The organism is Type-E symbiont of Plautia stali (assembly GCF_059731115.1).
Genome location: NZ_AP035906.1, coordinates 518,739 through 576,409, shown reverse-complemented (window position 1 = coordinate 576,409; position 57,671 = coordinate 518,739). Strand labels below are relative to the sequence as shown.

The following is a 57,671-nucleotide window of genomic DNA, read 5'->3' as shown; positions in this document are numbered from 1 at the left end:
TAATTTGCTGCAACAAGGTGATCTCACCCTCAATCTCAGTTCGCAGCAGGTTTTGCTGGAAGAGCGTCCACTGGAAATTACCCCAAAAGAGTTCGCACTGCTGACGCGCCTGTTAATGCGCGTCGGTCAGAACGTCCATCGCGAAACGCTGCAGCAGGATCTCTATAGCTGGAACGACGATCCCGGATCTAACACCTTAGAAGTTCATATCCACAATCTGCGCCGTAAGCTCGGAAAAGCTCGTATCAAAACCGTGCGTGGCGTCGGATACCGCCTGGAAGTGCGCGAATGAACAGCATGCGTCAGCGGTTACTGATTATGCTGGCGCTGATTCTCCTCACCTGCCAGGTGATGAGCGCCATCTGGTTATGGCATGAGAGTCGCGAACAGATCAGTTTCCTGGTCAACGAAACGCTGTCTGCTCAGGCGCGTAACGACCGCGTCGAGAATGAGATCCGTGAAGCCATCGCTTCACTGCTGTTGCCTTCACTGGTGATGATCGCTCTGACGCTGCTGCTGTCATTCTGGGCGATTAACTGGATCATTCGTCCATTACGATCCCTGCAGGATAGCCTCGCCCATCGCTCCGCCGATAATCTCACCCCGCTGCCGGTTTATTCAGAAATGGATGAAATCGTTGCCGTGACCACCTCTATTAATCAGCTATTTTCGCGGCTCGACCACACGCTACAACAGGAACGCCTCTTCACCGCCGATGCCGCGCATGAATTGCGTACCCCTTTGGCCGGTTTACGTCTGCACCTTGAACTGCTGCACCAGCAGAACGTGCCGCAGAGTGAGATGCTGATTGAACGTATCGACCAGTTGATGCACACCGTGGAGCAACTACTGATGCTGTCGCGAGCCGGCCAGGCGCTGGCAGGCGGTCACTATCAGCAGTTGCTGTGGCAAAAAGACATCATGCAGCCGCTGCAGCCGGAAATGGCCGAACTTTATGCACAGCGACAGCAAACACTGCACTGGCCGAACGGCAAAGATATTCCGCAACAGGGTGAAGCCGTGTTGCTGCGCCTGATGCTGCGTAATCTGCTGGAAAACGCCTCACGCTACAGCCCGGAAGGCAGTGAAGTGAAGGTGAAAATGCAGCAGGACAAGCAGCAGGTGATTATCGAGGTGTGGGATCAGGGGCCGGGCATTGAGGCCGATGCGGCAGAAGAACTGACGCAAGCCTTCCGCCGTCGCGATCAGCGCTACGGTGGCAGCGGATTAGGTCTGAACATTGTGCTGCGCATTGTACAGATGCACCGTGGCAGGCTGGAGCTGGTCAACCGTAAAGATAGCAGCGGGCTGATTGCCCGCTGCTATTTACCGCATCAACTGCTTTAGAAGTGAGTGTTGAGGCTCATGTAGTAAGTACGGCCTGATTCGTTATAAGTATTGGCACCCGCACCGTACAGGTAGGCACCTGTTGTGGCGTTACCGGTGGTTTGCGCATTACCTTCGCGGAAGTGACGCTTATCAAACAGGTTGTCGATACCCAGGGTGACGCTGGCGTACTTATTCACATCATAAGTTCCGCTTAGGCCAATGATAGAGTAAGGACTCACTTTTTCGGCCGCGCTTCCCGTCACCGGTTGACCTTTGTAGTCATACTTTTTCGGTGTTTGCGTGCCGTACCAGGTCAGGGTGGTTTGCAGCGACAGATCCTGCGTTGCCTGCCAGCTCAGCGTCGAGTTCAGAGTGTATTCCGGGATGATCGACAGACGATCGCCGGTTTCCTTGTTCTTACTCTGCAGCATGTAGGTGAAGTTGTTGTTCCAGCTCACGCTATCCGAGAACGGTACGTTAACCGTACCTTCCAGCCCTTCCACCACCGCTTTCGGTACGTTTTCCCACTTGTAGATATCCGTGGTGCCATTAGAGGCTTTACCGACGGCCGCGTAACCCGCTTCAATCTTGTTGCGGTAATCGTTACGGAACCAGGTCAGACCCGCCTGATAGCCTTCGTGTTTCCACTCCAGTCCAATCTCTTTGTTGAAACTGTTTTCGGCTTTCAGGTCTGGGTTACCTTGCAGATAACAGGCACCGGTGCTGGCAGCACAGCCCTGACCGTTGCTGTAAAGCAGGTAGTTCGGGTTAGTCTGGTACAGGCTTGGCGCTTTATAAGCCAGGCCCGCCCCCATCTTCAGTGTGAAGTCATCACCCAAACCTTGCGACAGGTTCAGAGACGGGCTCCAGTTGTTACCCACAATCGAGTGATGATCGAAACGCAGACTCGGCGTCAGCATGGTGCTGTCGGTCAGTTCCATGTTGTCTTCAGCGAACAGCGAGAAGATTTCTGCCTGTGAATACGGGCTACGACCGGTATTCGACACGCCAGGTACAGAACCGTAGTTAGCCGCTTGGGTGGTTGAAGAGGGATCCTTCATGCTCTGCTGGTTCCATTCGGTACCTAGCGTTACCGTCTGATTAATCAGCCACTCAAACGGAATGCTCACTTCGCTGTGCAGCAAAATATCGTCTAACTGAATGGTGTTGAAACCATCGTTAGAGAAGATACCTTCCGTACCGCCCGCCAGACCTTCATTGATACGGGTGTTACGGGTTTTCTCATAGCGCGCATAGGTATTGGTGCTGACACCGTTATCCCAGGCACCGGTCCATTTCAACGAGATATTCTGGCGATACAGGCGGTTAGTTTCATCGCCATAGAGGCTTTTCACCAGCGCACTGGTGTTGGTGTTCTGCGTATCGCCTGCGTAAAGGTTGCCTTGACGGCTGTAACCCGCTTGCAACTCCAGGGTTTGCATCGGAGCAAACGCCCAGCTCAGTAACACATTGATATCTTTATTGACCGAGCCTTCACGACCAGAAGGATAACTGCCCGCATACGTACCGGTACGCGCTGCCGCATGGCCTTCGTTGATGTCATAAGCATCGGCCTGGGTTTTCGCTAAGCCACCGTACAAGCGGAAGTTGAAGTCATCACCCAGCGGCCCTTCGAGGCTGAAGTTAGTGCGTTTGGTCGCGCCTTCCGATTTGTGTTCCGGCGCATTGAAGTAGGTATTCCACGAACCGTGCCACTGCTGATCGGTATATTTCTTGGTGATAATGTTCACCACGCCGCCTGCTGCGCCGTTACCGTAACGCACCGCGGCCGGGCCACGAATCACATCAATGCGTTCGATCATTTCTGGCGGCACCCAGTTGGTATCACCACGCGTATCACGCTCACCACGCCAGCCCAGACGTACGGAGTTGCGGCTGGTGATTGGCATACCATCCACCATAATCAGGGTGTTTTCCGGGCCCATGCCGCGAATATCGATCTGGCGATTGTTACCGCGCTGGCCACTGGTGGAGTTACCGGTCAGGTTAACGCCCGGCATGGTGCGAATAATTTCAGAGACATCACGTGCAGGCGGATGCTTTTTAATTTCATCTGCTGTGATGGTGGAAACGCCGGGTGCCTGCAGGTTTTGCTGCTGGGCGGTCACCATCAACGTGCCGCCTTTCATCGATTCGGCGTCGGTAGTGGATTGGCTGCTGGTCGTCTTGCTGGAAGTGTCTGCTGCCCAGGCGCTGCCTGAGAGCAGTGAGGCGCTCAGCCCCAGTTCAATCAAAATAGCTAATGATAATCGTGAGTAACGCGTCATTGTTTTTCATTCCTGGATGGCCAGTAAAATGCCGTTGGATTCTTAACTGGCGAGCCGGTGAGAATATCCCTGTCCTTATCGCGCCCAGTTCCAGACCTGGCAGTGCCATCCGTTGCGTAACCTTCCAGGAAGGAAAGAGTCAGGCGGAACGAGCGTGCTCTTTTGAGCGGAAACACCCTATTGCAAATGCAAATAGTTATCAATAGTATTAATTATTAATCTTATGTAAATCTTTCCCTACACAGTGACTGGCAGCCCCTATGACCTGGCGAAATGATGTAACCGGTAGCGAAGCCTGGTGGCAGGAGCAACAAACTCAGGGTATTCCGCGAATTGACCCTCAGCAGGATGGCACCTGCCTGGTGACCTTCTTCTGGCGCGATCCCCAAGGCAGCGAAAAAACGTCAGCGATTCAGCGTGTATGGATCAACATCACTGGCGTGACCGATCACCACCAGAAACGTTCACCTCAGTCATTGGTGCGCGTAACGGGTACCGATGTGTGGTACTGGCAAACTGCGCTGCCATCAAACTGGCGCGGCAGCTACTGTCTGATGCCCGATGAGCAGGCAACCGACTTTAGCGGTGAAGCGGACATGTATGCCTTGCGAAACTGGTGGCGTGACAAATTCCCCACGGCGAAGGCCGATCCCCTGAATACACTGCGCGGCTGGGCCGGTGGGCGTGGCATGGGCGTTTCGCCGCTGCATCTCCCGCAAGCCCCTGATCAGCAAATCTGGCAAGCCGTGGATGATGGCAGCGCATCGGCTGTTTCTTTGCAACAATATCAGTGGGATAGCGCGTTACTAAGTAACAGTCGCAAAGTGTGGATTTATGCCACCGGCGAATCCGATAACGCGCAACGTCCACTGGCCATTCTGCTGGATGGGCAGTTCTGGGCGAATCAAATGCCGATTGCCGGGCCATTGCAGCAACTTACTGACGCAGGGAAACTCCCACCTGCCGTTTATCTGTTTATTGACATCATTGATCGTGAACACCGTAGTCGTGAACTGCCCTGTAATCCGCAGTTCTGGCAAGCCGTGCAGCAGGAGTTACTGCCGCAGGTGGCGCAATGGGCACCCTATCGCCAACAGGCAGACAGCACACTGGTGGCTGGACAAAGTTTCGGCGGGCTGGCATCGGTGTTTGCCGCGCTGCATTTCCCGGAGACGTTTGGCAATGCGCTGAGCCTATCTGGATCATTCTGGTGGCCCGAACGTGGCAACCCATACGGCTGGCTGTTGCAGGCGCTGGATAGCGGACTGGCTCCGAAACAGCCGCTGCGTTTCTGGCTGGAGGCGGGTAAACGTGAAGGCCTGATTCTGCAAGCCAATCAACAATTAGAACAAAAACTTACCGCTGCCGGCTATCAGGTGAATTACCTGCCGGTGGAGGGCGGCCATGACGCGCTATGCTGGCGCGGTGGTCTGCTCGACGGTCTGCAAGCCCTGTGGCGCAATCCGACTTAACTTCATCACGCAGGACGCAAACCGGAGCACAGATGTCTGAATCTCTGATGAACAAAACCATGACCGACCAACACACCTTGCCCTTAGTGGCAGCCCAGCCCGGCATCTGGATTGCCGACCAGCTGACCCAGCACCACAATGCTTATGCGGTAGCGCACTTTGTCGAATTGTCCGGCGCCATCGACACAGACCTGCTCGCGCAGGCCATCGTGGCTGGCATGCAGGAAGCCGATACGCTGAATATGGCGTTTGCCGAAGTCGAGGGCGAAGCACTGCAGTGGCTGCAACCGCAGACGTTCAGTGCGCCAAAAATCGTGGATTTGCGCGCTGAACCCGATGCGGCCACCAAAGCTCGCGCGTTAATGCGTGAAGATATGAACGGTGATCTACGCGTATTGAGCGGCGCCCCTTTATGGCATCACACACTGTATCGCATTGGCGATCAGCACTGGTTCTGGTATCAGCGTTATCACCATTTAGTGGTGGATGGTTTCAGCTTTACCGCCATCACTCGCCGTATTGCTAACCTTTACACTGCCGCCGTGCAGCAGCAAGAGGCCGAGCCGACGCCGTTTATCCCGTTTAGCGAAGTCGTTGAAGAGTACCAGCGTTATCAGGAATCCTCTTCATTCACGCGCGATGGTGATTTCTGGCGCGAAAAAGGCGCAGCGCTGCCCTCACCGGCTTCGCTATCATCGCTGCCGCTGGCGGGACAAAGCGCGACCACCGATCTGCTGCGCCACAGCGTGACGCTCGATCGCAGCACCTTCCAGAAGCTGGTTAATCAGCATCCACAATCCAGCGCTGCTGACCTGGCCTTTGCGCTGGTGGCGCTGTGGCTGGCGCGACTCAGCGGACAAAATGATTTCGCCGCTGGATTCATCTTTATGCGCCGCATCGGATCCGCCGCGCTGTGTGCCACTGGTCCGGTGATCAACGTGCTGCCGATGGCCGTGCATTACGATCCCACCCAGCCGCTGAGTGCGCTGGCTGCCCAACTGGCTGGTGAAGTGAAGAAAATGCGCCGCCACCAGCGTTATGACGCGGAACAGGTGCAGCGCGATCTCGGACGTTTGGGCGATGGTGACCCTCTGTACGGTCCGGTGATCAACCTGAAGATGTTTGACTATCAACTCGATTTTGCTGGCGTTGAAGGCATAACCCATCAGCTGGCATCAGGCCCGGTGCGCGATCTGGAAATCGCTATCTACATCAACGAACAGGGTGAACTGACGCTGGAGTTGCTGGCGAATGCGGAGCGCTATAGCGAATCGACGCTGATTCGCCACGCCAGCCGTTTTGCTTTGCTGCTGGATCAGCTGGCGGAGCAACCGCAGCGTGCGTTGGGTGAACTGGATCTGCTAACCGCAGAAGAGCACGTACAAATTGCCGGTATCAACCAGACCGCGCATCCTGTTCCGGCAGAAACGCTGGCCTCACTGTTGGCGCAACAGGCCGCGCGTACGCCTGATGCCCCGGCGCTGGCTGATGCGACGCACCAGTTAAGCTACCGTGAGATGCAGCAGCAGTTGTATGCTCTGGCAGCGGATCTTAGTGCAGCGGGCGTCCAGCGCGGCGATATCGTCGCAGTGGCATTGCCACGTTCAGTGCATCTCTCACTGGCACTGCAGGCGATTGTGTCGCTCGGCGCGGCCTATCTGCCGCTCGATACCGGCTACCCCGACGAACGTTTGCAGCTAATGCTGGAAGATGCCGCCCCCAAAACGCTGATCACCTCAGTGGAATTGAGCGCCCGCTTTAGCGCTATCGATTCTGTTAAGCAGCTGCACTTTGATGCGCTCTATACAGCGCCAGACGCGCCACCACCCGCCAGCGAGCCGACACCACAGGATGGCGCTTACATCATCTACACCTCAGGATCTACCGGGCGTCCGAAAGGCGTATTGGTCGGTCATGAAGCGATCGTCAACCGCCTATTGTGGATGCAGGATCGCTATCCGCTGCAAGCTGACGACGTGGTATTGCAGAAAACCCCAAGCAGTTTCGATGTATCCGTATGGGAATTCTTCTGGCCGCTGCTGGTAGGCGCGCAACTGGTGATGGCACCGCCGGAAGCGCACCGCGATCCGGAAGCCCTTCAGCAGTTGTTTGCGCGTTACAAAGTGACTACCACGCACTTTGTCCCTTCGATGCTGGCCGCCTTTGTCGCGGCGCTGGACAGTGCGCCAGCGATTGCCTGCTGTGGCAGCTTACGTAACGTCTTCTGTAGCGGTGAAGCGCTGCCGACCGATCTGTCGCGTGAATGGGAAAAACTGACGCAGGTGCCACTGCACAACCTGTACGGCCCGACCGAAGCGGCAGTGGATGTCAGCTGGTATCCGGCGTTTGGCGAAGCGTTGGCAGCCGTTGAAGGGGCCAGCGTGCCGATTGGTTTCCCGGTGTGGAATACCGGACTTCGCATTCTTGATGCACGTATGCAGCCGGTGCCGCCTGGTGTGGCGGGCGATCTTTACTTAACCGGCGTACAGCTGGCACACGGCTATCTTGGCCGCCCGGATCTGACCGCCAGCCGCTTTATCGCCGATCCTTTTGCCGCTGGCGAACGCATGTACCTAACCGGTGACGTGGCGCGCTGGCTGGATAACGGCGCGGTGGAATACCTCGGACGCAGCGACGATCAGCTGAAGATCCGTGGCCAACGTATCGAACTTAATGAAATCGATCATGTGATGAGCGCACAGCCCGGTATTGAGCAAGCGGTGACGCATGCTGTGGTACTCGGCGGTGCCGCTGCACAAGGCGGCGATGCGCGTCAGCTGGTGGGTTACGTCGTCGCAGAGCACGTTGTCGATGGCGACGCGCTGCGTGATGCGCTGGCGCAGCGCCTGCCTGCACATATGGTGCCGGTGGCGATTGTGCAACTGGATGCCTTCCCGTTGAGCAGCAATGGTAAATTGGATCGCAAAGCCTTACCGCTGCCAAAAAATGCAGCTGACAGCGTGGGCCGTGAACCGCATCCCGGTCTGGAAACCCAATTGGCGCAGGCTTTCTGCCAGTTGCTGGCGCGTGACACCATCAGCGCCCAGGATGATTTCTTCGCCCTCGGTGGACACTCACTGCTGGCAATGCGCTTAGCTGCCCAACTGCGCCGCGAACTGCAACAGCCGGTTTCGGTGGGGCAGATTATGGTGGCTTCAACGGTGGAAAAACTCGCCCGGTTGCTGAGCGATACTCAATCGCATCAGCAGGCAGGTTTTGAAGCCGTTCTGCCGCTGCGTCAGGGCAACGGTCCGACACTGTTCTGCTTCCATCCGGCGTCGGGTTTTGCCTGGCAGTTCAGTATTCTGCAGCGCTATCTCGATCAGCGCTGGTCGCTGGTGGGGATTCAGTCGCCGGATACCCAGAGCCCGCTGAACCAAAGCGCACATCTCGATGAAGTGTATGATGCGCATCTGCAAACCTTACGTGACGTGCAGCCGCACGGGCCGTACTTCTTCCTCGGTTATTCGCTGGGCGGCACGCTGGCGCAAGGTATTGCGGCACGACTGGAAGCGGCAGGTGAAGAGGTAGCCTTCCTCGGCCTGCTCGATACCTGGCCGCCGGAAACGCAGAACTGGGATGAAAAGCGTGGCGAGAATGTGCTGGATCCGGCGGTGCTGGAAGAGGTGAATCGCGAGCGCGAGCAGTTTATCGCTGCCCAGCGCCATCAGGCGGGCGAAGAGATGCGCGCGATGTTCGATACCATCGAAGCCAACTACGCCAGTTCGGTGCGTCTGTTGGCCACCGCGCGCAGTGCGCGTTTCAACGGTCGCGCCACACTGTTCCTCGCCGAGCAGACGCAGCAGCCCGGTCAGGATGCGCGTCGCGCCTGGGCACCGTATGTCGGTGAGTTAGAGGTTTGGCCGATGGATTGTGCACACGTGGAGATTATTTCCCCGCAGATGTTTGAGCAGATTGGCCCGCTGTTGCAGCGGATATTAGGCTAGCGTCAGCCGATTTCCGGGAGGTCGAAAGGCCTCCCGGCGATAAACTTCTCTGCCTTTTACAGGGCGTTGAGATGAAGCCTCACTGCAATCAACCTGCCTGCCCTGTGCAGGGCACTGCGTTAAGACCTCCCGACACGATGCTCCACTGTGGTGTGCCGGTCACAGCATTTAGATTCCCGCGATAACATGCTTAATGCAGCCAGACCGCTTACTTTCCTCTTCCCAGCGGCACGATCATTGGCGTGTGCGCCACCGGATCTTCCACAATCACGCAGCGTAAACCGTACACCTGTTCAATCAACGCGGGTGTTACGATCTCTGCGGGCTTGCCTTCGGCCAAAATCTTGCCGTGACGCATGGCGATCAAATGGGTGGCATAACGGCAGGCGTGATTAAGATCGTGCAACACCACCACCAGCGTGCGGCCATGCTGCTGATTCAACTCCTGCATCAGTTCCAGCAGTTCAATCTGATGGGTGATATCCAGCCAGGTAGTCGGCTCATCCAGCAACAGCAGCGGGGTTTGCTGCGCCAGCACCATGGCAATCCATACGCGCTGACGCTGCCCGCCGGACAAGGTATCCACTGGCTGCTGCGCCAAATCCGCCACGCCGGTTGCCCGCATCGCGCTTTGCACCGCCTCTTCATCTTCACTGCGCCAGCGGCCAAACAGCGCTTGATGCGGGTAACGCCCACGTGCCACCAGTTCGGTAACGCTGATGCCCGCCGGTGCGTTGGAACTCTGCGGCAGCAGCCCAAGTCGACGCGCCACCTCTTTGGTCGGATAACGCGCTATCGCCTCACCATCCAGATACACCTCGCCTTTCAGCGGAGTATTAAGACGGCTCAGGGTGCGCAGCAAAGTGGATTTACCGCAGGCGTTGGGGCCGATAATCACTGTCAGCTCACCTTCCGGGATCGCCACCGACAGGTTTTCTGCCACCACTTTCTTGTCGTAGCCGAGCGTCAGGCCTTCGCCATATAGCCGTGAAGGGATATCGATCATTGGCGTCGCGCCTCCCGCACCAGTAACGCAATCAGATAAAGTCCACCGAGGCTGACGGTAATTACGCCAACCGGTAATTGATAAGGCAGGAACAGATGCTGCGCAGCAAAATCGGCCGCAATCAGCAGCAGTGCGCCACACAGCGCTGCCAGCAGCAGCGCGCCTTTTTCGCCGCCGCCGAGTCGACGCGCGATCTGCGGCGCCAGCAGCGCCACAAAGGAGATCGGCCCTACCAACGCGGTAGATGCCGCCGTCAACACCACACCAATCAGCATCAGCAGCAGCCGACTGCGCTCCACCGGTACGCCGAGTGCACTGGCGGTATCATCGCCCATCTCCAGCAAACGCATGCGTCGGGTCAACAACGCCATCAGCAACAGTGACAGCAGCAATACCCCAATCACCGGCGGCGTTTTCGCCCAGGTGATGCCGTTAAGCGACCCGGCACTCCACAATCCGGCGCTGAGCGCGGATTCCAGCGAAGCACTAATAATCAGCCAGGCATTCAGCGCCATCAGCAAGGCGCGCACGCTGATACCAACAATAATCAGGCGGAAGGTTTCTACCCCGTTGCGCCAGGCAAACAGATACACCAATGCCGCCGTGCCGATACCGCCAACCAACGCTGCACCGGTCATGGCGGCGATGCCCTGATTGAACAGCACCAGCGCCACCAGCACGCCGCTATAGGCACCGGTATTGAAACCGAGAATATCCGGGCTGCCGAGCGGGTTGCGCAGCAGTGACTGGAAAATCGCGCCGCTGACGCCCAGTGCCGCGCCAATCAGCAGCGCCATTAGCACACGCGGCAGTCGCCACTCTAAAACGATCAGCTTGACGTTGCTGGCACCGTTTCCCGCCAGCACCTGCCAAAACTGCTCAGCCCCAATCGGCAATGCGCCTCGCGTCATCGCCAGATACGCCAGCAGTGCGCATCCGAGCAACAACCACGTGGTATGTAATCCAACCCGACGCGTCATAACGCACCTCGCCCGAGTTTACGGCGCACCAGCACAATCAGTACCGGCGCACCCAACATCGCCGTGACGATGGAGACGCGCAGTTCGCCCGCCACCAGCAGTCGTCCCAGAATATCCGCTGCCAGCAGCAGAATTGGGGTAATGATCGCCGTGGCGGGCAGCATCCAACGGTGATCGTTGCCGACCATCCAGCGTGCAAAATGCGGCGTCATCAGTCCGATAAAAGCAATCGGCCCCACTGCCGCCGTCGCCGCACCACACAACAACGCAATCGCCACTAAACCAAGCAGTTGCGTGCGCGCCACCCGCGTGCCCAGCGCGGTCGCCATATCGCCGCCCATGCTTAAACTGTTCAACGCCTGCGACAAATAGAGTGCCACTCCGCTGCCGATTAGCACGGCCGGGAACAGGGTGCGCAATACAGTGAAATTGCGAATATCCAGCGAGCCGCTGTGCCAGAAACGCAGATAATCATAAATATCGGGATTGAGCAGTGACAGACCAGACGTCAGGCCATCCAGCACCGCGCCCAGCGCCACGCCCGCTAACGTCAGTCGCACCGGATTGACTCGCCCGCCGCCAATCGCCCCCGTCATCGCTACCAGCAATGACGCCAGCAGTGCACCGGCAAACGCGAAGCCGAGCCAATCGAGGGGAGAATCCGCGCCAAACAGCGCAATGCCGATCACCACCGCAAACCCGGCACCTGCGTTAACGCCGAGAATGCCCGGATCGGCCAGTGGATTGCGCGTCAGGCTTTGCATCAGTGCGCCTGCTAACCCAAGGGCGACACCCGCCAGCAATCCGGCCAGAGTGCGCGGCAGGCGTGCATCACGCACAATCACGCACTCAGCGTTGTTACAGCCTGAGGTAAGAGAATGATAAACATCGGAAATGGGTATCGATTTTGCCCCCAGCATCAAGCTGAGCGCGATGAGGAGCAAGAGCAGAATCCCTGAGCCTGCTAATGCACGGATCTGGCGCATCGTTCTAAACCTTCACTGTTCAACGTCGTCGCATGCGCAACGCAATTTGATAATGGTTATCGTTATTACTCGCGTTTGCCTATGTTACCATGACTCGCCTCGCGGACGATGAGGAAAATTGGTGCAAAAAGGCGAACAAATGAACAAATCTTCCCACTTTATCGATCTCTCCCTGCTGAAAACCCATGCGGCATTTCGCGCAGTATTTATTGCCCGATTCATCTCGATTGTCGCATTAGGCATGCTCGCCGTGGCGGTGCCGGTGCAGATTCAGCAGATGACGCACTCCCCGCTTTTGGTGGGATTGGCCGTCACCCTCGCCGCATCCGGTATGTTTATTGGTCTGCTGACCGGCGGAGTGTTAGCCGATCGCTACGAGCGTAAGAAACTGATTTTGCTTGCCCGATCCACCTGCGGCTTGGGCTTTATCGCGCTGGCGATTAACGCTGCGCTGCCGCAGCCTTCACTGATTGCGGTGTATCTGCTGGGATTCTGGGATGGCTTCTTTGGCGCGATTGGCGTCACGGCGCTGCTGGCGGCCACACCGGCGCTGGTGGGGCGCGAAAACATTATGCAGGCCGGCGCCATCACCATGCTGACGGTGCGTTTTGGCTCCATCCTCTCGCCAGCCATTGCCGGACTTGTCATTGCACACGGCGGCGTGGTGTGGAACTACGGCTTAACCGCGTTTGGCACACTGATTACCGTACTGACGCTGCTGAAATTACCGCAACTCCCGCCGCCACCTCAGCCGCGTGAACATCCGCTGAAGTCGCTGGCCGCCGGGGTGCAGTTCCTGTTTGCCAGCCCGATTGTCGGTATGGTGGCGCTGATAGGTGCTCTGGTCACTCTGGCCAGCGCGATTCGCGTGCTCTACCCCGCTCTCGCACCACATTGGTCAGTGAGTGCTAACCAGCTAGGCATGCTCTACGCAGCCGTGCCGCTGGGTGCCGCCATCGGCGCGTTCACCAGCGGTAAACTGAAACATGCAGCCCGACCGGGACAGCTGGTGCTGGGCAGTGCGGTGGCCGGATTTATCGCGCTGGGATTATTCAGTCTGATGCCCAACCTGCCGCTGGCGCTGCTGTGTCTGGTGGCGTTTGGTTATTTCAGTGCCATCAACAGTCTGGTGCAGTACGCGATGATTCAACTGCTGACGCCAGACCATCTGCTGGGCCGCATTAACGGCTTGTGGACCGCGCAAAATGTCACCGGAGATGCGATCGGTGCGGCGATGATTGGGGCCATGGGATCGTGGTTATTGCCGCCACAGGCTGCCGCCGCGTTTGGTTTTGCGGCAGCGCTGTTGGGGATTGTAATGTGGTGTGTAATGGGCCGTTTACGTCGTTATGCGCCGCCAGCCCCTGAGCTGGCGGAGCAGGCATCATGATTTAACGAACAGTTTCTCCAGACGCGCCAGCAGATTGCTGGCGCTGTAGTAATCCAGACGGAACGAATCGACGCCAAGCGGGAATACCTGCTTATCCTTAACCGCCGCGTTTTGCGCGAGGAACGGATTGCCGATCACTGACTGTGTGGTTTTGTCATCAGCCGCAAACAGCAGGAAGGTTTTGCCCGTCAAACCGCTTCCCACATTCTCACCCGACAGCTGAACGATGTCTTTACGCTGGCCCATGCTGTGGCCTTGCTGCACGCTGGCGGGTGGAACGGCGAGGGTAAAGCCAAGTTGCTCCAGCAGTTTGCCCTGCGCTGACTCCGTGGTCCACACGTTGACGGCACGCCCATCGCCGTTCCACACCATGGCAGACACCGGCTGCGGCGGTAAGGTGATGGCTTTTTTCAACGCCGCTTCACGATCGTCAAACGCTTTCACTCGCTGTGCCGCCTGCGCTTCGTGGCCGGTTGCCTGGCCCAGCAGCGTCACCACATCCTGCCAGCTCTTGTCGTCGTAATTCACCACCAGCGTCGGTGCGATGGCGGAAAGCTGGCTGGCGAGTTTAATCGCAGAATCATTACCTGTGGCGCTCACCAGAATCAGATCGGGTGCTTCTGCGGCTACCGCTTCGGCGCTCGGCTCGCCAATATAGAGACGTTTTACATGGCGCTGTTTTGCCACCTCACCCCATTGACGGAAAAAGCCATGATCGTCGGCCAGACGGCTGTTCGGAGCGGTCGCACCGGAAGCCACCACCGGTGCATCAATTGCCAGCAACGATCCAGTTAAGGTGACGCTGGTTGAAACAATACGCTGCGGAGCTTTGTTTAAGGTAATTGAACCCTTTGCCCCCTGCACCGTGCGCGGCCATCCCTGTTCTGCCTGTGCGAGCCCTGTGAAAGTCTGGAAAATAAACAACAGGGCGGTCAGGCCCAATAAACCGCATTTATTCATAAGTTTTGGTCCACCTTTTAGCTTATTGCACGGCTCGACGTCACCTTCCGATTACGCCTAAATCATGCGGGAAATCCCGCGAATGGATTGACTCTTTTGTCCAATCGACGTAGGTTACAGGCCCATAATAAAAATGATAATCATTCTTAATAATCTTATCATTTATAGGTGAAAATTATGGTGGAATCATCCATGTTTGAAAATGCCTTATTAGAGGATTTTTCTGCGTTATGCCGTGGGTTCCTCTTTACCTCGCCGTGGCAAAGCCTCGCGACTCAAGGCTGCTATACCACGATAACCACCTCTGTGGCAGACGCTGCATCATTGCAGGGTGATTTTCAACTTCAGCTGCATCAACATTTTGCGGCGGCAAAACAACAAGGCATTGAGAATCCGATCCTGGTGGGTGCGATTCCGTTTGACGTGAGTCAGCCTGCGGCCCTGTTTATTCCTGAAACGTATCAAACTTTTCATCGTGCCGACCTACAGAATGCGCTGCCAGCGGCTGCCAGTGAGCTGCCGCAGGTACGTCGTCGCGTGGCGGTGCCCGATCACGATGTCTTTACCCAAATGGTGGCCGATGCGGTGACAGCAACGCAACGTGGTGACCTCGATAAAGTGGTGCTGTCGCGCCTGATGGATATTGTCACCGAGCAGCCAGTGGATACCGCGGCGCTGATGCAACGCGTCATTGCGCAGAATCCGAATAGCTATCACTTCCATCTGCCGCTGCCGCAAGGCGGTGCACTGGTGGGAGCCAGCCCGGAGCTGATGCTGCGTAAGCAGGGCCGCGATTTTAGCTCGTGCCCGCTGGCGGGCTCAGCACGTCGTGATCACCACGATAGCCTACAGGATCAGGCAGCGGGCAATACGCTGATGGACTCCAGCAAAGATCGTCATGAACACCAGCTGGTCACAGATGCGATGCGCGATACGCTGCAACCGCGCAGTCGCCTGCTGTCGGTGCCGACGGTACCGTCATTGATCACCACCGCGACCTTATGGCACCTCGCGACGCAAATCGATGGTGAGGTGCAGGATGATCGTGAGAACGCTTTGTCGCTGGCCTGCCTGCTTCATCCGACCCCCGCATTAAGCGGCTTCCCACACCAGCGTGCTCAGCAGCTGATTCAGCAGCTAGAGCCTTTTGATCGTCAGCTGTTTGGCGGCATTGTGGGATGGTGTGACAGTGAAGGAAACGGTGAATGGGTGGTGACAATTCGTTGTGGCACCGTGCACGGTGCACGCGTGCGACTGTTTGCGGGCGCAGGCATCGTTGCCGATTCCCAACCTGAATCAGAATGGCGCGAAACCGGCGTGAAGCTGGATACCATGTTGCGCGCTTTTGGACTGCAATAAAGGAAAGAGCATGAGCATTCCCTATACCCGCTGGCCTGAAGATTTGGCTGCGCGCTATCGCGAAAAAGGCTATTGGCTCGATGTGCCAATGACCGATATCCTGGCGCGTCATCAAGAGAATGATGCAATCGCGGTCATCGACGGCGATCGTCAAATCAGCTATCGCGAGCTGAATCAGCTAACCGATAACCTCGCGGCAGCCCTACAGCGCCGTGGCCTGCAACAGGGTGATACTGCGTTAGTGCAGCTAGGCAACGTGGCGGAGTTTTACGTCACGGCCTTTGCGCTGTTTAAACTGGGCGTAGCATCCGTCTTCGCGCTGTATAGCCATCAGCGCACCGAGCTGACCGCCTATGCCGCGCAGATTGAGCCTAAACTGCTAATTGCCGATCGCAGTCACGCGCTGTTTGGCGATGACACCTTTATTGGTGCGCTTTGTGCCGCTCAACCGTCACTGCAGCAGATCATCCTGCGCAATGACGGTGATAAAGAAAACACCCTCGAAGCTTTGATGGCGGAAGCGGCGGGCGATTACCAGCCAACGCCAACTGCTGCCGATGAAGTGGCGTTTTTCCAGCTCTCCGGTGGCAGCACCGGTACGCCGAAGCTGATTCCTCGCACGCACAACGACTACTACTACAGTATTCGCGCCAGCGATGAGATCTGCGAAGTCACGGCTGACACGCGTTATCTGATCGCCCTGCCCGCACCGCATAACTTCGCCATGAGCTCACCGGGTTCACTTGGTGTGTTTTATGCCGGGGGCCAGGTGATTCTTGCCGCTGACCCAAGCGCCACGCTCTGCTTCCCGCTGATTGAGAAGCACCAGGTCACCGATACCGGTCTGGTGCCACCCGCAGTGAGCCTGTGGCTGCAGGCGATTCAGGAATGGGGTAGCAACAAGCAGCTGGCTACGCTGCAGCGCATTCAGGTCGGCGGCGCGAAGCTCGGCGAAACCCTGGCGGCACGCATCCAGAGCGAAATTGGCTGCCAATTACAGCAGGTGTTTGGCATGGCCGAAGGTCTGGTGAACTACACCCGCTTTGGCGATGACGAGAAAACCGTGCTGACCACTCAGGGCCGACCGATTTCTGAAGATGACGAAGTCTGGGTGGCGGATGAACACGGTAATGCGCTGCCGCACGGCACGGTGGGTCGCCTGATGACACGCGGTCCGTACACCTTCCGTGGCTACTACAAAAGCCCGGAACACAATGCCACCAGCTTTGATGCTAACGGCTTTTACTGCTCCGGCGATCTGATTGAGATCAACCCGCAGGGTTACATCACCGTGCAGGGCCGCGAGAAGGATCAGATCAACCGTGGCGGCGAGAAGATCGCCGCAGAAGAGATCGAGAATTTGCTGCAGCGCCATCCGGATGTGATTCATGCCGCGCTGGTGTCGATGACTGATGAACTGATGGGTGAAAAAAGCTGCGCCTTTATTGTTGCCAGCCAGCCGATCAAAGCGGTGGCGCTGCGCCGTCATCTGCGCGATCTCGGTGTCGCCGAGTTTAAATTACCCGATCGTATTACCTGCGTAGATGCCCTGCCGCTGACCCCGGTTGGCAAGGTGGACAAAAAACGTTTACGCCAACAGCTTGCTGACCAACAAGCGCAAGCCTGAACCTATTCCGGAGATTGTAATGGCTATTCCAAAACTGAATTCTTACGCGCTGCCTGCCGCCACTGAGCTGCCGACCAACAAGGTGAAATGGACCGTAGAGCCACAGCGTGCTGCCCTGCTGATCCATGATATGCAGGCTTATTTCCTGAATTTTTGGGGCGAGAACAGTCCGCTGATCGATCAGGTTGTGGAGAACATTGCCCGCCTGCGCGCCTATTGCAAAGCGCAAGGTATTCCGGTGTTCTACACCGCGCAGCCCAACGAGCAGAGCGATGCCGATCGCGCACTGCTTAACGACATGTGGGGACCGGGCCTGAATAAGCATCCGGATCAACAGAAGATCGTGGATGCACTGGCGCCAGATCAGGACGATCAGGTGTTAACCAAATGGCGTTACAGCGCCTTTGTCCGCTCGCCGCTGGAATCGATCCTGCAGGAGATGGGCCGCGATCAACTGATCATTACCGGCGTTTACGCCCACATCGGCTGCCTGACCACCGCCACTGACGCCTTTATGCGTAACATCCAGCCGTTTATGGTGGCGGATGCGCTGGCCGACTTCAGCCGTGAAGAGCACATGATGGCACTGATTTATACCGCTGGCCGCAGTGGCAAAGTGGTGATGACCGCCGATCTGATGCCGCTGCCGCTGAGCAAAGACGATCTGCGTGCACTGATTCTGCCGCTGCTGGAAGATGACGATGTGCCAGAAGATGATGAGAATCTGATCGACTACGGCCTGGATTCCGTGCGCGTGATGGCGCTGGCGGCGCGCTGGCGCCAGGTGCACAACGACATCGATTTCGTTAGCCTGGCAAAAAACCCGAGCATTGATGGCTGGTGGGCTCTGCTGTCACGGACACCTGCCAAATGAGTGCCTCTTTCGACTTTAACGGAAAAATCGTCTGGGTAACCGGCGCGGGTAAAGGCATTGGTTACCATACGGCGCTGGCATTCCATCAGGCAGGCGCACAGGTGATCGGCTTCGATCTGCGTTTTGATCAGCCCGACTATCCGTTTGCCACTCAGATTCTGGATGTTGCCAACGCGGCGGAGGTGAAAGCCGTGTGCCAGCGTCTGCTGGCTGAGCAGCCTCGTCTGGATGTGCTGGTCAACGGCGCCGGGATCCTGCGCGTCGGCAGTACCGAAGCACTCGCATTCGAAGACTGGCAGGCGTGTCTGGCGGTGAACGCCGGTGGCGCCTTTAATATGTTCCAGCAAACGCTGCCGGTATTCCGCCAGCAGCGCGCGGGGGCGATTGTTACCATCGCTTCTAACGCGGCTCACGCGCCACGTCTCGGCATGTCCGCTTATGGCGCTTCCAAAGCCGCACTACGTAGCCTGTGCCTCACCGTCGGTCTGGAAATGGCACCGTTTGGCGTGCGCTGCAACATCGTTTCACCGGGTTCAACCGATACCGATATGCAACGTAGCCTGTGGCATACGCCGGAAGCGGAACAGGAGATGATCAATGGCTTCCCGGATCAGTATAAGCTGGGGATCCCACTGCGTAAGATCGCGAAACCGCAAGAGATCGTGAACAACGTTCTGTTCCTCGCTTCGGATCTTGCCAGCCACGTGGTGCTGCAGGATATTGTGGTCGACGGTGGCGCAACGCTGGGATCCTGACATGGCAATCTGGAAACGATCGGTTGATCTGGCAACCTTAAATACCCTCGGTGATAACTCGCTGGTGTCGCACGTCGGCATCGTGTTCACGGTGATTGGCGACGATTACCTTGAGGCAACTATGCCAGTGGATACCCGCACGCAGCAGCCGTTTGGCCTGCTGCACGGCGGTGCGTCAGTGGTGCTGGCGGAATCGATGGGATCGATTGCCGGTTATCTGAGTGTGGAAGAGGGAAAAAGTGTGGTGGGGATTGAGGTCAGTGCCAGCCACCATCGCGCGGTGAGCAGCGGTGAAGTGCGCGGCATCTGCCGTCCTTTGCACCTTGGCGCACGCAACCAGAGCTGGGAAATTGAGATTCGCAATGGACGCGATCAACTGTGCTGCACATCGCGATTGACGGTGGCGGTGCTGGGGTAATTTTCCGCGACGGCCCTCACCTCCTTATTCCAGGGGGAAGAATCATCGCGCCGGATTGCTGCACACGATGCCCTTTCATCGGGAGGTGAAAATGGCACTCAGCAGCCATAAAAAAAGCGGCCAATTGGCCGCTTTCTGTTTTGCGATTAACGCTGGTAAATGATTTCGACGCCTTCGTCGTCTTCCTCGTCCCAGTCGTCATCCCAATCGTCGTCTTCTTCCACTTCCTGAGCGGTTTCCATGGCTTCGCGGTGATAATCATCCCACATGAAGGCCACTTTCTCCGGCTCTTTCGCTTCTTCTTCCGCTTCTTTCGGGTTCTCGATGATGAAGGTCATCACGTCCCAGCAGAGATCTTTCACGCCGTCATGGCTGGCCGCAGAAATCAGGTAGTATTTGTCTTCCCAGCCCAAAGCTTCCACAACCGCTTTAGCGCGGCTTTCCGCTTCTTCACGGTCCAGCAGGTCACATTTGTTAAACACCAGCCAGCGTGGCTTCTGGAACAACTTCTCGCTGTATTTTTCCAGCTCACCCAGGATGATGCGGGCGTTTTCGACCGGATCGGATTCATCGATCGGCGCAAGGTCGATCAGGTGCAACAGTACACGGCAACGCTCAAGGTGCTTCAGGAAGCGAATCCCCAGACCGGCACCATCCGCTGCGCCTTCAATCAGGCCCGGGATATCGGCGACGACGAAGCTCTTTTCGTTGTCCATGCGCACCACGCCAAGGCTTGGCACCAGAGTGGTAAACGGATAATCCGCCACTTTTGGTTTAGCCGCAGACACGGAGCGAATAAAGGTCGATTTACCGGCATTCGGCAGACCGAGCATACCGACATCAGCCAGCAGCATCAGCTCCAGCTGCAGGTCACGCTTCTCGCCCGGCGTACCCATGGTCTTCTGACGTGGGGAACGGTTAACCGAGGATTTAAAACGCGTATTACCCAAGCCGTGCCAGCCGCCTTTCGCGACCATCAGCTTCTGCTCGTGGCGCGTCATGTCACCCAGCGTTTCGCCAGTACCCTGGTCAATCACGCGGGTACCGACAGGCACCTTGATAATGATGTCTTTGCCGCGTTTACCGGTGCAATCACGGCTCTGGCCATTTTGACCACGTTCGGCGCGGAAAGATTTCTCGAAACGATAGTCGATCAGGGTATTCAGGTTTTCATCCGCCAGCAGGTAAACATCACCGCCGTCACCGCCGTCGCCGCCGTCCGGGCCACCGCGTGGAATGTATTTTTCGCGGCGGAAGCTGACGCAACCATTACCGCCATCGCCTGCGACCGCAAGGATCGTCGCTTCATCTACAAACTTCATTTTATTTCTCCGTCACGCTATCGTTCGCGGCGACTAAAGCACAGCAAACGGGTCCGCCAGGGTCTTCTGCGCTGACCGGCGGCGGATAATACAAGACTGGCAAAGCCAGGAGTACATAAATTGTACAGCAAACTGCGCGTTTTGGTCAGAGGGAATCCCGCAACCTGCGGCAGAATGTAAAAAGCCCCGCAAAGCTGCGGGGCCTTCAATTCGTGTGTTCAGACGTTAACCGTCTGCGTCACAACAACCTTACTCAGCAACGATGCTGATGTACTTGCGGTTGTTAGGACCTTTAACTTCGAATTGTACTTTACCGTCTGCGGTAGCAAACAGGGTGTGGTCACGACCACAACCTACATTGGTACCTGCGTGGAATTTGGTGCCACGCTGACGAACGATGATGCTACCTGCCAGAACAGATTCACCACCGAAACGCTTAACACCCAGACGTTTTGCATTGGAGTCGCGACCGTTACGAGTCGAGCCACCAGCCTTTTTATGTGCCATTTGTCAGATCTCCTCTTACGCGCCGATCACAGTGATTTTCACATCAGTGAACCACTGACGGTGACCAGCTTGCTTACGGTAGTGTTTACGACGACGAAACTTAACAATCTTAACTTTCTCGCCACGACCGTGAGCAACAACTTCTGCCTTGATCACACCGCCTGATACCAGTGGCGCGCCGATTTGCACGTCTTCGCCATTTGCAATCATCAGAACCTGGTCGAACTCAATGGTTTCGCCGGTTGCGATGTCCAGCTTTTCCAAGCGAACGGTCTGACCTTCGCTTACTCGGTGTTGTTTACCACCACTTTGGAAAACCGCGTACATATAAAACTCCGCTTCTGCGCATGCCTTTCTATTCATCAGGCGGCGCGATAAATATTCACAATAGGGCGCGAATTCTACGCAAATCTCCAGCAGAAGACAAGTGCACTTTGCACTCTCTTGCAGAAAAAAAGCGCAGGACGAATGCAAACGTTTCTCAGCCCGATTTTTCAAGTACAATCAGTAACAGATTACCTGAACTCACGCTGGGTAAAAGCGCTTACCATGCAAAATACGAGTCAAAGCTGAACAGACGAATGAACTTAGAACAGATTAATGAATTAACCGCGCAGGACATGGCGGCCGTCAACCAGACCATCCTCGACCAGCTGAATTCAGATGTCTCACTGATTAATCAGTTGGGTTACTACATCATCAGCGGCGGAGGCAAACGAATCCGGCCCATGATCGCGGTGCTCTCGGCACGTGCGCTCAACTATCAGGGATCGCTACATGTCACCAATGCGGCGCTGATCGAATTTATCCACACGGCGACTCTGCTGCACGATGATGTGGTGGATGAATCCGATATGCGCCGTGGCAAAGCCACTGCCAATGCCGCGTTCGGTAATGCTGCCAGTGTGCTGGTGGGGGACTTCATATATACCCGCGCGTTTCAGATGATGACCAGTATGGGATCCTTAAAGATCCTCGCGCTGATGTCTGAAGCAGTGAACGTGATTGCGGAAGGTGAAGTGCTGCAGCTGATGAACTGCAACGATCCCGATATCACGGAAGAGAGCTACATGCGCGTCATCTACAGTAAGACCGCGCGCCTGTTTGAAGCGGCTTCTCAAGCCTCCGCGATTCTGGCTGAAGCCACGCCGGCGCAGGAAAAAGCGCTGCAGGATTATGGTCGCTATCTGGGTACCGCTTTCCAGTTAATTGACGATTTGCTGGATTACAGTGCGGATGGCGAAACCCTGGGTAAAAATACCGGTGATGACCTGAGCGAAGGCAAGCCGACACTGCCGCTGCTCCATGCCATGCACAACGGTACACCAGAGCAAGCTCAGATGATCCGCAAAGCAATCGAAGAAGGCAACGGTCGCCATCTGCTGGAACCGGTACTGGATGCCATGCAACAAACTGGCTCGCTGGAATGGACGCGCAAACGCGCTGAAGAAGAGGCGGATAAAGCCATTGCTGCTCTGCAGGCCCTGCCAGAAACGCCGTGGCGTAGTGCACTCGAAGCATTGGCCCACATGTCAGTGCAGCGTGATTTCTGATTGCTATTACGGGGCGGCATAGCCCCGTTTTCTTTCCTGCCTTACCCGTATTCTCCCCTGCTTTACTTCCCAGCGCTTCACCTGACTGCCCATTACATTCCTTGCATCGCTTTTGCGAAAGAGGGCTCAGTTTAATGCGAGGCCAAAACAATTACTGGAAGCTTATGGAAATTATTTGCTATAAGGTTTTTGTTTTTTCCTAATATCTCTGTATTGGATACGCCCGTTGCGGCAGAGACAACGCAATAACATGGACAAGGAGCAGGACGTTATGAAAGCAAGGAAACAGGATTGGCATCCCGCAGATGTGATTGCAGCACTGCGTAAAAAAGGCACATCAATGGCTGAATTGTCACGCAATTCGGGGCTGAACTCGTCCACACTCTCCAACGCACTTTCCCGCCCCTGGCCCAAAGGAGAGTGGTTAATCGCTGACGCGATCGGTGTTCATCCCGCCGAGATCTGGCCAACTCGCTATTATGATCCCATTACATCGCGCTTGCTGGATCGCAAAAAACGTATTCGATCCCCCAGGGTTCGGCAGGAGATCTGAGATCCAGGACATAAAAAAACCAGCCACGCTGCCGTGACTGGTTTTCTTCGCGTGCGAGATCGGTGTTATTCGCCGCTGACGCGCTCAATATTGGCACCCATAGCCTTCAGTTTATCTTCGATGTGCTCATAGCCACGGTCGATATGATAAATACGGTCCACAATGGTGGTGCCTTCCGCGATGCAACCGGCCAGTACCAGGCTCGCAGAAGCGCGCAGGTCGGTTGCCATCACTTGTGCACCTGACAGCGTCTCAACACCGTGGCAAATCGCAGTGTTGCTTTCGATTTCCGCGTGACCGCCCATACGAATCAGCTCAGGGATGTGCATGAAACGGTTTTCGAAGATGGTTTCGGTGATCACGCCAGTGCCTTCCGCCACCATGTTCAGCAAGGTGAACTGTGCCTGCATGTCGGTTGGAAAACCTGGGTGTGGTGCAGTACGGACGTTAACCGCCTTAGGGCGCTTACCGTGCATATCGAGGCTGATCCAGTCTTCACCGGTTTCAATCTCGGCACCCGCATCACGCAGTTTTGCGAGTACAGCATCCAGCGTATCGGGCTGGGCTTTATGGCACACCACTTTACCGCGGGAAATCGCAGCAGCGACAAGGAAGGTACCGGTTTCGATACGATCCGGCAGAACGCGATACACACCGCCACCCAGACGTTCTACGCCTTCGATGGTGATTTTATCTGTGCCTGCACCGCTGATTTTTGCGCCCAGCGTGTTGAGGAAGTTTGCCGTATCGACAATTTCCGGCTCACGCGCGGCGTTTTCAATAATGGTCGTGCCAGTGGCAAGTGTTGCCGCACTCATGATGGTCACGGTCGCACCAACGCTGACTTTGTCCATGACGATATGCGCGCCTTTCAGGCGGCCATTAACGGAAGCTTTGACGTAACCTTCTTCCAGTTTAATTTCCGCACCCAGCTGCTCAAGGCCAGTGATGTGCAAATCAACCGGACGTGCACCAATAGCACAGCCGCCTGGCAATGAAACCTGACCCTGACCAAAACGGGCCACTAGCGGACCCAGTGCCCAAATCGAGGCACGCATGGTTTTCACCAGATCATACGGTGCGCTGAAGACATTAACTTCGCGAGCATCAACGTGAACCGAACCATTACGCTCAACGCGCGCACCCAGCAAATTTAGCAGCTTCATGGTGGTATCGATATCACGCAGCTTCGGCACGTTCTGAATCTCTACCGGCTCTTCTGCCAGCAGCGCAGCAAACAGAATTGGCAGCGCAGCATTCTTCGCCCCGGAAATGGTCACTTCACCACTTAAACGAGTGGGGCCTTGCACACGAAATTTGTCCATTAACGGCTCTCAATTATCTATCAACAAAACAACCTGTGAGGCGCTTAGAAACCGTTGAGTTTACGGTCGCGCGCCCACTCGGTTGGGGTATAAGTTTTGATGGAAACCGCATGAATACGGTTATCCGCAATGTATTCCATCAGCGGCGCATAAACAGCCTGCTGTTTTTTCACACGACTCAGTTCACCGAACATCTCACCCACCGCGATCACCTGAAAATGACTGCCGTCGTTGCTGAGAACATGTACTTCATCTAATGGCAGCGCCTGCATCAGCACGGCCTGAACTTCACTATTTTCCATCGCTCTTTGCTTCACTTAATAATAATAAGGCGGATATCTTAGAGGAAAGCGCCTGACTCTTAAATACGCAAAAGCCCCTGAATAAATCAGGGGCTTTTGGCGATGACTACGTTATCAGGCGATTTTTTCCGCAGAAACAATAATCTGCTGCAGGTTATACAGCGCAATTAATGACTGGAGTTTGTCGTTGATACCGGTGAAAAGTGGCGTGCTACCTTGTGCCCGCGCGATCTCGCGCAGGTGGACTAACAAAGCCAGTCCCGCTGAATCCACGCGCTCCAGCGCCGCGACATCAATGGTCGCGATATCCACCATGGCGGTTTCACGTTCATGCCACAATGACAGCAGGGTATCGCGATCCAACATGCCGCTTAAAGATAGCGTGCTGGCATTGCGCTGCCAGCGTAACGGTTCGCTCATGCTTACTGTTTATCCAGAGTGATAGGCTGCGCTGCGTAGGTTTTCAACTGCGCGGTCAGACCATCAATGCCCTTAGTACGCAGCAAATCACTCCATTCATTTTGTTTGGTAGTGATCATGCTGATGCCTTCAGCCACCATATCATAGGCCTGCCAGTTGCCGGTCTGGCTGTTCTTGCGCCATTGGAAATCAAGGCGCACAGGCGGACGGCCGTTCGGATCCAAAATAGTCACGCGAATCGCCACGATGTTAGCATCGCCAATCGGCTGCGGTTGCTGAATCTGGTAGGTTTGGCCGTGGTACAGCGCCAGCGCCTGGCCATAAGCCTGAGCCAGATAATCGCCAAATGCCGCAAAGTAAGCGTCACGCTGTGCCGGAGTAGCCTCACGATAATAGCGGCCCAGCACCAGCGCACCCGCGTACTTGATCTGTACATACGGCAGCAACTCCTGACGCACCACCTCACGCAGATAGTTAGGATCCTGCTTGATTTTAGGTTGCTCGTTTTTCAAGCGGGTGAAGGTCTTCGCCGCCGCTTCATTCATTAGTTTATAAGGATCGCTCTGATCCGCTGCATTGGCCGCCAGCGGCACAATCGCCAGCATGGCAATCATCAGGAAACGTTTAAACATTGTGTTTTACCTCTCTATTCCGTTGTAGCAGGTGCTGCCGGAGCAGGCGCACTCTCGGTGCCCTGCTTTTGATTATCGTTTTTATTGTCGCCGCTCTTGTAGAGGAACTGGCCGATCAAATCTTCCAGCACCATCGCGGATTTGGTGTCACGCAACGTGCCGCCATCTTTCAGCATTGCCGAACCCAGTTCTGGATCGTCAAAGCCTAAATTCAGTGCGAGGAACTGTTCACCCAGCAGACCTTGCGTGCGAATGGCCAGCGAGCTGGTGTCCGGGATTTTGTCAGCATACTGATCGCTGATGTCCATGGTGACACGCGGCGACAGCGTTTTATCATCCAGCGAAATATCCGTTACTCGACCAATCACCACACCACCAATTTTCACCGGTGAGCTGACTTTTAGGCCGCCAATATTATCGAAAGTGGCATACAGCTTCCATGTCGGTTCGGTGCCAAGTGACTTGAGATCGGCCACGCGCAGGCTGAGGAATAACAGTGCCAACAGTGCTGCCAGCATGAAGACGCCAACCCAGATTTCGTTTTTCTTGCTTTGCATTGCATCAATTCCCAAACATCAGTGCTGTCAGCACAAAGTCCAAACCGAGTACCGCCAGTGAAGCATGCACTACGGTACGCGTTGTCGCCCGACTAATCCCTTCCGAGGTCGGGATGGCATCATAGCCATTGAACAGCGCAATCCAGGTTACCGTCACGGCAAAGACTGCGCTTTTAATGATGCAGTTGATGACATCGGTGCGGAAATCCACGGCATTTTGCATCGCTGACCAGAAGAAGCCCGGATCGATGCCTTTCCAGCCCACGCCCACCAACGCCCCACCGGCAATACCGACTGCCGTAAAGATCAAGGCTAGCAGCGGCATGCTGATGAACCCTGCCCAGAAGCGCGGCGAAACCACGCGACGCAGCGGATCAACGGCCATCATTTCCATGCTGGAGAGCTGTTCGGTGGCTTTCATCAAACCAATTTCTGCCGTCAGGGCTGAACCCGCGCGTCCTGCAAACAGCAATGCCGTGACCACGGGACCCAGTTCGCGCAGCAGCGATAAGGCCACCAGCATGCCGAGACTGGTTTCAGCGCTGTAGGTCGTCAGCACCAGATAACCCTGCAGGCCCAGCACCATACCAATGAATAAACCCGAGACCACAATGATCAGCAGCGACAGCACACCCACGCTGTACAGCTGTTTTACCAGCAGTGGCGCGTGGCGGCGGAAAGCGGGTTTACCCACCAGCGCATGAAACAGCATCAGGCCTGCACGGCCAAACGCCGCGCAAGTATTAATTCCCTGACGTCCAAGTGACGCCAGCGCCTTTAGCAACATCAGTTTACGTTCTCCCTGCACGAGTCAGATCGCTGAGGTAATCCCCGGCAGCGAAGCGGAATGGCACTGGACCGTCCGCATGACCCTCAATAAACTGGCGCACGCGCGGATCGGGATTTTCACGCAACTCCGGCGCACTGCCCTGGGCAATAATCTTTTGACCGGCAACAATATAGGCATGGTCAGCAATGCTCAAGACCTCTGGCACATCGTGTGAAACCACAATGCATGTCACACCTAACGAGTGGTTCAATTCATCGATCAATTTCACCAGCACGCCCATGGTAATCGGATCCTGGCCGACAAAGGGCTCATCGAACATGATCAGGTCCGGCTCCAGCGCAATCGCGCGCGCCAGTGCGGCACGGCGCGCCATGCCACCAGAAAGCTCGGCCGGCATCAGTTTGGCTGCACCGCGCAGGCCGACTGCTTCCAGCTTCATCATCACCGTGCTGTGCAGCAATTCCGGCGGTAATTGTGTGTGTTCACGCAACGGCCAGGCAACGTTATCAAAGACGTTAAGATCGGTAAAAAGTGCACCCGACTGGAACAACATGCTCATTTTTTTTCGCACTTCATACAATTTAGTGCGGGAAAGCGCTGGGATATTCTGGTCACGGAACCAAATTTCCCCTTTATCCGGTTGCAACTGACCACCAATCAGGCGCAGCAGCGTGGTTTTTCCAATCCCGGATGGCCCCATAATAGCGGTCACTTTACCCGCTGGCACGGTAAGCGAAATGTCATCAAAGATGACGCGGTCTCCGCGAGTGAAGCTGACGCCACGAACCTCAACCAGATTCGTTTTTTGCTGGATCATCGTTACCTCTTTATGCGGATCGGGCGTAATCAAAGTCGTGGATGGTAGCCTGGTAGACCACAATGCACGATAGTTTTACAGAAACTTACCCGTCAGGTGTGGCGAAAACGGCCTTAAAATTTACTTTTGCCTCTCAGACAGTCAAAATCAGCGCCTGTTTCCGCGCGCGCAATGTATTTACCTGTCGGACAAGGTTTGCCGACACACCTATCCATCAAGGATTTTTCATGTTCGTAGCCACTGCCCTGCTGTTTATTGGATTGATTTTACTGGCTTACGGTGCTGACCGTCTGGTTTTCAGTGCCGCGATCCTGTGTCGATCCTTCGGCATTCCTCCGCTGATCATCGGCATGACAGTGGTAAGCATTGGCACATCGTTACCCGAACTGATCGTTTCTTTTTCTGCAGCGCAGCATGGGCAAATGGATTTAGCTGTAGGGACGGCGCTGGGCTCAAACATTACCAATATTCTGCTGATCCTCGGCGGTGCCGCACTTTTGCACCCATTGACAGTGCACTCCAACCTGATTCGGCGCGAACTCCCCCTGATGCTGCTGGTCTCACTGCTGAGTGGCATCATGTTGTTTGATAATCACCTTAGTCGACTTAATGGCATCGCGCTGCTGCTGATTGCTTTAGGTTATCTGCTGATCGCCATTCGCATCGCCCGCCGCGCAGAGCGGGATAACAACGACACGTTAACGCGCGAACAATTGGCTGAACTGCCGCGCGATGAAGCTGGCAATACCGTGGCCTTTCTGTGGCTGGCGGTGGCGCTGATTATTCTGCCGATGTCAACGCGGATGGTGATCGATAATGCCACCGTGTTTGCCGACTATTTTGGTGTCAGCGAGCTGGTCATGGGTCTGACGTTGATTGCCGTCGGCACCAGCCTGCCTGAACTGGCTACCGTATTGGCGGGTGCATTGAAAGGTGAAGACGATATCGCTATCGGTAACCTGATTGGCGCTAATATCTTTAATCTGGCCATTGTGCTGGGCCTGCCCGCGCTGGTGCACCCCGGCAGCGTTGATGCACACGCTTTCGCACGAGATTACTGGGTGATGCTAGGTGTCAGCGTGCTGTTCGCCCTACTTTGCCTGTTACGCAAACGCCGGATTGGCCGCGTCGCGGGCTCTCTTTTGTTATCGGGATTTATTGCGTGGGTTCTGTGGCTGTGGCTCAGCCCTGCGCTCATCACAAGTTATTAAGGACGGACTGACCATGTCACATCAGCAACCGGTTTTTGATTACCAACAGGCAGGTAAAGCGGTACTGCGCATCGAACGCGAAGGGCTGGAGCAGCTCGATCAGTATATTAATGCCGACTTTAGCCGCGCCTGCGAAATGATCATTGCCTGCCGTGGAAAAGTGGTGGTGATGGGCATGGGCAAATCCGGTCATATTGGTGCAAAAATGGCAGCGACTTTTGCCAGTACCGGTACGTCTTCATTCTTTGTTCATCCTGGCGAAGCGAGCCATGGTGACCTCGGCATGGTGACAGCAAACGACGTGGTGATCGCTATCTCTAATAGTGGCGAATCGAACGAAATTCTGGCGCTCATCCCGGTCCTCAAGCGACAGAAAGTGCCGTTGATTTGCCTCACCAGCCGTCCGGAGAGTGCCATGGGGCGTGCCGCTGACGTGCATTTATGCGTGAAGGTTCCACAGGAAGCGTGCCCGCTCGGTCTGGCACCGACCTCCAGTACTACCGCCACGCTGGTGATGGGCGATGCGCTGGCGGTTGCCCTGCTGGAGGCACGCGGCTTTACTCAGGAAGACTTCGCGCTCTCGCATCCCGGTGGCGCACTGGGCCGCAAACTGCTGCTACACGTGAGCGATATTATGCACAGTGGTGACGAGATCCCACACGTCAGCCGCGATGCGTCGCTGCGGGATGCGTTGCTGGAAATTACGCGCAAAAACCTCGGCCTGACGGTGATTGTTGACGACCTGATGAAAATCGAAGGCATTTTCACTGATGGCGACTTACGCCGCATCTTCGATATGGGCATCGATTTCCAGTCAGCCAGCATTCAGGATGTGATGACGCGCGGCGGGATTCGCGTGCGCCCGAATATGCTGGCTGTTGACGCACTGAATCTGATGCAAAACAAAAACATCACTGCGGTACTGGTCGCCGATGACGATCGTCTGCTCGGTGTGGTACATATGCATGACATGCTGCGCGCTGGCGTAGTTTGAACAGGAACAAATAATGAGTGTTGAAACCACGATGATCGATACCTGCTATGGCCCGGTGAGTGCCGAGGTAATGGCTCGGGCGGCGCGGATTCGCCTGCTGATTTGCGATGTGGACGGTGTGATGTCTGACGGCGTGATTTACATGGGCAACAACGGCGAAGAATTGAAAGCCTTTAACGTCCGTGATGGCTATGGTATTCGCTGCCTGCTGACCTCTGATATCGAAGTGGCTATTATTACTGGCCGCAAAGCGAAGCTGCTGGAAGATCGTTGCCAGACGCTCGGCATTACGCATCTTTATCAGGGACAATCAGATAAGCTTTTGGCGTGGCGTGAACTCCTGGATAAACTGTCATTATCTGCTGAGCAAGTGGCTTACATCGGCGATGATTTGATCGACTGGCCTGTGATGGCGGAGGCCGGTTTGAGTGTGGCCGTCGCCGATGCCCACCCCGTGTTATTACCTCGTGCACACTACGTCACCCGTATTGCCGGTGGCCGTGGTGCGGTACGTGAACTCTGCGATCTGATTTTGATGGCGCAGAACAAATTTGAGGATGCCAAAGGGCAATCAGTATGAGTAAGAGCAGGCGTTGGATAACGCTGATTTTGGCCTTGATTGCCCTGGTGCTGATCGGCTGGAATCTCACCAACCAGGACGATAGCGAAGCGCCGGTGGCGACCAATAGCCAGGAGCCAACCTATACCAGCGAGAAGTCCCATTCTGTGGTGTATAACCCCACGGGCGCGCTGGCGTACAAACTGATCTCGGATAAAGTGACTTACTTTGCGGCAGATGAGGTGAGCTGGTTCGATAATCCGGTTGCAACCACGTATGATGAAAATAAAGTGCCCACCTGGACTATACGTGCCGATAAGGCAAAGCTGACCAAAGATCGTATGCTGTATCTATATGGTCACGTCGAAGTGAATACCCTGACCCAGGATTCTCAACTTGAGCGCATTATTACCGATACGGCTCAGGTTAATCTGGTCACCCAGGATGTGACATCTGACGATCAAGTCACCCTATTTGGCCGCAGTTTTAATTCCACTGGCATGAAGATGCGCGGCAATTTACGAACCAAGAATGCCCAGCTGCTTGAAAAGGTCAAAACTTCCTATGAAATCCAAAATGAACAAAAACAGCCTTAAGTTGTTGTTGGTAAGCGCCTTACTGGCGACCAGCCTGCCCGCGCTGGCCCTGACGGGAGACTCTGACAAACCCGTTAATATTGATTCGGTGAATCAGGCGCTGGATCTGCAAGGCAACGTAGCGACCTTTACCGGCAATGTCATTGTGACCCAGGGTTCAATCAAAATCACTGCTGACAAAGTGGTGGTCACACGTCCAGGTGGCGACAGTAAAAAAACTATCGTGGATGCCTACGGCGCTCCCGCCACTTTCTACCAGATGCAGGATAACGGCAAACCCGTGCAGGGCCACGCCTCAAAACTGCATTATGAGCTGGCGAACGATTTCGTTGAACTGACGGGCAATGCCTTCATTCAGCAGCTGGACAGCAACATCAAAGGCGATCGCATCACTTACCTGGTGAAAGAGCAGAAAATGCAGGCATTTAGCCAGGGCGAAAGCAAACGCGTCACCACCGTACTGGTGCCGTCGCAGTTGCAGGACAAAAACGGCTCGTCCACGAGCCCTAAAAAGAGTAACTGATCGCTATGGCCACATTAGTCGCTGAAAACCTGGCGAAAGCCTATAAAGGCCGCCGCGTGGTGGAAGATGTCAGCCTGCAGGTAAAATCTGGCGAGATTGTCGGCCTGCTAGGCCCAAACGGTGCCGGCAAGACCACCACATTCTATATGGTTGTCGGGATTGTGCCGCGTGATGCAGGCCGCATCGTGATCGATGACGAAGATATCAGTATTTTGCCGCTGCATGCGCGAGCGCGCCGGGGCATTGGCTATCTGCCGCAGGAAGCGTCAATCTTCCGCCGTCTAAGCGTGTTCGACAATCTGATGGCGGTGTTGCAAATCCGCGATGATTTAACGGAAGAGCAGCGTCAGGATCGTGCCAATGAGTTGATGGAAGAGTTTCACATTGAGCATCTGCGTGACAGCATGGGGCAGGCGCTTTCCGGTGGTGAACGCCGCCGTGTTGAAATCGCTCGCGCTCTGGCAGCCAACCCCAAATTTATCCTGCTGGATGAACCTTTTGCCGGTGTTGACCCGATCTCAGTCATCGATATCAAAAAAATCATCGAACACCTACGCGACAGCGGTCTTGGCGTGTTGATCACCGATCACAACGTGCGTGAAACGCTTGCGGTGTGCGAACGTGCTTACATCGTGAGCCAGGGACATCTGATCGCGCATGGCACGCCGGATGAAATTCTTGCAGATGAGCAGGTTAAACGGGTTTATTTGGGCGAAGAGTTCAGACTCTGATAAGGTGTCGTTATTCACGACATTTGCTTAGGAAATTCAAGCAGAATTATGAAGCAAGGTTTGCAACTCAGGCTCAGCCAACAGCTGGCGATGACCCCACAGTTGCAGCAGGCCATTCGTCTGCTGCAACTCTCTACGCTTGAACTCCAGCAGGAACTGCAACTGGCGCTGGAAAGCAATCCGCTGCTTGAGCAAACCGATCTGCATGAAGAAGTCGATTCACGTGAGCATCAGGAGAGCGACTCGTTAGACACACGTGAAGCCCTCGAACAGAAAGAGATGCCCGAGGAGCTTCCACTCGACGCCACCTGGGATGAAATCTACACCGCGGGAACGCCTTCTGGCACGGGTACCGATTACCAGGATGATGAGCTGCCGGTTTATCAAGGCGAAACCACCCAGTCACTGCAGGACTACCTGATGTGGCAAGTGGAGCTCACGCCGTTTACGGATACCGACCGCGCGATTGCCACTTCAATTGTCGACGCCATTGATGACACGGGCTATCTCACCGTTTCCGTCCAGGACATCTGCGACAGCATTGGTGATGAAGAGCTGACGCTGGAAGAGGTTGAAGCGGTGCTGAAGCGTGTTCAGCGCTTTGATCCTGTCGGTGTCGGTGCACGTGATCTACGTGACTGCTTGCTGGTGCAACTTTCACAATACGCTGCCGATGCGCCAATGCTGGCAGAAGCGCGGTTGATCGTCAGTGAACATCTGGATCTGCTGGCCAACCACGATTTTCGCAGCCTGATGCGTATAACACGCCTCAAGGAAGAAGTGCTGAAAGACGCGATGCTGCTGATTCAGTCACTCGATCCCCGTCCCGGCCAATCGATCAACACCAGCGAACCCGAGTATGTGATTCCTGATGTACTGGTGCGTAAAACCAGTAAGCGCTGGACCGTTGAATTGAATTCAGACAGCTTGCCGCGCCTGAAGATCAATCAACATTACGCCGCGATGGGCGGTTCCGCACGTAACGACAGCGACAGCCAATTCATTCGCAGTAATTTGCAGGAAGCCAAATGGCTGATTAAAAGCCTCGAAAGCCGCAACGACACACTGCTCAAAGTGACGCGTTGTATTGTCGAGCAGCAGCAGGCGTTCTTTGAACAGGGCGAGGAATACATGCGGCCGATGGTGCTGGCAGATATCGCCCAGGCCGTGGACATGCATGAATCCACCATTTCCCGTGTGACCACGCAAAAGTACCTGCACAGCCCGCGTGGCATCTTTGAATTAAAATATTTTTTCTCCAGCCATGTGAATACCGAAGGCGGTGGCGAAGCCTCTTCCACGGCTATCCGTGCCCTGGTGAAGAAATTGATCTCCGCGGAGAACCCCGCAAAACCCTTGAGCGACAGCAAACTCACCTCCATGTTATCCGATCAGGGCATCATGGTGGCGCGACGTACGGTTGCTAAATATCGCGAGTCTTTATCTATACCGCCATCAAACCAGCGTAAGCAGTTGGTTTGACCGAACGAAGAAGGAAGACCTATGCAGCTAAACCTGACCGGACTGAATGTTGAAATCACTGAACCGCTGCGCGAATTTGTAAATAGCAAATTTGCCAAACTGGAACACTACTTTGATCGTATCAATCAGGTTTATATTGTTCTGAAAGTGGAGAAGGTGACGCAGATTGCGGAAGCAACACTGCACGTCAACGGCGGAGAGCTGCACGCCACAGGGGAAGCGGAAGACATGTACGCGGCCATCGACGGGTTAATCGACAAGCTTTCCCGTCAGCTGACCAAACACAAAGACAAACTGAAAAAACACTAACCTTCATGCTTGCAGAGTGCTGACCGATTCGGCACTCAGAGCGCAAATGGGGCGGGTTAACCGCCCCGTTTTGTCATCTGCGCAAGCGCCAACGGGAGACTCGCCATTGTGTTATGAATGGCGTTAACCTTGCGGCTATGTGAACTCGCAAGTGAAACGATGATGAACAACGATCTGACACTGGAATTGAGCTCGGTCCTCTCACTGGACTGTACCCGTAGCGGCGTACACTGCCAGAGTAAAAAACGCGCGCTGGAAATTATCAGCGAGCTGGCAGCGAAGCAGCTCAATCTGCCGCACCAGACACTATTTGAAGCCATTCTGACTCGCGAACGTATGGGCAGTACTGGCATTGGCAACGGTATCGCCATTCCGCATGGCAAGCTGGAGGAGGATACGCTGCGCGCCGTTGGCGTATTTATCAGCCTCGACCAACCGATCGCCTTTGACGCCGTGGACAATCAGCCGGTTGATCTGCTGTTTGCTCTGCTGGTGCCTGCAGACCAGTGCAAAACCCATTTGCATACGCTGTCGCTGGTCGCTAAACGTCTGGCAGACAAAACCGTCTGCCGCCGTTTGCGTGCGGCACAGAGTGATGAAGAACTCTATGCCATTATCACAGAAGCTCAGGAAGAACACTCTTAAGCGACAGACACATTTACCGGCCTATTCGTCGGTTTAAAACGGGAGAAATGTGATGGTGCTGATGATCGTTAGCGGTCGGTCAGGCTCAGGAAAATCGGTCGCACTGCGTGCCCTGGAAGACATGGGATTTTACTGTGTCGATAATCTACCCGTGGTGCTGCTACCGGAATTAGCGAACACCCTAACAGAGCGCAATATTTCGGCGGCCGTCAGCATTGATGTGCGCAACATGCCTGAATCGCCGGAGGTGTTTGAAACGGCGCTCAACAATCTGCCGGATTCGTTTTCACCACAGTTACTGTTCCTGGACGCCGATCGCAACACGCTGATACGGCGTTACAGCGATACTCGCCGCATCCATCCGCTCTCCAGTAAAAACCTGTCACTGGAAAGCGCGATTGATGAAGAGAGTGACCTGCTTGAGCCTTTGCGTTCGCGGGCAGACCTGATCATTGATACTTCCGAAATGTCGGTCCATGAGTTGGCTGAAATGCTGCGTACGCGCCTGTCAGGAAAACGTGAGCGTGAGCTGACCATGGTATTTGAGTCCTTCGGCTTCAAACACGGCATTCCCATTGATGCCGATTACGTCTTCGATGTGCGTTTCCTGCCAAACCCGCACTGGGATCCCAAGCTGCGTCCGATGACCGGGCTTGATCGTCCTGTTGCGGCTTTCCTCGACCGCCACACTGAAGTACATAACTTCATTTACCAGACGCGCAGCTATCTGGAACTGTGGTTGCCGATGCTGGAAACCAACAACCGCAGCTATCTAACGGTCGCGATTGGCTGTACCGGGGGTAAACACCGTTCGGTTTACATCGCCGAACAGCTGGCAGATTACTTCCGTTCACGCGGCAAAAATGTGCAGTCTCGTCATCGCACTCTGGAAAAACGTAAATCATGACCGTGAAGCAAGTCGTTGAGATTCGCAATAAGCTGGGCATGCATGCGCGCCCGGCAATGAAACTGTTCGAGTTGGTGCAGAGTTTTGACGCAGAGGTACTACTGCGCAATGAAGCCGGTACGGAAGCCGAAGCCAGCAGCGTGATTGCGCTGTTGATGCTCGACTCCGCGAAAGGCGGCCATATCGAGATTGAAGCCAGCGGTCCGCAGGAAGTCGAGGCGCTGGCTGCGGTGATTGAGCTGTTTGAAGCCGGGTTTGACGAAGACTAATTGCTGTTAATGCAATTTGTAACGCGCGAGGAAACCTTCCCCACCTAACTGACGCATCTGGCGTATTATCCACTGCTGGCGCATTCGTATATACCCGGAAGGTGCATCAGCGCGGAAGCGAATCGGGTTTGGTAGTACCGCCGCCAGCAGCGCCGCTTCAGAAATCGTCAGACGACTGGCTGGTTTGTGGAAGTAGCGCTGTGAAGCCTCTTCCACACCAAACACGCCGTTGCCAAACTCCGCAATATTCAAATATACCGTCAGAATGCGGCGTTTGGTCCACACGGTTTCGAGTCCAACGGTTAAACCGGCTTCCAGCCCTTTTCGCACCCAGCTGCGGCCATCCCATAAGAACAGGTTTTTTGCGGTCTGCTGCGACAGCGTTGAGGCACCACGCATCTGTTCTGAGCCATCGTTATCCAATACTTTTTGTATCGCATCGACATCAAAGCCCCAGTGCTCCGGAAATTTTTGATCTTCAGAAGCGATCACGGCCAGCGCCATCCAGGGAGAAATCTCATCCATGCTGACCCAATCGGAGTGCGCCACATAGTCGAACCGACCACTGAACCAGGCGCCCAGTTGACGCTCCACCATCACCGCAGAAAACGGCACAGGTAAAAAGGCAAAGATCACGATGCCTGCCAGCCAAATTCCCAACCACGCGAGCAGCACTTTAGCAATCAGCACTTTAAGGCGTTGCCCCATTTTCCCTTTACTCTTACTCATGCAATTTTCTCTTACCTGTTCCCTGCATTAATCAATCACCCCGGTCACAATTTTGATTACCTGTAATCCTGGGCAAAACTTTACCGCTTATCGCGTGAAAGTTAGAGATGAAGTTATTACCTGCGTCATCATCGTTCCTCTATTAGAGCCAATCACATCAAGCACTTCCATCATGAGGGAATCGGTTCCATGGTGAAAAACTCAGCAAAACCCTTACAATCGGATACTTCATACAAAGTGATAAAGATCACATTTAAACTTTCACAATACTTAACAATAAACTTTCAAAGCGTTTGAATAAGCGCACTGATGAGCGCAGCCGTTTCAATAAACGTGGCTGAAATCGCGTCAACATCATCATGATTAGCCCTGACAATGGTAAAGGATTTAGCCTTCCGTTTGGTTTACATTGCACCGCAAAAGCTTAAACTGGAACTTTCAGCAGAGGGTTTCCAAAACGTTTTGGATAACCCACCAGAATCACCTTATTTGTTACCTAATATCAGCATGTTAAGTTCAATCAACTCTGATTTTTCGACTGATTAGGAATTTCAGTGCAACTGTCAGGCTTTTCCTGCTTCAGGCTGAAGGAAATTCAGGCAAAAAGCAGAACAATTGGTCAAAAATAGTGCAATACGGCAAAGAAATTAATTCCTTGCTTGACTGTGTCAGCAAATTAATGTTTTCTGTATTTAATCGCTGCTCAACTTCACACAATTTAATGAATCTTGTCACAAGCGTTGGCGAATTTGTTAAGGTGATTTCGAAGCGTTAACCAATACCATACTGTTGCTGATCTATTCGACTTCTAACGATAGCAGCAGTACCCATTTCCCTGGTGTTGGCGCAGTATTCGCGCACCCCAGTTTCGACTGGGGTCATTTTTTTCTGGCGTCCGAAGATTTTTCCCTTTCAGCTACCCACTCGCGTAACACGTTAACGTCATGCAGCCACTCATGTTTTAATTCGTCGATCCACTCCTGCACGTTGTCCCACCATGCTGGCAGTTCCGGTGACTGTATCTGTTTCGCCAGTTTCTGCAGATGCAACAGTCCTACTGAGCCCGCAGCACCCTTAATTTTATGCCCTTCTTCCGCAATCCCTTTTTGATCGCGCGCCATCATGTTGGAATCCAGCACGTCGAGATAGCCCGGCATCATTTGTTCAAACATCGTCAGGCTTTGTGTAATCAATCCTGGGCCGACCAATTCGATATACTGTTCCAGCATCTCCACATCGAGCAGCATGCGCGAGTGTACGTCTGAGGACGTCTGAATCTCTTCTTCCGGTTCGCCCTGGTAATCCCAGAACTTTTTAATCATCGCTGTTAAGGCCGGCACCGCCAGCGGTTTACTCAGCACATCATCCATACCGGCGTCGAGATACTCTTTTTTATCTTTCAGCACGTTGGCGGTCAGTGCCACCAGCGGCGGCAGCGCCATGCCAGCATGGCGTTGGTGAATAGCGCGTGACACATCCAGTCCGGTCATATCCGGCAGTTGAATATCCAGCAACACCAGATCAAATTCCTGCGGATCAAACATCGCCAGCGCTTCAGTGCCGGTCATCGCCACTTCCACACTGCATCCCAGTTTCTCCAGTACCGAGCGCGCCACAATGACGTTCAGTTCAATATCTTCAACCAGTAATACGTGCAGCGCCGGCAGTGGCATGCTGTCGTCGAGATCTTCGTCTTCCACCTCATCGGCCACACGAGGTGCATTTATCTCGACCACAAAGCATGAGCCCTGCCCCGGCGCACTACTCACGCTAATATCGCCGCCCATCGCCTGTGCCAGACGACGAGAAACCGCCAAACCAATACCGGTACCGGTGGCGGGTTTTCCGCCGTGCTGATCTTTAACCTGGTAATACATGGCGAAGATCTTGTCCTGCTCTTCCTGCGGAATTCCCATGCCAGAATCCTGCACTTCAAAGCGCAGCGTTTCGTCCTGGTGATAGGCGACCCGCACCACAATCTCACCCTGCTGGGTGAATTTCACCGCGTTACCGATCAGGTTCCATAAAATTTGACGCAGGCGAGTGCCGTCAGCAGAGATGATGTGCGGCAGTGGCAGCTCCGGTGCCATCACGAACTTCAGCCCTTTCGGCTGCGCCAGTAACCCGGAGAGGTTTTCCAGATCGGCAAGGAAGCCGGTGAAGTCGAGTGGCTGATTATCCAGCTGCACTTTGCGGCGCTCAATTTTGTCCACTTCAATCACGTCATTAAAGATGTTGCCAAGCGTGATGGCCGAGACATGGATGGTTTTCAGGTACTTCAGTTGTTCCTGATTGAGATCGGTGTCCAGCAGAATGCGGCTCAAGCCGACAATGCCATTCAGCGGCGTACGCAGTTCATGGCTGATGGTTGAAATAAAGGTGGTCTTCTCACGGCTGGCATTCTCCAGCGCGTCCTGATAACGCTTACGCTCAGTAATATCGCGACCAAAGCCCATCAGGCCGCTGCGTTTACCGACGCGATCGTAATACGGCACTTTGCGGATTTCGAAGCAGGCTTTGCGCCCATCAGGATATTGCAGCCACTGTTCGTACGTCAGGGAGACGTTATGGCGGAATACCTTTTCATCCGTCTCCAGCACCTTGGAGGCGGCATCTTCATCGTAAATGTCGCGCGGCGTCAGGCCAATCAGTTGCTTCTCGCTCATGCCGGTTAGCAACTCCATCGCACGGTTACAGCCCGAGAACTGCTTGTCGATGTTGCGATAGAATACCAAGTCCGGTGAGGCATCGAGGAAGGAGCGTAAGAAAGAGGATTGCTGTTCCAGCTCGATTTGCGCCTGTTCGCGACGCGCCATCTCTTCGCGCAGTTTATCCATCACCTGCTCGCGGGCCTGCTCCGCTTTGATACGATCGTTAATTTCCTGATTCAGCTGAGCGATGGTCTCTTTCATTTGCTGATTAAGTTCAAGATCGCGTGTGCGCATCTCTTCCAGCTTATCGACCAGCTTTGTCAGGCGCTGGCGAGACTCTTCCAGCTGATCAACCACCACCGAGAGAAAATAGACGGCCCAGGGCGTGATTAAGAGACCAAAGAACACCGATCGCACCACATCGATACTCTCAACATGGCCACGCAGTACCATGGTGACCGCCATCTGCACCACCATCGCCAGCACCACCAATGCTGAAGCTAACAGTAGCGAGAAACGCACCAGCCCCAGCTTGACCATCAAATCAACGTAGTACTGCGCTAAAAGACGAATCTGTTTCATCACGAGCTCCCTGAACGAAATCTGGCTCATGATAGCGTAATTATCGCGGCACTGCGCCGACTCAGCGTGTCATTGCCTGCTGACTTTGCCTCATTATGGTGCATCGCAGCGCCTTTTCGCCGATGTTCGCGTCGTTATGCGCAAATCGCTTGACTAAATCTGCCAACTGAATAATCTGGAGGACCGCGCTTTTGCGACCTTTTTGTCACATCCCGTGCTATTCCGCCTCCCGGCAGCCATTTCATCTGATGGTTGCGCCTCGTTATTGCATATTCATTCAACTTTAGCGCCATTTTACTCACAATCAGCTTGATTAATTTTACTAATGACAGCCCTATTTTGATTCAAATATGACGCCATAAGAAAAACAGATACATGCTGTGCGTGAAACCGCCCCAACAGAATTTTATGCTGATGGAATGCAGTTATTCAGCATTGATTAGATATCTGAGGCGTACCTCACAGTGAGACGGCTCACACTTCATAGGGGAATCAGAATCGTCAGATTGACAGTTATTTACGTAATAAATTGTTCATAATCATGATGTTAATTGGTAAAACAGCCGATTAACCGCAACAAAGCTGGCTATTTGACCTGAGTTCGCTTTCCCGATAAGTTGGAATTCCGCTGGACGCTTTCCAGTCGGGACTGTGTCTCGGCATATCTATGCAGCAAGAAACTCCCTCTGGATGCAAGTTATCTCCCGTAAGAGACCGGAAGTAAGAGCAGCTCATCAAGGACGAGACCATACTCTCTTGAGAGCCTTTGCTCGGTATTGCGACGTCCGCGTTTAAGCGGCGAAAACGAATTTGATACAGCACGCAGCGGTGCTCTGTGCTTGAAATAATGCAGGTAATGTCAAAAGCAGTTTAAGGAGACCCTCAATGTCCACTCAAAAACCTCATCCCTATGGTTTGTATGATCCCTCAGCCGGTAGTGATAGCTGTGGTGTTGGGTTTATTACCCGTAAGGACGGCGAGCAGACCCATGAGATCCTGCAGATGGCGCATAGCGCACTGTGCACGGTACCGCACCGTGGCGGCATGTCTGCTGAGGGCGTGGGCGATGGCGCAGGTGTCAACGTCGACCTTTCTCTGAACTTCTTCCGTAAAGTCACCGGCCAACCGCTGGAAGCCGGTCGCTTTGGCGTCGGTAACTTCTTCGTGCCAAAAGATGGCGAGCTGCGCGCGAACGCTGAGCGTCTGGTGGAAGAAACCCTCGCTGCCCATAACTTCCCTGTGCTGATGAAGCGTGATATGCCGCTGGACGGCAGCGTGACGCGTCCAGCCGCTCTGCAATTCCAGCTGCCGATTGTGCAGTGGATCTTTGCGGCTCCGCAGGAAGTCACCGAACAACTCGAGTTCGAGCGCCACATCTATCGTGCGCTGCTGGACATCGAAGCGCGTGCCTTTACTGAAAGCGAATTCGGTGGTCTCTATCCGCTGTCGCTCTCTTCACGCACTCAGGTATTTAAAGCACGCCTGAACTCTAATGAAGTGATTCCGTACTTCAAAGATTTGACCGATGCCGATCATCAGGTGCGCGGGCTGTTCTTCCATACCCGCTTCTCGACCAACACCGATCCGCACACCACCATGGCACAGCCGTTCCGTCTGATGGCGCACAATGGTGAATTGAACACCGACCGTAAGAACCGTATCGCTGAAGCGGCGCTGATGCTGGCGCGCGGTAAGAAAATCGTGCGTCCGAAAGGCCAGTCCGACAGCTCGCGTCTGGACCAAAGCATTCATAGCCGTTTGATGGAAGATAACCTCGACCTGATCAACGCCGTAGTCTCAATGATGCCACCAGCGTGGGAAAACGACACCTCACTGTCAAATGAAGTGCGCGCCATGCTGGAGTACTTCTCTCTGTATGAAGAGAAGAACGATGGCCCGGCAGCGTTGATCTTCGGTAATGGCGAAGTGATCGGGGCACGCCTTGACCGCCTGGGTCTGCGCCCATTGCGTTCTGTCGAAACCGCCGAATACATCGGTGCGATGTCAGAAGCGGGTCAGATTGCCTTCCCACCGGAAAGCGTACTGCGTCGTGGCCGTATCGAAGCGGGCGGCATGCTCTATTACGATCACAAAGAAAAACGCTCTTACACCACGGTGGAAGCGCTGGAAAAACTGGCAGCAGAGAAAGATTACCTTTCACTGCTGAGCGCGGCTCGCGTGGACCTGCACGATCTGCCGGAGATTCAGGCAGAGCAGCTGGGCTCACCGCTTCGCTATCGTGGTGACCTCAAAACCTATCAGCGTTTTGTGGCGTATTACTACAACCAGGAAAGCTTCAAATTCATGATGGACCCGATGCTGCAAACCGGCGCTGAGAAGATCTCGGCGATGGGTTACGGCAACGCCATCAATGGCCTGTCCGACCACGAAGGCGGCATGGCGCACTACTTCTCACAACGCTTTGCTCAGGTCACCAACCCGCCGCTGGATTCTATCCGCGAAGCGGACGGCATGACGCTGCGCGTGGCACTGGGTGCAAAACCGCACCTTGGCCGCAGCAAAGGTCAGCAGGTTATCGTGCCAACGCCGATCCTGACACACCTCGATATGCTGCGTCTGCGCGAGCAAACCGTCGCACCTTATGCGCGTTTCGAGATGCTGTATGAGCCGGTCATCGGCAAAGATATCGTCAGCCGTGCCGCCAACGCCAAGGCGCTGGAAAACGCCATTGATAATCTTGCACAGCAGGTCGTGGATTTCGCACGCCAGCAGGGCGGCATTGCGGTAATCACCGACCGCCACATCTCTTCAACTCACGCGGCGATTCCTATGCTGCTGATGGTCTCTGCCATCAACCAGCGTTTGGTGCAGGAAGGTCTGCGTCTGGATGTTTCTCTGGTGGTAGAAAGCGGCCAGAGTATCTCCTCTCACCACATTGCAGCCACTTTAGGCTTTGGTGCGTCAGCGGTTTACCCGCTGGGCGTACAGATGCGCGCGGAAGAGAAATATGGCGAAGGCGAAGAAGGTAACAAAGCCTTCAAACGCTATGCCAAAGCCGCCGAAAAAGCCTTGATGAAGACCATGGGTAAAGTGGGTCTCTGTACCGTTGAGAGCTACAGCTGTGGTGAATTCTTTGAACCTAACTTCCTGAATACCGACGATCCGGTTCTGAAGAAGTACTTCCCGAATATCAAAACCCCTGTGGGTGGCGCGGGCTTCCCGGCTATCGCTCAGATGGCGGTTGACTGGCATCAGAGTGCGCTGAAAATCCAGGGCGAGGCAGAAGTGCCACTGCTCGGCTTGTTCAAAGAGCGTGCGGAAGGTGCAGGTCACTCTTACGGCACCATCGCCGTGCGTACCTTTATTGATATGACGGAACAGCCGATTCGCTTCGCGGACAAAGCACGCGAAGAGGACAATTTCATCCGTCTGATGACGCTGGCCAAACTGGACAATGCCTTCAGCATTAAAGCTGACGCATTCAAAGACAGTAGCTTCGAACGCATCCCGAACGAGGTCATTGACTCACTGGCGATCACGCCGGATTACCGTCAATTCTCCAGCCTGATGCACGCCGAGCGTAAACGTCGCCCTGCTGCGCTGCGTGACATCCTCGCGCTGCCGTGTGATTTGACCCACGTTGACAGCGAAGCGGAGTTTGGTCGTAAACTCGGCCGTTACTCACTGGTCAACAACGGTTTTGCCACCCGTGGATTGAAGTGTGAAGCGGTGGAAGGCAGCCTGAACCAGTTCGAGCTGCGCCTGATTGATTCCATCGCGGGCCTGAAGCCAGAAGATGAACGTCTGGAAGCGCTGGCACGTGCACTGAAAACCCGCTTTAGCGACGACATCGAAAGCAGCAGCGTGGCCGGCGGTGTATTGCACATCACCGCTTACGGTAAAGCGGCAGATTATCTGTCACTGATCTTTACCGCACTGCCTTCTCTGCCGCTGGAAGAGATTCAACCGGCACACGAAATTACCCGTACTTTCGCCTCAGGTGCGATGAGCCACGGTGCGTTGGTGGCACCTGCACATGAAGCGGTAGCGCACGGCACTAACATGGTCGGCGGCATGAGTAACTGTGGTGAAGGTGGCGAGCACTATTCCCGTCACGGCACCATCCGCGCGTCACGCATTAAGCAGTTGGCGTCAGGCCGATTCGGCGTGTGGGCGGCTTATCTGGCCGATCCGATGCTGGAAGAGCTGGAGATCAAAATCGGTCAGGGCGCGAAGCCGGGTGAAGGCGGACAGCTGCCTGCACCGAAAGTGACCGTGGAGATCGCCGCCGCGCGTGGCGGTACGCCGGGTGTTGAGTTGGTTTCACCCCCACCGCACCACGATACCTACTCCATCGAGGATTTGGCGCAGCTGATCCACGACTGTAAGGCAGCGCGCGTGCGCGTTATCGTGAAACTGGTGTCTTCAGAAGGCATCGGTACCATCGCGGTGGGCGTGGCAAAAGCTGGCGCAGACGTCATTAACGTGGCAGGTAACACCGGTGGTACTGGTGCGGCCTCGGTCACCAGCCTGAAATACACCGGACGCGTTGCCGAAATCGGTATCGCGGAAGTGCATCAGGCGCTCTGCGCGAATGGCCTGCGTGACAAAGTGCAGCTGCGTTGCTCTGGCGCACAGCAAACCGGTAGCGACGTGATCAAGTCAGCCCTGCTCGGCGGCGACAGCTTCGAGTTCGGCACCACCGCGCTGATGATGCTGAAATGCGTGATGGCGAAAAACTGTAACGTTAAATGCCCGGCCGGTTTAACCACCAACGCCGAAGCCTTTGATGGCGATCCGCGTCAACTGGCACAGTACTTCGTTAACGTAGCGCAAGAAGTGCGTGAGTTCCTCGCCCGCCTTGGCCTGCGTTCACTGCGCGAAGCGCGTGGTCGTTCTGACCTGCTGCACCTGATGGATCACCCGCTGGAAGTCGGCAAACTGGACCTGCGTGCGATGTTGACCGTGGTGCCAGAGCAGAAAATCGCGAAGCCGGTCTATCTGGAAAAAGATTTTGAGCTGGATGATGGCTGGGTTGAAGAGCTGAAAACACAGCTGATCGACCAGGCGAGCCGCGATATCGCGCTCGGCGCAGGCATTACCCTGAACAACCGTAACAAGAGCGTGGGCGGCCAGTTAGCCATCGACATCGAGCGCATGCTCAACCACGAACTGTCTGCTGAACAACGTGCTGCACTGCCAGCGGTGTTCAAAGACGATCGCGGCCGTCATTATCTGGCACCGCGCACGGTGAATATCCACACCAGCGGTTCTGCTGGTCAGTCATTCGGTGCCTTCTGCAACGATGGTATGCAGATGAAGCACTACGGCACCTGTAACGATGGCGTGGGCAAAGGTCAATGCGGTGGCGAACTGGTGGTGATGTCACCGGGCGGCGGCGCTCAAGACAGCGACGGCAACGTGCTGATCGGTAACTTCGCGCTGTTTGGTGCGACCGGTGGTCGTTTGTTCGTACAAGGCCAGGCGGGCGACCGTTTCGCGGTTCGTAACTCCGGTGCAACCGCAGTCGTCGAAGGCGTCGGCGATTTCTGCTGCGAATACATGACCAATGGCGCAATTCTGAACCTCGGCACCTTTGGTAAAGGTTTCGGCAACGGCATGAGCGGTGGCTTTGCTTACCAGTACGATCCGTACGGCGCACTGGCAGGACACGCAGCGGGTGATTCCGTGCTTTTCGGTTCAATCGCTGACGAAGATGAATTGGCGCAGGTTCACAAGCAAGCCGTGCTGACCATGCTGAACTGGCACCTGGAAGCCACCAACTCACCGCGCGCAGCCTGGCTGCTGGAGAATTGGGAAACCGAGTGCCACCACTTTGTCTACGTGATGCCGCGTTCATTGCTGCTGTATCAAGATGGTGGCGAGATCCTGAAAGCGAAATCACGTAAGGATCTGCTGGAAGAGCTGTCAACCTCACTGGCTGCACATCAGGTTGCCAAATTCAAAGCGGCCTGGCGCACGGGTAAAACCATTGCGGATGGCGCCGTACCGGCTTACGGTGCGACGGATACAGCGGAAATGTTCGTGTTGCTCAACAACTACACCGTGCTGAGCTTCGCGCAGCAGCTGGCGCTGGGCAAACTGCCGAAAGGCACGCCTGTTGAAGATGCTGCGGTTGAGAAAGCGGTTCGTAACCTGCTGATGACCGAAGATTTTGCGCTGGTGAGCAAACTGCAACGCCATGCACGCTCAGCCATTGAGGGCTACAGCGATGACGAACTGGCGAGTCTGATTGCAGCAAAACGTATGTCCGATTACAAAGCAGCATTAACGCAACGCAACATTCGCTCCATGGACAGCCTGGCGACCTATGGCTGGATCATTTATCAGGATGCCCGCAACCGTGAGGTGCTTGGCCATCTGCCTGATTTCGAAGAGCTATTTGCACGCGCCGCGCTGCCAGAAATCGCCGCTGCTGTCGGGAAACTTTCCTGATAGCAGCACCAATGAATGTGTGTATATTGACTGAACATCACGAGACGGGTTTGAGTACAGATATCCATGAAGATTCCTTACATTCCTGAAGATGCGCCGTTTAACGGCGAACAGAAATACTGGCTGGCGGGTTTTCTCGCTGGTCTCCACTCGCGTCTGTTGGTATTAGAAGATAAGCAGACGGCACCTGCGGCCGGTGGCGCCACCAACACGCAGTTGCACATTCTGTTCGGTTCACAGACCGGCAATGCTGAAGCGCTGGCGCAAACTGCCGCAAAAGCCGCGCGTGCCAAAGGTCTGGTGCCGGTGGTTCAGGCATTGGGCGAAGTGGATTTGGACGTGTTTGCGACCATGCGCCATGTGCTGATTGTCACCTCCACCTACGGTGAAGGCGAAATGCCGGACAACGCCCAGCTGTTCTGGCAGGCACTCTCTGCCAGCACCGCACCACGCCTGGAGCAGATGCATTTCGCTATCCTGGCGATTGGTGATACCGGATACGATGGCTTCTGTCAGGCCGGTAAATTCTTCGATATGCGTCTGGAACAGCTGGGTGCAAAACGTGTCTTTGACCGCATCGACTGCGATATCGATTTTGAAGAGCCGTCGAGTGCATGGATTGGCGATGCAATGCCACAATTTGCCGCCAGTGCGGGTAGCAGTGGCACGGTATTAGAGAGCGCGCCAGAAGCGCCAGTCATTCCTGGTAGCAACAAGCAAAATCCTTATGCTGCTGCATTGGCGACCAACAAGCGTCTGTCAGGTGAGTCGTCGGCGAAAGATATTCGTCACTTTGAATTCGACCTCACCGACAGCGGTCTGAAATATGAAGCCGGTGATGCGTTGGGTGTCATCCCAGTGAACGATGCTGAGCTGGTTAGCCTGCTGTTGAGCGAATTGAAAGCGGATTACGAAACGCCAGTACCTGGCTTTGACCGTAACCTCGGCGACCTGCTGACCTATCAGTTCGAAATCTCTGAGCCATCGCGCAAGCTGATTGAGTGGGTGGGTCAGCACACTGCCAACCAGGAACTACTGCACGTATTACAGCACGACGATAAAGACACGCTGGCTAACTGGCTGTGGGGCAAAGACACGCTGGACCTGCTGCAGCTTGAGTTGAAGCGCACGCTGTCTGTTCCAGAACTGGTGGCGATGCTGCGTCCGTTGCAGCACCGTGCGTACTCCATCTCTTCCAGCTCCAAAACGCATCCGAACCAGGTGCACCTGACGATTGCTTCCGTGCGCTATCACAGCGGTGGCCGTGAGCGTAAAGGCGTATGTTCAACCTACCTGGCTGAGCGCGTGCGCCGTGGTGAGAAGCCAGCGATCTTTATTTCGCCAAACAAAGCGTTCCGCGTGCCGGCTAACGGCAATGCTCCGCTGATTATGGTTGGACCTGGCACCGGTATTGCCCCGTTCCGTGCTTTCCTGCAGGAACGCCAGTCAACCGGCGCTGAAGGTAAGAACTGGCTGTTCTTCGGCGATCAGCATCAGGAACACGACTACATTTATGAAGATGAGCTTAACGGCTGGCAGCAAAGCGGTCTGTTAACACATCTCGACCTGGCATTCTCACGCGATCAGGAAGAGAAGATCTACGTGCAGAATCGTATGCTGGAAAAAGGCGCTGAGCTGTATGCCTGGCTGCAGGATGGCGCGTACTTCTATGTTTGTGGCGATGCTTCGCGCATGGCGAAAGATGTGGATGCAGCGCTGTATGAAGTGGTGCGCCAGTTTGGTGGACTCTCTAGCGAACGTGCAGCGGCTTACATTGACCAGTTGAAGAAAGATAAGCGCTATCTGCGTGACGTCTACTAAGACCCATAAAAAGGAAGCTGATGAGCTTCCTTTTTAACATCTGCTGTCGCGGCACGATGAATCGCACCATGTAAACGCGGTTCAGATGCGCGATCAATCGCGCCGTTATTGAGAAATGCTTCCATAAAAAAACGGGCCAATTGGCCTAATGCCAGTCAGTTAAGCCTGACTGGCATTTTTTCTTCTGGCTGTCGGATATTTATAGGGTCTCTCTTTCACCACCCTTGGGAACGAGCGCTCCCGTCGTCCCGGTAGTCTGACCATCTCTGCTATCGAACTTACGTCCTTTACCAGTTCCGGGATACGCCCAGGCGATGCGCCTTCAAGTGTCCAGAGCAGTTTCATCACCCACGCTGTCGATTCCCTGAAGCTGAGCTGGTTAGGCCAGTATCCCTTCAGCGTTGAGGCCATTCTTATCATCTGATATCTCACCAGATTGTAGGCCAGCAGCACGCCCCACAGCTCCTGCCTTATCATCTCCGGCTTCCTGCTGCGAAGCGTGAGCCTGCTGTCCTGGAGACCCTGCTTTATTTCACGATATCCCAGCTCTATCTCCCAGCGATGACTGTAGAGATCCGCTATTTCTTTACCCGGGTAACGCATCGCATCCGTCATCGACGTCAGGAACCGCCACGTCCGGCCTTTTATTTCCCGGCTTATCATCCTCATCTCTGTGTGCGCCGCCAGATGTGGCCATTTCTTCCGTGAATGAGCGGAGGTTTTTACCCGGATAAGTATGTCTCCCTTCCCCAGACGACGTACCTCTTCGTACTGCAGGTCTTTACGTGCCGCTATCATCCAGTGACGATTTTCGCCGGCCTCATGCCAGGCGCTAAGCAGACCGAATGACGTGTAGCCCTTATCGAAGAGGGTCAGGCTGTTGTCGCACGCGCGTTCAATGAGACCTTCTGCCAGCACCATCTCATTCTCGTTCTGGCAGCCCATCGCGGCGCCGCTGATAAGATGGCTGGTGAGTTCCATCAGGCAGACCATGCGAACCTGCGGATAAGGAGAGGCGCCTGCCACCGTGCCTGAACGGACGAAAGCCTTCTCATTATCAGGTGTTTCTGGCGTGCGCCAGACAACGCCGTCAACAGCGTACAGCGTCAGACCACACCAGTCAGGGTGGGAAGTCTGTGCATTCCAGAGCTCGCTGCTCTGTTCGAAAACCCGCCGTACAGCGTCGTCCCCCAGCCGCTGCCTTGCCTGCACTACGGCACTGGGCGCAACGAAAGGACGGTTTCCCGGTAAAAGAATATCAAGGCGATTAACGATGGCGTGAAGGGGTTCTTTGCGCTCAAGGGCCATGCCGATGAGACACCAGACCATCATATCTGTAGTGAGTCTGCGCTTACGGAGCGTGACCGTGCCAGCTTCCTCAAGGCAGCGCCTGATGAGCGCAGGGTCAAGAACATCCGCGAGCGTATTCAGAGGATTACGAAGAGAATCGTAACGAGAGACGATATCAAGGGCCTGACTGAGCTGCATAAAAAAATCCGGAAACGAAGCGTTTCCGGATTCTTACACAGCCACTGGATCGTTCAACTGATCCTTAACTGATCGGCATTAGGCCAATTGGCCCGTTTTTTATTGCATGCGATTTACTTCACCACGCGCAATGATGGACGTCCACCACGCGGTGGCGGTTCATCATCAGGCGAGTGATCGTTATCAGCCGCATCGTCGGGACGATCGCCATCAATCACTGACATCATCGTCTCTTCCTGGCCTTCCTGTTCGTTGGTTTCCAGCTCGTAAGCCGGTTCCGGTTCGAACATGGTGCCAGCACCGTTTTCACGTGCGTAGATGGCTAGCACAGCGGCCATTGGCACAGAAACCTGGCGCGGCACGCCGCCGAAGCGCGCATTGAAACGCACTTCGTCATTGGCGAGGTCGAGGTTACCGACAGCGCGCGGCGCAATGTTCAGAACGATCTGGCCATCACGCGCATACTCCAGCGGCACCTGCACACCAGGCAGATTGATGTCGACCACCAAATGCGGCGTTAACTGGTTATCGAGCAGCCAGTCATAAAACGCACGCAGCAGATACGGACGACGAGCCGTTAGTTGCGACATTTCCATACATTAGCCCCGGGCTTGCAGGCGCATTTCACGTTCCGCTTCCGTTAATGAAGCGAGGAAAGAGTCACGTTCAAATACGCGCGTCATGTAGCCTTTCAGCTCTTTAGAACCGGCACCCACCAGCTCAACGCCCATCTGCGGCAGACGCCACAGCAGCGGTGCCAGGTAGCAGTCGACCAGGCTGAACTCTTCGCTCATAAAGAACGGCGTGCGCGAGAACAATGGCGCAATCGCCAGCAGCTCTTCACGCAGTTGTTTGCGCGCGGCATCAGCTTCAGCGTTGTTACCGGTTTCGATGGCGCGCATCAAGGTGTACCAGTCCTGCTCGATGCGATGCATCATCAGGCGGCTTTCACCACGGGCAACCGGGTAAACAGGCATCAGCGGTGGATGCGGGAAACGCTCATCCAGGTATTCCATGATGATGCGTGATTCATACAACGTCAGTTCACGGTCGACCAGCGTTGGTACAGTGCGATACGGGTTGAGGTCAATCAGATCCTGCGGCAGGTTATCCGTTTCAACCTGCTCGATCTCCACGCTGACGCCCTTTTCAGCCAGTACAATACGTACTTGATGGCTAAAAATGTCAGTCGGACCAGAAAACAGCGTCATTACCGAACGTTTGTTGGCAGCGACAGCCATGAAAACCTCCAAGTTTGTTCACAAAAAGATACTGCGAATAGCCAACCACGCGGCGACTCACCTGCTCATCAGATTCGCCCACAGCCAACGTCAGTGGCGCTTTCCCGTCGTCCCGACAGAAATAACACGCACAACGCTCCGGCTTGCGGGCGCAAAGTGTCAGTGAGTTTACCAGATTTTAAGCAGCTTGTGGGGCAGGGATAATGATTTGCGGGCAAAATGCGGGTAAGGCTCGCGTTTTTAGCGTGAAAAATCGTGAATGGTGACAATAAAAAACCCGCCGAAGCGGGTTTTTTGAGCAAATTGTGTCTGCCGAAGCAGCAACAATTAACGCTTAGAGAACTGCGGACGACGACGTGCTTTACGCAGGCCGACTTTCTTACGTTCAACTTCACGTGCGTCACGGGTAACGAAGCCCGCTTTACGCAGTTCAGGACGCAGAGACTCGTCGTATTCCATCAGAGCGCGTGTGATACCGTGACGGATCGCACCAGCCTGACCAGAAATACCACCACCTTTAACGGTGATGTACAGGTCAAATTTACCAACCATATCAACCAGCTCCAGCGGCTGACGCACGACCATGCGTGCAGTCTCGCGACCGAAGTATTGCTCCAGTGAGCGCTGGTTAATGACGATGTTACCGCTACCCGGCTTGATGAAGACGCGAGCGGCAGAGCTTTTGCGGCGACCAGTGCCGTAGTTTTGAGTTTCAGCCATTGCCTATAATCCCGATTAAATGTCAAGAACTTGCGGTTGCTGCGCCGCGTGAGTGTGCTCGTTGCCTGCGTAAACTTTCAGTTTACGGTACATAGCACGACCCAGTGGGCCTTTCGGCAGCATGCCTTTAACCGCGATTTCAATCACACGCTCAGGACGGCGCTCGATCATCTCTGCAAAGGTCGCTTGCTTGATACCACCGATGTGGCCAGTGTGGTGATAGTAAATCTTGTCAGTACGCTTGTTGCCGGTTACAGCAACTTTCTCAGCGTTCAGAACGATGATGTAATCACCGGTATCAACGTGCGGAGTGTATTCCGCTTTGTGCTTACCACGCAGACGGCGCGCCAGTTCAGTCGCGAGGCGACCCAAGGTTTTGCCCGTTGCGTCAACAACATACCAGTCACGCTGTACGGTTTCTGGTTTAGCTGTAAAAGTTTTCATTGAAAAGCTTACCCAAATAAAAAGTTACACGTTGGTGAAATCCCAAACGCTAAGTAAACGATTGAGGCTCACACGACCATTTTGCCCAGCAAGCCACCCCTTCAAGTGAGTTCCCGGATCACATCGAGTTCTTGGGAAAGAAAACCGATGCTGTAACGTGGGGTCGCAAGATTATAGAGAAGTCGAACTCAAAGATCGAACCTTTTTGCATCGAAATCCTGCGATTTTTGCCCACGTCATCAGGGCAGATGCGGCAGACGCAAATACTCTTCGCTTTGCATCTCCTGCAAACGCGACAAGCAGCGTTGATACTCAAACTTCAGGCGCGTGCCCTGATAAATTTCAAACAGTGAGGTTTCGGCCGCCACCACCAGTTTCACGTGGCGTTCGTAGAATTCATCGACCAGCGCCAGGAAGCGGCGTGCCTGATCTTCGGTCTTGTAAATCATCACCGGCACATCATACAGCAATACGCTGTGGAAGCGGCGTGATAGCTCGATGTAGTCATGCTGACTGCGCCCTTCGCCACACAGCGCGAGGAAATCAATCGCCAGCACGCCTTCATGAACGCCCAGCGTTGGCATCTGACGGTGGTTAATTTCCAGCACCGGCGCATCTTCACGCGGCTTGCCGGACAAGGCGCGGAACATGCGCTCCATTTCAGCATGCGTGGCATCGTTAAGCGGGAAATTCCACAGATGCGCGGATGTCAGTGTACGCAAGCGGTAGTCGATGCCCGCATCCACATTCATCACATCACAATGGCGTTTGATCTGTTCGATAGCGGGCAGAAAACGCGGGCGCTGCAGGCCATTGCGATAGAGATCGTCAGGCGGAATATTGGACGTCGCCACCAGCGCAATGCCGCGATCGAACAGTGCTTCCATCAGCGTGCCTAACAGCATGGCATCGGTAATATCGGACACAAAGAATTCGTCGAAGCAGAGAATATCGGTTTCTGCTTTAAAGCGGTCGGCCACAATCAGCAGCGGATCACTATGGCCCTGTAACTGCGTCAGTTCTTCATGGACACGCAGCATAAAGCGATGAAAATGCAGGCGGAGTTTGCGGTCGCCAGGAATAGACTGAAAAAATAAATCCATCACCCAGGTTTTACCGCGACCCACGCCGCCCCACATATACAGCCCGCGCACCGGCGCTTCGTTACTGCTTTTCTCTTTGGACATCAGCTTCGACAGGCGGCCAAACAGCCCTTTAGCGGCAGGTTCAGGCGCGGGCTTGCGGGCAATCAATCCTTGCTGGATCGCATCCAGGCGGGTAATGGCTTCGCGTTGTACATCATCCGGACGAAACTCGCCCTGTGATAGCGCCTGCTCATAGCGGGCAAGCGGAGATGAGGTTTGCATGGTTCTCTCAGAATCCCTGAAAAAGTCCGATTCACGGGTCGGTTGGCGAAAATTAGGCCGCACTACACTAAGCGATGCAGCCCGAGAGTTCCACTTCCATAAGATTATTGGGTATAGTGACTGCTATTGAAGTGGAAACAGAAGCAATGCCCTACGAAGCAACGGAAATTACACGGGAGTCATTATGACCTGGGAATACGGGCTGATTGGTTTAGTGATTGGCATTATTGTCGGCGCAGTTGTCATGCGTTTTGGCAACAAGAAGCTGCGTGAGCAGCGAAGCATGCAGTACGAACTGGAAAAATCGAAGGCTGAGCTGGCAGATTATCGCGAAGAGCTCACCAACCACTTTGCGCGCAGCGCAGAATTGCTGGACAACATGGCACATGACTACCGCCAGCTGTATCAGCATATGGCGAAGGGTTCGAATGACCTGCTGCCAAATCTGCCAGGCGAAAAAAATCCGTTTGCTTATCAGCTGACGGAAGCCGAAGCGGATAACGATCAGGCTCCGGTGCAAATGCCGCGTGATTACTCTGATGGCGCATCGGGTTTGCTGCGTGGTAGCGACCGCACTCCGCGTAAATAATCCTTTTGGGGCACAGCTTAGCTGTGCCCTTTTTGTTTTTCGAACACTTACGCCAAACTACTGTCACACTTTCTATCCCCTTTCTTCTTTCGCAGCGAGAGCGTTGTAGCAATGAAAAAACAAGCACGACTGTTAAGCGCATTAGCCTTGAGTATTGGGATGAGTCTGGCGGCAACGCCTGGCGCGATGGCGACGCTGCCCGCACAGGTGCAGGGACAAGCACTGCCGAGTCTGGCACCCATGCTGGAAAAAGTTCTGCCCGCGGTCGTTAGCGTGCATGTCGAAGGCACCGACAGCGGCCAGCAGGCACAGGATATTCCTGAACCGCTGAAGCGCTTCTTTGGCCAGGCACCGGGACAATCCCAGCCGCAACCGTTTGAGGGCCTTGGTTCAGGTGTCATCATTGATGCGGCTAAAGGTTACATTCTCACCAACAACCACGTGGTGAACGGTGCCGATAAAATCAGCGTCCAGCTCAGCGATGGCAATGAATATGATGCCAAACTGATTGGCCATGATGAGCAAACCGACATCGCGCTGATCCAGGTTGAAGGCGCTAAAAATCTGACGCAGGTGAAAATCGCCGACTCCGACTCACTAAAAGTGGGCGATTTTGCCGTGGCTATCGGTAACCCCTTCGGTCTTGGCCAGACGGCCACCTCCGGCATTATTTCGGCGTTGGGCCGCAGCGGGTTGAACCTTGAAGGCCTGGAAAACTTCATCCAGACCGATGCGGCGATTAACCGGGGGAACTCCGGCGGTGCGCTGGTGAACCTGAATGGCGAGTTGATTGGTATCAACACCGCGATTCTGGCCTCCAGCGGCGGCAACATTGGTATCGGCTTCGCGATTCCCAGCAATATGGCGATGAACCTCGCGCAGCAGCTGATTCAGTCTGGTGAAGTGAAGCGTGGTCAGTTGGGCATTAAAGGCACCGAAATGACGCCTGACATTGCCAAAGCCTTTAACGTTGATGCGCAGCGTGGTGCCTTTGTTTCTGAAGTGCTGCCTAACTCGGCGGCGCAGAAAGCGGGCATTAAAGCGGGCGACATCATCACCTCCATCAATGACAAAGCGATCACCAGCTTTGCCGAGTTGCGCGTAAAAGTGGGCACCACCCCACCGGGTCAGCAGGTGAAAATTGGTCTGCTGCGTGAAGGCAAACCGGTGACGGTGACCGTGACGCTGGAACAGAGCGCGCAAACCACCGCCAGCGCCCAGCTGATGTCTCCGGCGTTACAAGGTGCCACCCTGAGCGATGGTGCCTCTAAAGCCGGCGATAAAGGCGTGAAAGTGGATGCCATCGAAAAAGGCACGCCAGCTGAGCAGGCAGGTTTGCAGAAAGATGATGTGATTGTCGGTGTGAACCGCGATCGCGTGACCTCGCTGGCTGAAATGCGTAAAGCGCTGGAAAGTAAACCCGCAATCCTGGCACTGAACGTGGTGCGTGGCGACGAGAGCATTTACTTACTTATGCGATAATCCTCGCAACAGGCGGACAAGCAGGTGTTTGTCCGCCTTTCTCATGTTATTCTGCCCAGCGATCCCACCTTTCCTGAAATAACACCATGTTTCTTAAACTTTTGCGTTCTGTGGTGATGGGCCTGATCGTAGCGGGTTTGCTGCTGGTTGCGATCCCTGCGCTGCGTATGAGCAGCAACGTCACCTTTGATCATGACAACAGTGATGATGAATCCCCCGTGAGTTTCAATCAGGGGGTGCGCCGCGCTGTGCCTGCGGTGGTCAACGTCTACAACCGCAGTGCCCATGGCAACAATAATCGCGGTATCACCACGCTGGGTTCTGGCGTGATCATGAACGTGAAAGGCTACATTCTCACGAACAAGCATGTCATTAATAACGCCGACCAGATCATTGTGGCGTTGCAGGATGGTCGTTTCTTTGAAGCCACCTTAGTGGGTTCAGATGCGATGACCGATTTAGCGGTGCTGAAAATCAGCGCCACTAACCTGCCGGTGATTCCGATTAACGCTAACCGTATCGCACATATCGGCGATGTGGTGATGGCGATTGGTAACCCCTACAACCTCGGGCAGACCGTCACTCAGGGCATTATCAGTGCCACCGGGCGCGTGGGCTTGAGCTCATCGGGTCGTCAAAATTTCCTGCAGACCGATGCATCCATCAATCAGGGCAACTCAGGCGGTGCGCTGATTAACTCGCTCGGCGAACTAATGGGCATTAACACCCTGACATTTGATAAAAGCAATGATGGCGAAACGCCGGAAGGGATTGGCTTTGCGATTCCAACCGCGTTAGCAACCAAGATCATGGATAAATTGATTCGTGACGGTCGGGTCATTCGTGGCTATATCGGCATCACCGGCCGTGAGCTGCCGCCGCTACACGGTCAGGGCAGCAGTCTGGATCGTGCACAGGGTATTATCGTCAGTGAGGTTACGCCAGGCGGTCCAGCCGATCGGGCAGGTATTCAAGCCAATGATGTGCTTTTACAGGTGAACGGTAAACCGGCGCTGTCGGCGCAGGAAACCATGGATCAGGTCGCCGAGATTCGTCCAGGATCGGTGATTCAGGTGCAGGTTCTGCGTAACGAACAAAAGATGATGCTGCCAGTCACTATTCAGGAGTTCCCCGAAGCGCCAGCCGCACCCACGACGCAGCAGTAACCCTTAAATGAACAACGGCGCAATACATGCGCCGTTGTTGTCTGAAACACCCTGCCTGAGCAAGAATGATTAGCTGCGATCCACCGGGAAGGCAATCACGTCGCTTAATGCATTAGCTTTCAACGCCAGCATAATCAAACGATCCACTCCCAACGCCACACCTGAACAAGCAGGCATGCCATGTGCCAGCGCATCCAGCAGATTGGTATCAATCGGGTGCTGCGGTAAACCACGCGCTGCACGGCGACGATTATCCTGCTCAAAGCGCTGACGCTGTTCGCGGCTATCGGTCAATTCGCGGAAGCCGTTAGCCAGCTCCACGCCTTTGTAATACACCTCGAAACGCTCCGCGACGCGATGGTCCTCAGTGCTGATTTCGGCCAATGCCGCCTGACTGGCCGGGAAGTGATACACGAAGCACGGTTTCTCGTTTCCAATCTTCGGTTCAACACCCAGCATAAACAGCAGCTGCAACAAGGTATCGCGGTCTTCTTCACGATTCGCCAGTTCACCCTCACCCAACTTCGTCGCGGCTTCACGCAGCTGCGTTTTATCCGCTGACAAAGGATCAAGTTCCAG

The 57,671-nt window shown here is 54.8% G+C and carries 52 protein-coding genes (2 of these 52 cut by a window edge); 28 read left to right on the top strand and 24 right to left on the bottom strand.

Features of this window, described 5'->3' with window-relative positions; all coding sequences use genetic code 11:
* Both pmrA and pmrB read left to right on the top strand, forming a co-directional pair.
* Positions 1-292: the final stretch of a two-component system response regulator PmrA gene (pmrA, locus tag AC6I8L_RS02535; RefSeq protein WP_058959450.1), read on the top strand. 371 nt of this gene lie to the left of the window's left edge; the window shows 292 of its 663 coding nt (coding positions 372-663); its start codon lies off the left edge, out of view; the stop codon is at positions 290-292.
* Entirely contained in the window at positions 289-1,347 is a 1,059-nt protein-coding gene (gene pmrB / locus AC6I8L_RS02530) for a two-component system sensor histidine kinase PmrB (protein ID WP_058959451.1), read from the top strand. The genes pmrA and pmrB overlap by 4 nt, the downstream gene beginning before the upstream one ends.
* Here pmrB and AC6I8L_RS02525 read toward each other — a convergent pair.
* A complete protein-coding gene (locus AC6I8L_RS02525; RefSeq protein WP_058959452.1) occupies positions 1,344-3,617 on the bottom strand; it encodes a TonB-dependent siderophore receptor in 2,274 nt (757 codons plus the stop codon). The genes pmrB and AC6I8L_RS02525 overlap by 4 nt on opposite strands.
* A gap of 260 nt (positions 3,618-3,877) precedes the next feature.
* Between AC6I8L_RS02525 and fes the strand changes: the two genes are divergently transcribed.
* Positions 3,878-5,089, top strand: coding sequence for an enterochelin esterase (fes, locus tag AC6I8L_RS02520; protein WP_058959453.1), 1,212 nt, complete (start codon positions 3,878-3,880; stop codon positions 5,087-5,089).
* A gap of 32 nt (positions 5,090-5,121) precedes the next feature.
* Positions 5,122-9,036, top strand: a complete 3,915-nt coding sequence (locus tag AC6I8L_RS02515; RefSeq protein WP_058959454.1) for an enterobactin synthase subunit F — start codon at positions 5,122-5,124, stop codon at positions 9,034-9,036.
* Between the two features lie 208 nt (positions 9,037-9,244).
* Here AC6I8L_RS02515 and AC6I8L_RS02510 read toward each other — a convergent pair whose 3' ends face one another.
* The 3 genes from AC6I8L_RS02510 to fepD are packed head-to-tail and all read right to left on the bottom strand — an operon-like array spanning position 9,245 to position 12,008.
* On the bottom strand, positions 9,245-10,042 hold the full coding sequence (locus AC6I8L_RS02510) for an ATP-binding cassette domain-containing protein (RefSeq protein WP_058959455.1): 798 nt from the start codon (positions 10,040-10,042) through the stop codon (positions 9,245-9,247).
* Positions 10,039-11,022: an iron-enterobactin ABC transporter permease gene (gene fepG, locus AC6I8L_RS02505; RefSeq protein ID WP_058959456.1), complete on the bottom strand. Its 984-nt coding sequence runs from the start codon at positions 11,020-11,022 to the stop codon at positions 10,039-10,041. The genes AC6I8L_RS02510 and fepG overlap by 4 nt, the downstream gene beginning before the upstream one ends.
* Positions 11,019-12,008 carry a Fe(3+)-siderophore ABC transporter permease gene (gene fepD / locus AC6I8L_RS02500; RefSeq protein WP_479397987.1) on the bottom strand — a complete coding sequence of 330 codons (990 nt, stop codon included), beginning with the start codon at positions 12,006-12,008 and terminating at the stop codon, positions 11,019-11,021. The genes fepG and fepD overlap by 4 nt, the downstream gene beginning before the upstream one ends.
* Positions 12,009-12,147: 139 nt before the next feature.
* On the opposite strand from fepD, the gene entS reads away from it, so the two are divergent.
* Positions 12,148-13,398 (top strand): enterobactin transporter EntS, encoded by a 1,251-nt coding sequence (gene entS, locus AC6I8L_RS02495; RefSeq protein WP_034827168.1) that lies wholly within the window; start codon positions 12,148-12,150, stop codon positions 13,396-13,398.
* On the opposite strand, the gene fepB is transcribed toward entS, so the two are convergent.
* The gene (fepB, locus tag AC6I8L_RS02490) at positions 13,393-14,358 is read right to left on the bottom strand and encodes a Fe2+-enterobactin ABC transporter substrate-binding protein (protein ID WP_058962121.1); all 966 of its coding nucleotides are present in this window, start codon (positions 14,356-14,358) and stop codon (positions 13,393-13,395) included. The two genes, entS and fepB, sit on opposite strands and share 6 nt — an antisense overlap.
* Positions 14,359-14,535: 177 nt before the next feature.
* Here fepB and AC6I8L_RS02485 point away from each other — a divergent pair, with 177 nt between their 5' ends.
* Genes AC6I8L_RS02485 through AC6I8L_RS02465 form a run of 5 tightly spaced genes read left to right on the top strand, consistent with a single transcriptional unit; the run spans position 14,536 to position 19,391 of the window.
* Positions 14,536-15,717, top strand: a complete 1,182-nt coding sequence (locus tag AC6I8L_RS02485) for an isochorismate synthase (protein ID WP_058962122.1) — start codon at positions 14,536-14,538, stop codon at positions 15,715-15,717.
* A 10-nt stretch (positions 15,718-15,727) separates the two neighbouring features.
* Entirely contained in the window at positions 15,728-17,344 is a 1,617-nt protein-coding gene (locus AC6I8L_RS02480; RefSeq protein WP_058962123.1) for a (2,3-dihydroxybenzoyl)adenylate synthase, read from the top strand.
* 19 nt (positions 17,345-17,363) lie between these two features.
* Positions 17,364-18,218, top strand: a complete 855-nt coding sequence (locus AC6I8L_RS02475; RefSeq protein WP_058962124.1) for an isochorismatase family protein — start codon at positions 17,364-17,366, stop codon at positions 18,216-18,218.
* Complete coding sequence (gene dhbA / locus AC6I8L_RS02470) at positions 18,215-18,973, top strand: 2,3-dihydro-2,3-dihydroxybenzoate dehydrogenase (protein WP_058962125.1); 759 nt, start codon at positions 18,215-18,217, stop codon at positions 18,971-18,973. The genes AC6I8L_RS02475 and dhbA overlap by 4 nt, the downstream gene beginning before the upstream one ends.
* A 1-nt stretch (position 18,974) precedes the next feature.
* A complete protein-coding gene (locus AC6I8L_RS02465; RefSeq protein WP_058962126.1) occupies positions 18,975-19,391 on the top strand; it encodes a hotdog fold thioesterase in 417 nt (138 codons plus the stop codon).
* 146 nt (positions 19,392-19,537) lie between these two features.
* Here AC6I8L_RS02465 and cgtA read toward each other — a convergent pair whose 3' ends face one another.
* The 3 genes from cgtA to rplU form a co-directional block, all read right to left on the bottom strand.
* The gene (gene cgtA, locus AC6I8L_RS02460; RefSeq protein WP_034826592.1) at positions 19,538-20,713 is read right to left on the bottom strand and encodes an Obg family GTPase CgtA; all 1,176 of its coding nucleotides are present in this window, start codon (positions 20,711-20,713) and stop codon (positions 19,538-19,540) included.
* Positions 20,714-20,962: 249 nt separating this feature from the next.
* Complete coding sequence (rpmA, locus tag AC6I8L_RS02455) at positions 20,963-21,220, bottom strand: 50S ribosomal protein L27 (protein ID WP_003851093.1); 258 nt, start codon at positions 21,218-21,220, stop codon at positions 20,963-20,965.
* A gap of 15 nt (positions 21,221-21,235) precedes the next feature.
* A complete protein-coding gene (rplU, locus tag AC6I8L_RS02450) occupies positions 21,236-21,547 on the bottom strand; it encodes a 50S ribosomal protein L21 (protein ID WP_034826596.1) in 312 nt (103 codons plus the stop codon).
* 254 nt (positions 21,548-21,801) lie between these two features.
* On the opposite strand from rplU, the gene ispB reads away from it, so the two are divergent.
* Together ispB and AC6I8L_RS02440 are read left to right on the top strand one after the other, a co-directional pair.
* On the top strand, positions 21,802-22,773 hold the full coding sequence (gene ispB, locus AC6I8L_RS02445) for an octaprenyl diphosphate synthase (RefSeq protein WP_038649473.1): 972 nt from the start codon (positions 21,802-21,804) through the stop codon (positions 22,771-22,773).
* A 271-nt stretch (positions 22,774-23,044) separates the two neighbouring features.
* The gene (locus tag AC6I8L_RS02440; RefSeq protein ID WP_058962127.1) at positions 23,045-23,326 is read left to right on the top strand and encodes a helix-turn-helix domain-containing protein; all 282 of its coding nucleotides are present in this window, start codon (positions 23,045-23,047) and stop codon (positions 23,324-23,326) included.
* 65 nt (positions 23,327-23,391) lie between these two features.
* On the opposite strand, the gene murA is transcribed toward AC6I8L_RS02440, so the two are convergent.
* From murA to mlaF, 7 genes are all read right to left on the bottom strand, one after another.
* On the bottom strand, positions 23,392-24,651 hold the full coding sequence (gene murA, locus AC6I8L_RS02435; RefSeq protein WP_058962128.1) for a UDP-N-acetylglucosamine 1-carboxyvinyltransferase: 1,260 nt from the start codon (positions 24,649-24,651) through the stop codon (positions 23,392-23,394).
* Positions 24,652-24,695: 44 nt separating this feature from the next.
* A complete protein-coding gene (ibaG, locus tag AC6I8L_RS02430) occupies positions 24,696-24,953 on the bottom strand; it encodes a BolA family iron metabolism protein IbaG (protein WP_034826599.1) in 258 nt (85 codons plus the stop codon).
* Between the two features lie 114 nt (positions 24,954-25,067).
* On the bottom strand, positions 25,068-25,373 hold the full coding sequence (gene mlaB, locus AC6I8L_RS02425) for a lipid asymmetry maintenance protein MlaB (protein ID WP_034826600.1): 306 nt from the start codon (positions 25,371-25,373) through the stop codon (positions 25,068-25,070).
* Between the two features lie 2 nt (positions 25,374-25,375).
* Complete coding sequence (mlaC, locus tag AC6I8L_RS02420) at positions 25,376-26,005, bottom strand: phospholipid-binding protein MlaC (RefSeq protein WP_034826602.1); 630 nt, start codon at positions 26,003-26,005, stop codon at positions 25,376-25,378.
* A gap of 14 nt (positions 26,006-26,019) precedes the next feature.
* Positions 26,020-26,562, bottom strand: coding sequence for an outer membrane lipid asymmetry maintenance protein MlaD (gene mlaD / locus AC6I8L_RS02415; protein ID WP_034826604.1), 543 nt, complete (start codon positions 26,560-26,562; stop codon positions 26,020-26,022).
* 4 nt (positions 26,563-26,566) lie between these two features.
* Positions 26,567-27,349, bottom strand: coding sequence for a lipid asymmetry maintenance ABC transporter permease subunit MlaE (mlaE, locus tag AC6I8L_RS02410; protein ID WP_034826606.1), 783 nt, complete (start codon positions 27,347-27,349; stop codon positions 26,567-26,569).
* A gap of 4 nt (positions 27,350-27,353) precedes the next feature.
* The gene (gene mlaF, locus AC6I8L_RS02405; protein WP_034826608.1) at positions 27,354-28,169 is read right to left on the bottom strand and encodes a phospholipid ABC transporter ATP-binding protein MlaF; all 816 of its coding nucleotides are present in this window, start codon (positions 28,167-28,169) and stop codon (positions 27,354-27,356) included.
* 227 nt (positions 28,170-28,396) lie between these two features.
* Between mlaF and AC6I8L_RS02400 the strand changes: the two genes are divergently transcribed.
* The 11 genes from AC6I8L_RS02400 (at position 28,397) to npr (ending at position 36,395) form a co-directional block, all read left to right on the top strand.
* Positions 28,397-29,380: a calcium/sodium antiporter gene (locus tag AC6I8L_RS02400; RefSeq protein ID WP_058962129.1), complete on the top strand. Its 984-nt coding sequence runs from the start codon at positions 28,397-28,399 to the stop codon at positions 29,378-29,380.
* 13 nt (positions 29,381-29,393) lie between these two features.
* Positions 29,394-30,374 carry an arabinose-5-phosphate isomerase KdsD gene (gene kdsD / locus AC6I8L_RS02395; RefSeq protein WP_034826612.1) on the top strand — a complete coding sequence of 327 codons (981 nt, stop codon included), beginning with the start codon at positions 29,394-29,396 and terminating at the stop codon, positions 30,372-30,374.
* 13 nt (positions 30,375-30,387) lie between these two features.
* Complete coding sequence (kdsC, locus tag AC6I8L_RS02390; protein ID WP_058962130.1) at positions 30,388-30,954, top strand: 3-deoxy-manno-octulosonate-8-phosphatase KdsC; 567 nt, start codon at positions 30,388-30,390, stop codon at positions 30,952-30,954.
* Positions 30,951-31,529 (top strand): LPS export ABC transporter periplasmic protein LptC, encoded by a 579-nt coding sequence (gene lptC / locus AC6I8L_RS02385; RefSeq protein ID WP_034826617.1) that lies wholly within the window; start codon positions 30,951-30,953, stop codon positions 31,527-31,529. Before kdsC ends, lptC begins: the two co-directional genes overlap by 4 nt.
* Positions 31,498-32,052 carry a lipopolysaccharide ABC transporter substrate-binding protein LptA gene (gene lptA / locus AC6I8L_RS02380; protein ID WP_034826619.1) on the top strand — a complete coding sequence of 185 codons (555 nt, stop codon included), beginning with the start codon at positions 31,498-31,500 and terminating at the stop codon, positions 32,050-32,052. Before lptC ends, lptA begins: the two co-directional genes overlap by 32 nt.
* 5 nt (positions 32,053-32,057) lie before the next feature.
* Positions 32,058-32,783: an LPS export ABC transporter ATP-binding protein gene (gene lptB / locus AC6I8L_RS02375; protein WP_034826621.1), complete on the top strand. Its 726-nt coding sequence runs from the start codon at positions 32,058-32,060 to the stop codon at positions 32,781-32,783.
* A 48-nt stretch (positions 32,784-32,831) separates the two neighbouring features.
* A complete protein-coding gene (rpoN, locus tag AC6I8L_RS02370) occupies positions 32,832-34,265 on the top strand; it encodes an RNA polymerase factor sigma-54 (RefSeq protein WP_058962131.1) in 1,434 nt (477 codons plus the stop codon).
* 21 nt (positions 34,266-34,286) lie between these two features.
* A complete protein-coding gene (gene hpf, locus AC6I8L_RS02365) occupies positions 34,287-34,574 on the top strand; it encodes a ribosome hibernation promoting factor (protein WP_034826627.1) in 288 nt (95 codons plus the stop codon).
* Between the two features lie 162 nt (positions 34,575-34,736).
* Complete coding sequence (gene ptsN / locus AC6I8L_RS02360) at positions 34,737-35,219, top strand: PTS IIA-like nitrogen regulatory protein PtsN (RefSeq protein WP_176505766.1); 483 nt, start codon at positions 34,737-34,739, stop codon at positions 35,217-35,219.
* 52 nt (positions 35,220-35,271) lie between these two features.
* Positions 35,272-36,126, top strand: coding sequence for an RNase adapter RapZ (gene rapZ, locus AC6I8L_RS02355; protein ID WP_038649498.1), 855 nt, complete (start codon positions 35,272-35,274; stop codon positions 36,124-36,126).
* A complete protein-coding gene (gene npr / locus AC6I8L_RS02350) occupies positions 36,123-36,395 on the top strand; it encodes a PTS phosphocarrier protein NPr (protein ID WP_034826632.1) in 273 nt (90 codons plus the stop codon). The genes rapZ and npr overlap by 4 nt, the downstream gene beginning before the upstream one ends.
* A 6-nt stretch (positions 36,396-36,401) precedes the next feature.
* Here npr and mtgA read toward each other — a convergent pair whose 3' ends face one another.
* On the bottom strand, positions 36,402-37,124 hold the full coding sequence (mtgA, locus tag AC6I8L_RS02345) for a monofunctional biosynthetic peptidoglycan transglycosylase (RefSeq protein ID WP_058962132.1): 723 nt from the start codon (positions 37,122-37,124) through the stop codon (positions 36,402-36,404).
* Between the two features lie 878 nt (positions 37,125-38,002).
* Positions 38,003-40,357, bottom strand: coding sequence for an aerobic respiration two-component sensor histidine kinase ArcB (arcB, locus tag AC6I8L_RS02340; RefSeq protein ID WP_058962133.1), 2,355 nt, complete (start codon positions 40,355-40,357; stop codon positions 38,003-38,005).
* 885 nt (positions 40,358-41,242) lie between these two features.
* On the opposite strand from arcB, the gene AC6I8L_RS02335 reads away from it, so the two are divergent.
* Positions 41,243-46,774 carry a glutamate synthase-related protein gene (locus AC6I8L_RS02335; protein ID WP_058962134.1) on the top strand — a complete coding sequence of 1,844 codons (5,532 nt, stop codon included), beginning with the start codon at positions 41,243-41,245 and terminating at the stop codon, positions 46,772-46,774.
* Positions 46,775-46,840: 66 nt separating this feature from the next.
* Complete coding sequence (locus AC6I8L_RS02330; protein ID WP_034826640.1) at positions 46,841-48,595, top strand: sulfite reductase subunit alpha; 1,755 nt, start codon at positions 46,841-46,843, stop codon at positions 48,593-48,595.
* A gap of 159 nt (positions 48,596-48,754) precedes the next feature.
* Here the strand turns inward: AC6I8L_RS02330 and AC6I8L_RS02325 are convergent, their stop codons facing one another.
* The 6 genes from AC6I8L_RS02325 to zapE form a co-directional block, all read right to left on the bottom strand.
* Positions 48,755-50,083 carry an IS4 family transposase gene (locus tag AC6I8L_RS02325; protein WP_498014104.1) on the bottom strand — a complete coding sequence of 443 codons (1,329 nt, stop codon included), beginning with the start codon at positions 50,081-50,083 and terminating at the stop codon, positions 48,755-48,757.
* A 113-nt stretch (positions 50,084-50,196) separates the two neighbouring features.
* Positions 50,197-50,679, bottom strand: coding sequence for a ClpXP protease specificity-enhancing factor (sspB, locus tag AC6I8L_RS02320; protein WP_034826642.1), 483 nt, complete (start codon positions 50,677-50,679; stop codon positions 50,197-50,199).
* Between the two features lie 3 nt (positions 50,680-50,682).
* Positions 50,683-51,324, bottom strand: a complete 642-nt coding sequence (sspA, locus tag AC6I8L_RS02315) for a stringent starvation protein SspA (RefSeq protein WP_034826645.1) — start codon at positions 51,322-51,324, stop codon at positions 50,683-50,685.
* Between the two features lie 327 nt (positions 51,325-51,651).
* Complete coding sequence (gene rpsI / locus AC6I8L_RS02310) at positions 51,652-52,044, bottom strand: 30S ribosomal protein S9 (protein ID WP_034826648.1); 393 nt, start codon at positions 52,042-52,044, stop codon at positions 51,652-51,654.
* Positions 52,045-52,059: 15 nt separating this feature from the next.
* A complete protein-coding gene (gene rplM, locus AC6I8L_RS02305) occupies positions 52,060-52,488 on the bottom strand; it encodes a 50S ribosomal protein L13 (RefSeq protein ID WP_034826650.1) in 429 nt (142 codons plus the stop codon).
* Between the two features lie 239 nt (positions 52,489-52,727).
* Positions 52,728-53,855, bottom strand: a complete 1,128-nt coding sequence (gene zapE, locus AC6I8L_RS02300; protein WP_058961871.1) for a cell division protein ZapE — start codon at positions 53,853-53,855, stop codon at positions 52,728-52,730.
* A 184-nt stretch (positions 53,856-54,039) separates the two neighbouring features.
* Here zapE and zapG point away from each other — a divergent pair, with 184 nt between their 5' ends.
* From zapG to degS, 3 genes are all read left to right on the top strand, one after another.
* On the top strand, positions 54,040-54,444 hold the full coding sequence (gene zapG / locus AC6I8L_RS02295) for a Z-ring associated protein ZapG (protein WP_034826655.1): 405 nt from the start codon (positions 54,040-54,042) through the stop codon (positions 54,442-54,444).
* Positions 54,445-54,555: 111 nt separating this feature from the next.
* Complete coding sequence (gene degQ, locus AC6I8L_RS02290; RefSeq protein ID WP_058961870.1) at positions 54,556-55,926, top strand: serine endoprotease DegQ; 1,371 nt, start codon at positions 54,556-54,558, stop codon at positions 55,924-55,926.
* Positions 55,927-56,012: 86 nt separating this feature from the next.
* A complete protein-coding gene (gene degS / locus AC6I8L_RS02285; RefSeq protein WP_034826661.1) occupies positions 56,013-57,092 on the top strand; it encodes an outer membrane-stress sensor serine endopeptidase DegS in 1,080 nt (359 codons plus the stop codon).
* A gap of 69 nt (positions 57,093-57,161) precedes the next feature.
* Here the strand turns inward: degS and epmA are convergent, their stop codons facing one another.
* Positions 57,162-57,671: the 3' portion of an elongation factor P--(R)-beta-lysine ligase gene (epmA, locus tag AC6I8L_RS02280; protein ID WP_058961869.1), read on the bottom strand. Its footprint extends 468 nt past the window's final position; the window shows 510 of its 978 coding nt (coding positions 469-978); its start codon lies off the right edge, out of view; it ends in the stop codon at positions 57,162-57,164.

Bases quoted from the DNA above. Each gene is read 5' to 3' on its own strand.
- AC6I8L_RS02485 (WP_058962122.1), top strand. From the start codon at position 14,536: ATGGTGGAATCATCCATGTTTGAAAATGCCTTATTAGAGGATTTTTCT.
- ptsN (WP_176505766.1), top strand. From the start codon at position 34,737: ATGAACAACGATCTGACACTGGAATTGAGCTCGGTCCTCTCACTGGAC.
- sspA (WP_034826645.1), bottom strand. From the start codon at position 51,324: ATGGCTGTCGCTGCCAACAAACGTTCGGTAATGACGCTGTTTTCTGGT.
- rplU (WP_034826596.1), bottom strand. From the start codon at position 21,547: ATGTACGCGGTTTTCCAAAGTGGTGGTAAACAACACCGAGTAAGCGAA.
- fepG (WP_058959456.1), bottom strand. From the start codon at position 11,022: ATGACGCGTCGGGTTGGATTACATACCACGTGGTTGTTGCTCGGATGC.
- npr (WP_034826632.1), top strand. From the start codon at position 36,123: ATGACCGTGAAGCAAGTCGTTGAGATTCGCAATAAGCTGGGCATGCAT.
- rplM (WP_034826650.1), bottom strand. From the start codon at position 52,488: ATGAAAACTTTTACAGCTAAACCAGAAACCGTACAGCGTGACTGGTAT.
- AC6I8L_RS02480 (WP_058962123.1), top strand. From the start codon at position 15,728: ATGAGCATTCCCTATACCCGCTGGCCTGAAGATTTGGCTGCGCGCTAT.
- AC6I8L_RS02325 (WP_498014104.1), bottom strand. From the start codon at position 50,083: ATGCAGCTCAGTCAGGCCCTTGATATCGTCTCTCGTTACGATTCTCTT.
- ispB (WP_038649473.1), top strand. From the start codon at position 21,802: ATGAACTTAGAACAGATTAATGAATTAACCGCGCAGGACATGGCGGCC.
- cgtA (WP_034826592.1), bottom strand. From the start codon at position 20,713: ATGAAGTTTGTAGATGAAGCGACGATCCTTGCGGTCGCAGGCGATGGC.
- mtgA (WP_058962132.1), bottom strand. From the start codon at position 37,124: ATGAGTAAGAGTAAAGGGAAAATGGGGCAACGCCTTAAAGTGCTGATT.
- AC6I8L_RS02330 (WP_034826640.1), top strand. From the start codon at position 46,841: ATGAAGATTCCTTACATTCCTGAAGATGCGCCGTTTAACGGCGAACAG.
- zapG (WP_034826655.1), top strand. From the start codon at position 54,040: ATGACCTGGGAATACGGGCTGATTGGTTTAGTGATTGGCATTATTGTC.
- rpsI (WP_034826648.1), bottom strand. From the start codon at position 52,044: ATGGCTGAAACTCAAAACTACGGCACTGGTCGCCGCAAAAGCTCTGCC.
- zapE (WP_058961871.1), bottom strand. From the start codon at position 53,855: ATGCAAACCTCATCTCCGCTTGCCCGCTATGAGCAGGCGCTATCACAG.
- hpf (WP_034826627.1), top strand. From the start codon at position 34,287: ATGCAGCTAAACCTGACCGGACTGAATGTTGAAATCACTGAACCGCTG.
- fes (WP_058959453.1), top strand. From the start codon at position 3,878: ATGACCTGGCGAAATGATGTAACCGGTAGCGAAGCCTGGTGGCAGGAG.
- AC6I8L_RS02440 (WP_058962127.1), top strand. From the start codon at position 23,045: ATGAAAGCAAGGAAACAGGATTGGCATCCCGCAGATGTGATTGCAGCA.
- mlaC (WP_034826602.1), bottom strand. From the start codon at position 26,005: ATGTTTAAACGTTTCCTGATGATTGCCATGCTGGCGATTGTGCCGCTG.
- rpoN (WP_058962131.1), top strand. From the start codon at position 32,832: ATGAAGCAAGGTTTGCAACTCAGGCTCAGCCAACAGCTGGCGATGACC.
- sspB (WP_034826642.1), bottom strand. From the start codon at position 50,679: ATGGAAATGTCGCAACTAACGGCTCGTCGTCCGTATCTGCTGCGTGCG.
- fepB (WP_058962121.1), bottom strand. From the start codon at position 14,358: ATGAATAAATGCGGTTTATTGGGCCTGACCGCCCTGTTGTTTATTTTC.
- AC6I8L_RS02475 (WP_058962124.1), top strand. From the start codon at position 17,364: ATGGCTATTCCAAAACTGAATTCTTACGCGCTGCCTGCCGCCACTGAG.
- lptA (WP_034826619.1), top strand. From the start codon at position 31,498: ATGAAATCCAAAATGAACAAAAACAGCCTTAAGTTGTTGTTGGTAAGC.
- AC6I8L_RS02515 (WP_058959454.1), top strand. From the start codon at position 5,122: ATGTCTGAATCTCTGATGAACAAAACCATGACCGACCAACACACCTTG.
- kdsC (WP_058962130.1), top strand. From the start codon at position 30,388: ATGAGTGTTGAAACCACGATGATCGATACCTGCTATGGCCCGGTGAGT.
- lptB (WP_034826621.1), top strand. From the start codon at position 32,058: ATGGCCACATTAGTCGCTGAAAACCTGGCGAAAGCCTATAAAGGCCGC.
- mlaD (WP_034826604.1), bottom strand. From the start codon at position 26,562: ATGCAAAGCAAGAAAAACGAAATCTGGGTTGGCGTCTTCATGCTGGCA.
- kdsD (WP_034826612.1), top strand. From the start codon at position 29,394: ATGTCACATCAGCAACCGGTTTTTGATTACCAACAGGCAGGTAAAGCG.
- rpmA (WP_003851093.1), bottom strand. From the start codon at position 21,220: ATGGCACATAAAAAGGCTGGTGGCTCGACTCGTAACGGTCGCGACTCC.
- entS (WP_034827168.1), top strand. From the start codon at position 12,148: ATGAACAAATCTTCCCACTTTATCGATCTCTCCCTGCTGAAAACCCAT.
- ibaG (WP_034826599.1), bottom strand. From the start codon at position 24,953: ATGGAAAATAGTGAAGTTCAGGCCGTGCTGATGCAGGCGCTGCCATTA.
- AC6I8L_RS02510 (WP_058959455.1), bottom strand. From the start codon at position 10,042: ATGATCGATATCCCTTCACGGCTATATGGCGAAGGCCTGACGCTCGGC.
- lptC (WP_034826617.1), top strand. From the start codon at position 30,951: ATGAGTAAGAGCAGGCGTTGGATAACGCTGATTTTGGCCTTGATTGCC.
- AC6I8L_RS02335 (WP_058962134.1), top strand. From the start codon at position 41,243: ATGTCCACTCAAAAACCTCATCCCTATGGTTTGTATGATCCCTCAGCC.
- mlaB (WP_034826600.1), bottom strand. From the start codon at position 25,373: ATGAGCGAACCGTTACGCTGGCAGCGCAATGCCAGCACGCTATCTTTA.
- AC6I8L_RS02525 (WP_058959452.1), bottom strand. From the start codon at position 3,617: ATGACGCGTTACTCACGATTATCATTAGCTATTTTGATTGAACTGGGG.
- fepD (WP_479397987.1), bottom strand. From the start codon at position 12,008: ATGCGCCAGATCCGTGCATTAGCAGGCTCAGGGATTCTGCTCTTGCTC.
- pmrB (WP_058959451.1), top strand. From the start codon at position 289: ATGAACAGCATGCGTCAGCGGTTACTGATTATGCTGGCGCTGATTCTC.
- rapZ (WP_038649498.1), top strand. From the start codon at position 35,272: ATGGTGCTGATGATCGTTAGCGGTCGGTCAGGCTCAGGAAAATCGGTC.
- murA (WP_058962128.1), bottom strand. From the start codon at position 24,651: ATGGACAAATTTCGTGTGCAAGGCCCCACTCGTTTAAGTGGTGAAGTG.
- degS (WP_034826661.1), top strand. From the start codon at position 56,013: ATGTTTCTTAAACTTTTGCGTTCTGTGGTGATGGGCCTGATCGTAGCG.
- dhbA (WP_058962125.1), top strand. From the start codon at position 18,215: ATGAGTGCCTCTTTCGACTTTAACGGAAAAATCGTCTGGGTAACCGGC.
- degQ (WP_058961870.1), top strand. From the start codon at position 54,556: ATGAAAAAACAAGCACGACTGTTAAGCGCATTAGCCTTGAGTATTGGG.
- AC6I8L_RS02465 (WP_058962126.1), top strand. From the start codon at position 18,975: ATGGCAATCTGGAAACGATCGGTTGATCTGGCAACCTTAAATACCCTC.
- AC6I8L_RS02400 (WP_058962129.1), top strand. From the start codon at position 28,397: ATGTTCGTAGCCACTGCCCTGCTGTTTATTGGATTGATTTTACTGGCT.
- arcB (WP_058962133.1), bottom strand. From the start codon at position 40,357: ATGAAACAGATTCGTCTTTTAGCGCAGTACTACGTTGATTTGATGGTC.
- mlaF (WP_034826608.1), bottom strand. From the start codon at position 28,169: ATGATCCAGCAAAAAACGAATCTGGTTGAGGTTCGTGGCGTCAGCTTC.
- mlaE (WP_034826606.1), bottom strand. From the start codon at position 27,349: ATGTTGCTAAAGGCGCTGGCGTCACTTGGACGTCAGGGAATTAATACT.